Below are 46,426 nucleotides of genomic sequence, written 5' to 3'. Positions count from 1 at the left end.
GGGGGGGGCGCCCGGCCGCCCCCGCCCCGCCGCGCGCGGGGGGGCGCGCCGCCGCCCCCCCCCCCCCCCCCCCCCCCCCCCCCCCCCCCCCCCCCCCCCCCCGCGGCGGGTGATCAAGCCCGTCGGTCAGTGGATGATGACGGGAGCCTTGGCCAGCTCGGCCTGCTCGTCGCCGAGCGGCTGCTCGGGCTTGCGCCGACGCGGCAGCAGAAGCGCCGGGATGAGCGTGGCCAGCACCAGCGCGAACCCCACCCAGAACGTGTGGGCGAACGACTTCGCCGCGAAGTCGAGGCCGCGCTCGATGATCGACGGGTCCACCGGCATCTGCTGGAGCAGTTCCGGCCGCTGCTGGGCCGCGATGGCCAGGCCGGCCTCGGTGATCGGCTTGCCACTCGGGTCCACCGCGCCGGGGATCGGCCGGGAGCCGTTCAGCTCGTTGGTGAGGATCACCGACATCACGGCGGCGCCGACCGAGCCGCCGATCTGCTGGAGGATGTTGACGAGCGTCGAGCCGCGCGCCACCTCCTGCGCCTGCAACGTCCGCAGCGCCGACGTCATGATCGGCATCATCGTGCCGCCCATGCCCAGACCCATCACGAACAGGGACCCGCCGAGCAGCCAGTACGAGGTGTGCGGGTCGACCTGGGTGAAGCCGAAGAACCCGACGACGATCAGCACCAACGCGAACGGAACCGTGCGACCGATGGGCACCCGGTCGGCGAGCGTGCCGGCGATCGGCATGGTGATCATCGCGCCGATGCCCTGGGGTGCCATCAGCAGGCCGGCGGCCAGCGTCGACTCGCCGCGCACCTGCAGGAAGTAGCTCGGGAACAGCAGGCCGGCGCCCATGAACGCGATGATGAACACGAACAGCGTCAACGAGGCGATGGTCAGGCTGCGGTTGCGGAACAGGCGCAGGTCCAGCAGCGGGTACCGGGGCTTGAACGAGTAGAGCACGAACGCCACCACCAGGACCCCGCCGACGAGCATCGGGGCCCACACCTTGGCCGCGCTGAAGGTGCCCGCCTCCGGCAGCGACGAGACGCCGTAGAGGAAGAGCGCGAGACCCGGGGACAGCATCAGCATGCCGAGGAAGTCGAAGGACTCCGACGGCTCGGGGGCGTCCTTCGGGAGCGCCATCTGCGCGTAGACGAGGGCGACGACACCGATCGGCAGGTTGATCAGGAAGATCCAGTGCCAGCTCGCCGTGTCGATCAGCCAGCCGCCGAGGATCGGGCCGCCGATCGGGCCGAGCAGCATCGGGATGCCGAGGACTGCCATCAGCCGGCCGATCCGGTGCGGCCCGGCCGCCCGCGTCATGATCGTCATGCCCAGCGGCATGAGCATGCCGCCACCGAGGCCCTGCAGGACGCGGTAGCCGATCAGCTCGCCGATCGTGTCGGCGGTGGCGCAGAGCCCGGACCCGATCGTGAACAGGGCGAGCGCCACCATGTAGAGGCGCTTGGTGCCGAACCGGTCGGCCGCCCACCCGCTGAGGGGGATCACCGTGGCCAGGGCGAGCGTGTAGCCCGTCATCGTCCAGGCCACGCGGGCGTAGGACGCGTCGAACTCATTCTGGAACTTGGGCAGCGCGACGCTGACCACCGTCACGTCGAGGATCGACATGATCGCGCCAAGGACGACGACACCCGCCACCTTGAGCACCGCGGCGTCGAGCTTGTCCGATGTCGCGACGGATTGCTGTGTCACTAACTCTCCTGAGGTCGGTTGATCCGGCGGATGGTGGGCGGTGGCGGCGAATGTCGCGCCGAACAGGCGCGGGACGCGACGTGCCGGGGCGACGACGCGCCGAGGCAGACTATCCGGGGACTGTGACGGTCTGCCGCCGGATTTCGTGACGACCACGTGGCGGAACCGATCGGCCGCCCGATTGCAGCCGGACGTCGGGGTGTCGATCAGCCGCCGACGCATCGTCGTCGCGCTCCGACAGTTCCGAGCCCCAGGCAGGGATCGTCGTACCAGGGATGAACCGCACCTGGTTGGGGTTCCGCTCCGGTGCGACGGTCGGTCCATGACACCTTCCACCTACACCGTCGCCGGTCACTGGATCGGTGGCGAGACCGTCGCCGGCTCGGCCGGCACCCTTCCCGTCGTGAACCCCGCCACCGGTGCGGTCGTCGCCGAGACCCCGGCCGGCACCGCCGCCGATGTCGACCGCGCCGTCGCCGCTGCCCGGGCGGCCCTCCCCGGCTGGGCGGCAACCACGACGCAGCACCGGGCGGACGTGCTGCGTCGCCTCGGCGCCGGCCTCGCCGCCCGCACGGAGGAGATCGCTCAGGCGATCACCGCCGAGATGGGCGCACCGATCGGCTTGTCCCGCACCGCGCACGTCGGTTTCCCGGCCGCGGTGATCGACTCCGTCGCCGGCCTGGCCGACGGCTTCGCCTGGACGGAGGAGGTCGGCAACTCGCTTGTCGTCCGGGAGCCGATCGGCGTGGTCGGCGCGATCACGCCGTGGAACTTCCCGCTCCAGCAGATCGTCTCCAAGCTGGCGCCGGCGCTGCTCGCGGGCAACACGATGGTTCTCAAGCCGTCCGAGAACGCCCCGCTGACCGCGCGCATCCTCGCCGAGGCAGCGGCAGCGGCAGGCGTACCGGCGGGCGTGTTCAACGTCGTGTACGGCACCGGCGCGACCGTCGGTGAGGCCATCACCGCCCATCCGGACATCGACATGATCTCCTTCACCGGCTCCACCCGGGCCGGTCGGCGGATCTCCGCGGTGGCTGCGGGGACCGTCAAGAGGGTCGCGCTGGAGTTGGGCGGCAAGGGCGCGAACATCATCCTCGACGACGCCGACCTGCCGAAGGCCGTCACCACCGGCGTATTGAGGGCGTTCGCCAACGGCGGGCAGGTCTGTGGCTCGTGGCCGCGGATGCTGGTGCCCGCCTCCCGCCAGGACGAGGTCGTGGCGTTGGCCATCGAGGCGGCGAACGGGTACACCGTCGGCGACCCGACCGACGAGACCACCGGGATCGGACCGATGGCCTCCGAGGCGCACCGGCAGAAGGTGGTCGGGTACATCGAGCGGGGCATCGCCGACGGCGCCCGGCTCGTCTACGGCGGCCCGGACCGGCCCGACGGCCTGACGAACGGCGCCTACGTCCAGCCGACGATCTTCGCTGACGTGCACCCAACCTCGGCGATCGCGCAGGAGGAGATCTTCGGCCCGGTGCTGACGGTGATCCCCTACGCCGACGAGGACGAGGCCGTGGCCATCGCCAACGGCACGCCGTACGGCCTCACCAGCGGCGTCTTCGGGGAGCCGGAGCACGCGCTGGCGGTCGCCCGGCGGCTGCGGGTGGGCCAGGTCGACGTGAACGCCGGCCCGTGGAACCCGCTCGCCCCGTTCGGCGGCTACAAGCAGTCCGGCAACGGCCGCGAGTTCGGCCGCCTCGGCCTGGACGAGTTCCTGGAGACCAAGGCCATCCAGCGCTGACCACGCCGCAAGTGCCCCGGCCCGCAGCGCCGGGTCGGGGCGGGCCGGGCCGGTGCGGGCGCTCCACCGGCCCCGCGCGTGCAGGGGTGTCATCCCCCCGCTCGGGTCCCGTCCCGGAACACCGCGCCCATGCCCACCTGTTGCACTCGACGTGCCGATCCACCCGCGGGTGGAAGGAGGAGTCACCGTGAACCGCGCCCAACTCGCCAGCTTCCTGCGGACCCGACGCGAGGCGCTCCAGCCCGAGGACGTCGGTTTGCCCCGGGGGTCTCGTCGACGCACCGGTGGGTTGCGACGCGAGGAAGTCGCCACCCTGAGTGGTATGTCCACCGACTACTACAGCCGGTTGGAGCAGCAGCGCGGGCCGAACCCGTCTGAGCAGATGCTCGCCGCGCTGGCCCGTGGCCTGCGGCTCTCCCTGGCCGAGCGGGACCACCTCTTCCAGCTTGCCGGTCAGGCCGTCCCGCACCGCGCCGTCCGGGCCGATCACGTCAACCCCGGGATGATGCGCATCCTCGACCGGATGCACGACACCCCTGCCCAGGTGGTGAACCACCTCGGTGAGACCCTGGCGCAGACCGGGCCGGCCATCGCGCTGCTCGGCGACGAGACCCGGCACACCGGGTTGGCCCGCAGCGCGCACTACCGCTGGTTCACCGACCCGCAGCCGCGACAGCTGCACCCCGCCGAGGACCACGAGACGCAGAGTCGACTCCTCGTGGCGCACCTGCACGCGTCGTACACCCGGGACGGCCGGGGCTCGCGGGCGGCGACGCTCGTCGACGACCTGCTGAGCCGCAGCCCGGAGTTCGTCCGCCTGTGGCAGGAGCACCCCGTTCCCGGCGGCTACTGCCCCGTGAAGCGGTTCCTGCACCCCGAGGTGGGGCCGCTGGAGCTGCACTGCCAGACCCTTGTGGACCCCGACGCGTCCCAGACCCTGCTGGTCTTCACCGCGGTGCCCGGCTCGGAGAGTGACGAGAAGCTGCGGCTGCTCTCCCTCATCGGCGGCCAGGTCGTCTGACCGGCCCGGGCGCCCCGCGCCAGCACCCTGAGCGCATCCGTGGCGGCAAAGACATTGATATCGATGGGTGCGACTGTAATGATTAACAGACTTTACAGTTGTTTCGCCGCCCGGAAGGACCCCGACATGGCGCGACGATTGGCCGGGCCCTCGCCCCGCCGCCCCCGCCTCAGGTTGGCCGCCACCCTCGCCGCGGCCCTGCTCGCCGTACCGACCGGCCTGTTCGTCGGCGCCTCCGCAGCGACGGCCGCCACCACCGGCGCCATCACGGGGTACGGCGGCAAGTGCGTCGACGTGGCCGCCGCGAACCCGGCCAACTCCACAGCGGTGCAGCTCTACGCCTGCAACGGCTCCACCGCCCAGCAGTGGACGGTGGGCGACGACGGCACCATCCGGGCCCTGGGCAAGTGCCTCGACATCGCCGCCGCCGGCACCACAAACGGCGCCCGGGTGCAGATCTACGACTGCAACGGCACCGGCGCGCAGCAGTGGTCGTCCAGCGCCGGGCGGGTGGTCAACCCGACCTCCGGCAAGTGCCTCGACGCGACAGGCACCAGCTCGGCCGACGGCACGCCGTTGCAGATCTGGAGCTGCACCGGCAGCGCCAACCAGCTCTGGACCCTGCCCAGCGGCGGCACCACTCCCCCACCGTCGAGCGGCTTCACCCACCCCGGGGTGCTGGTCGGCCGCGGCCAGCTCGACTTCGTCCGCGGGCGGGTGCAGGCGGGCGCACAACCGTGGGCGGCGGCGTACAGCCAGATGATGAGCAGCCGGTACGCCTCGCTGTCGCGCACCCCGGCGCCCCGTGCCGTCGTCGAGTGCGGCTCCTACTCCAACCCGAACAACGGCTGCACCGACGAGCGCGAGGACGCGATCGCGGCGTACACCGACGCGCTCGCCTGGTACCTCACCGGTGACTCCCGGTACGCGCAGAAGGCGATCCAGATCATGGACGCCTGGTCGGCGACGATCACCTCGCACACCGGCAGCAACGGGCCACTGCAGACCGGCTGGGCGGCCTCGACCTGGCCCCGGGCCGCCGAGATCATCAAGTACACGTACGGGAGCTGGCCCAACGCCAACCGGTTCGCCACCATGCTGCGCAACGTCTACCTGCCGGTGGTCCGCAACGGCTCGAACAGCAACGGCAACTGGGAACTGACGATGATGGAGGCCGCCGTCGGAATCGCCGTCTTCCTGGAGGACCGCACCGCCTACGACGCGGCGGTCACCCGCTTCCTCAACCGCGCCCGCGCCTTCATCTACCTGCCCAGCGACGGCGCGCTGCCGTACACCGTGCCCGGCAGCGGCCTGGACACCAGCTCGGAGATCATCGGCTACTGGCAGGGCCAGTCCACATTCGTCGCCGGCCTCGCCCAGGAGACCTGCCGGGACTTCGTCCACACCGGGTACGGGATCTCCGCCATCTCGCACGTCGCGGAGACCTCCCGCATCCAGGGCCGCGACCTGTACCCGCAGGTCGGTGAGCGGCTGCGGCAGGCGCTCGGCTTCCACTCGCGCTACCAGCTCGGCGAGGCGGCACCCTCCTGGCTCTGCGGCGGCACCCTCACCCGGGGCCTCGGCCCGATCACCGAGGTCGGCTTCAACGCGATGGCCAACCGGCTGGGCAACGTCATGACCAACACGCAGACCCTCACGCTGCAACAGCGGCCGGCCGGCACCAACAACCTCTTCGTCGCCTGGGAGACGCTCACCCACGCCGGAAACCCCAACTGACCGGTCCGGCCCGGCGACCCGCCTGCGCGGGTCGCCCGGCCGCGGGGGGCGGAGCCCGCCCTACCCCCCGCCCCCACCCGGCGGGCCCCCCCCCCCCCCCCCGGGGGCGCGGGGGTCCCCCCCCCCCCCCCCCCCACCCCCCCCCCCCCGGCCCCCCCCGGCCCCCCCGCGGGGGGGGGCCCCCGGGCCGGGCGGTGCTCAGCCCTCGATCCCCAGCGCCACCACCGGGCTGACCCGCGATGCCCGCCGCGCCGGCAGCACGCCGGCCAGCGCGGTCAGCCCGACAAGCGCCGCGAAGAGCCCGACCAGTTGCAGCACCGGCAGCGACAGCGGCGCGTTGAGCCCGAGCGCCCGCACCACCAACCAGGAGTACGGGACGCCGAGCAGCAGACCGAAGCTCGCACCGATCACCCCGTACAGGCCGGACTCGACGGTGAGCATCGCGCGCAGGCCCGCCCGGGACAGGCCGACGGCGCGCAGCAGCCCGGACTCGCGTACCCGCTCGACCACCGACAGCGCGGTCGTGGAGCCCACCCCGACCACCGCGATCAGCACGGTCAGGCTGACCAGGCCGGCGGTGATCCCGACCAGGGCGTTCAGCATCGCGTCGTTGCGATCGCGCTCGTCCGCGAGCACCCCGATGCCGAGTCCGGCGCCGTTCCCGATCGCCTGCCGCAGCGCCCGCAATCCGGCGGTGCGACCATCCTCACCCGCGCCCGCCGCGTCGGCCAGCAGACCTGTGTACGCCGTCGGCCCGCCGATCCGGTCCAGGTCGGCCCGGTCGACGAGGATGCCCGCGTACAGGGGGCCACGGTCGGGCAGGACCGCAGCCACCCGTACGTCGACTGTCCGGCCGTCGCGGGCGAGGGTGACGGTGTCGCCGGCGTGCAGCCCGGCGTTGCGGGCGGCCCAGTCGCCGAGCACGATCCGGCCGGGTCCACGGTCGGCGAGGTTGCCCTGCGCCACGTCCAGGTCGGCGATCCTCGGCAGCGCCGACATGTCGAGGTCGGTCGTCGAATACCCGGACTCGGCGTCACCGAGCCGTTCGGCGCCCCGCATCAGCGCGACGTCGTAGACCATCCGGTACGGCACCACCCTGGTCAGCGCGCCGTGCGCCGCCCGCGCCCGTGTCACGACGGCCACCGGTACGGTCGCGCCCTCGCTGCCGGACACCTCGAAGTCGGCAGGCGCGGAGAGGGCCATGTCGCGATCGGCGACGACACGCATCGACGCGCCGCCGATGAGCACGCCGGAGATCAGGGTCACGCCGAGCGCGACCACGACGGAGACGGCGGCGGCCCGCCGCGGCGTCCCACCGATCCCGCCGACAGCCAACCGCCCCAGCGGGCCGACCTGGCGCAACGGCCAGCCGGCCACGGCCAGCACCGGGCGCACCAACAGCGGCCCGAGGGCGACCAGTGCGAAGAACGCAAGCGCTCCCGAGGTGACCAGCAGCAGCAGCGCCGCGCTCGGGTCGTAGGACTCCTGATCCGGCGTCGGCAACCGCCGCACCGCCGCGACGCCGGCCAGCAGAGCGCCGAGCACCAGCAGCGCGCCGGACACCAGACGCGGGACCCCGATGCCGCGCCGTCCGGCGGTGACGCTGGCCGCCCGCAGCGCCTCCAGGGGCGAGACCCGGGCGGCGGAGAACGCCGGCGCCAGGACCGCCACCACTGTGACGACGACCGCGCCGAGCACCACCGCTACCGCCGCCCCCGGCGACAGGCCCGGCGACGAGACCGCCAGGCCCGAGGCGCGGAGGGCCATGGGGAGGAGCTGGCCGACGGCCAGGGCGCCGGCGACTCCCACCACGCCCGCGACCAGCCCGGTCAGGGCACCCTCGGCGGTCAGCGCGCCCACCAGCGCGCCGCGGCCCGCGCCCACCGCCCGCAGCAGCGCGAGGTGCTGCATCCGCTGGGCGAAGACGATGCGGAACGTGGAGGTGAGCACCAGCGCCGCGGCGACCACCGCGACCGCGACGAACATGCCGACAAGCGCGAACAGCCGTCCCACCTGCTCGGCCGCCGCGTTGGCCTCGGCGTCGCGCACCTCCGCGCCGGAGCGGATCGGCTGATCGGCCGGGACCGCCGCGGTCACCCGCTGGCGAACCGTCTCCGCCGCGCCGGTGGCCGTCCGCACGTCGATCCGCTCGACGGTGCTCACCTGACCCCACGCGGCCACGACGTCGTCCGGGGCGTACGCGTCGTAGCCACCGTCGTCCGGGGTGTCGACCACGCCGGTGACGGTGAGCGGCGCCCCGGTGGTGCGCTCGCCGCCCGTCCCGGTGGTCACGGTGCCGACCGCCAGCCCCAGCCGCTCGACGGTACGCCGGGTCACCGCGATCTCGCCGGGCTGGTCCGGGTAGCTGCCCTCGACCAGGCGGACGGTCGCCAGCGGGCCGGTGCCCGGGTCGGCCCGCAGGTTGAGGTAGCCCTCCGTCAGGGAGACTCCGACGGTCATCCGGCCCACCGCCTCGGTGACGCCGGGCAGGGCGCGCACGTCGCGCAGGGCCGCCACGGTGGGCGGCGGCTGCTCCGGGTCACCGATGACCAGGTCGGTGGCGGCCGGCGTGCCGCTGAGGTTGTCCCGCGCGGTCCGTTCGGTGATGTCCTGCGCCAGGAAGGTGCCGAAGACGACGAACGACGCGACGAGGATCGCCAGACCGGTAAGGATCAGGCGGCCCGGCCGTCGGGCCGCGGCGCTCACCTGGGTACGCAGCACCGTCGCCCTCACGCGGGCACCGCCAGCTCGCGCAGCGCGTCGGTGACGGAGCCCTGGTTCGGCGCGTCGATCTCGCCGGCGACCCGGCCGTCGGCGAGCAGCACCACCCGGTCGGCGTACGCGGCCGCGATCGGATCGTGGGTGACCATGACGACCGTCTGGCCCAGGTCGCGTACCGAGTCGCGCAGGATGGCGAGGACCTCCGCCCCGGAGCGGGAGTCGAGGTTGCCTGTCGGCTCGTCGGCGAAGACGACCTCGGGCCGCGACACCAGGGCCCGGGCCAGCGCCACCCGCTGTTGCTGGCCGCCGGAGAGTTCGCTGGGCCGGTGCCCGAGCCGCTGCCCGAGGCCCAGCACGTCGACGAGGTGCGCGAGCAGTTCACGGTCGGGTTCCCGGCCGGCGAGGTCCAGCGGCAGCGTGATGTTCTGCGCGGCGGTGAGCTGCGGCAGCAGGTTGAACGCCTGGAAGACGAAGCCGATCCGGTCGCGGCGTGCGCGGGTCAGGGTGCGGTCGGACTGACCGGTCAGCTCCGTGCCGCCGAGCAGGACCCGACCGGAGGTCGCCGTGTCCAGGCCGGCCAGGCAGTGCATGAGCGTCGACTTGCCGGACCCGGACGAGCCCATGATCGCGGTGAACTCGGCCCGGCCGAAGCCGACCGAGACGCCGTCCAGGGCGCGCACCGCGGTGTCGCCGCTGCCGTACACCTTCACCAGGTCGACCGCGGCGACGGCGGCCTGCGCGATCGGCGGCGGGGCGTGGGGTGTCATGGGTTCCTCCAGTGGCTGCGATGTGACCCGGGAAGCCTCGCCCGCGTCGGGTGGACGCCGCATCGGCCCGCGGTCGGGGAACTCCCGCGCCGGGTCTGTCTTTCGGCCGATCTGCCCGCGCCGCCCGCCTGGCTACGCTGGGTCACGATGAACGCGCCGGGATTCTCGACATGGTGGGTACGTCTGGGTCAGCTCGCCGGTCTGGCGGCGCTGGCCCTGCTCGGTGCCTTCGATCTGCGCTACGGCCTCTACACCGGGGCGGGCGCGGCCGAAGCCCTGCGCTCCCTGGTGCAGGTGGTGCTGGCGGTGCTGACCGCCGTGGTCTGGCTGCCCGTGCACCGGCAGGGGTCCCTGTCGTTGCCGCTCGCGGCGCTCGTGCTCGGCGCGATCTCACTCGCCGTCACCTTCGGCTTCGTGCTGCTCAGCGCGAGCGGAAGTTATCTGTTCGGCGGCAGCTGGGGGCTTGCCGAGTCTGCCGGGATGATCGCTGTGGTGTTCGTGGTGACCCGGTGGGGCGCGGCACGGCTCGCCCCGTGGGCGGCGGTGCTCGCCGCGCTCGCCGCCGCCGCGCTGCCGCTGCGCGCCGGTGCCGAGTACGTCTACGTGATCTTCGGGCTGCTCCAGGCGCTCGGCGCTGTCGGTGCCGCCGCCGTCGGGATCTACCTACGCGTCGTCGCCGCCGGGCGGGCGCGGGCCATCGCGCTGGTACGCGCCGAGCAGCGCGCCGAGTTCGCACGCGACCTGCACGACTTCATCGCCCACCACGTGACAGGCATCGTGGTGCAGGCGCAGGGCGCCCGATTCGTCGCCGAGCAGGACCCGCAACGGGTGATCGTCGCGCTGGAGCAGATCGAGCGGGCCGGCGCGGAGACGATGGCCTCGATGCGGCGGATGGTGGGCGTCCTGCGCAATCCGGACGCCCCGCCGGACGCCCCCCTCGCTCCGCTGGCCGGCGTGGCCGATCTCGCGCCGCTGCTGGAGGGCCACAACGGCACCACGACCACACCGGCCCGGCTGTACGTCGACGGCCCGCTCGACGGGCTGCCGGTGGAGGTGTCGACGTCGGCGTACCGGGTGGTGATGGAGGGGCTGACCAACGCCCGCCAGCACGCCCCGGACGCCCGGTCGGTGGCGGTGTCCGTGCGTCGTACGCCGGACTGGCTCCTGGTCCGGGTCGCCGACGACGGCGCGACCCCGCGTTCCGCCCCCGCCCGGGGGCACGGCTTCGGTCTACTCGGCCTCACCGAGCGGGTACGCGCCCTCGGCGGCACGATCACCGCAGGGCCGGGCATCTCCGGCGGCTGGGTGCTCGACGCCGCGTTCCCGCTGCGGTCGGCGGTGACCCGATGATCCGGGTGCTGATCGCCGACGACCAGGCGATGGTCCGGACCGGCTTCAGCATGATCATCGGCGCGCAGCCGGACATGGCGGTGGTCGGCGAGGCCGCCGACGGGGTCGCCGCCGTCGAGATGGCGCGGCGGCTGCGCCCGGACGTGGTGCTGCTGGACATCCGCATGCCCCGCCTCGACGGCCTGGAGGCGCTGCGGCTGCTCGCCGGGCCGGGCGTCGCCGACCCGGTGCGGGTGGTCGTGGTGACGACCTTCGACCTCGACGAGTACGTGCACACCGCGCTGTCCAACGGGGCCTGCGGATTCCTCCTGAAGGACTCCGGCCCGGCGCTGCTCGTCGAGGCGGTCCGCGCGGCCGTCTCCGGCGACGCGCTGATCAGCCCGTCCATCACCGTACGACTGCTGGAGCACCTCAGCCCGCCCACCGCGCCGCGGGACGACGCCGGCCTGTCCCCGCGGGAACTCGACGTCGTGAAGCTTGTCGCGCGAGGGCTGACCAACGCCGAGATCGCCGGTCAGCTCTTCATCGCCGTCGGCACCGTCAAGACCCACCTCGCCAGCGTGCAGACGAAGCTCCCGGCCCGCAACCGCGTCGAGATCGCCGCCTGGGCCTGGGAACGCCGCCTCGTCGGCTAGTGCGGTGACCGCGAAGGTTCACCGGGTTGCCAGCCCAGCGGCGCAGGTCGGTTAACGTCCACGTCCATGTCCGAATCCGAGCAGGTTCTTACCTGGTTGCAGAGCTGGTATGCCTCGCAGTGCGACGGCGACTGGGAACACGAGTGGGGGTTGAAGATCGAAACGCTCGACAACCCCGGCTGGTCGGTCACGATCGATCTAGAGGAGACGGAGTTGGCGGATCGGGAGTACCTCCGGCAGCAGTTCACACGGGGTGAGCATGACTGGGTGATGGCCTGGACATCCGAAAAGACCTTCCACCTCGCATGCGGGCCTCGCAACCTGACCGAGGCCCTCACCCTGTTCCGTGACTGGGCATCTGAGAAGCGGTCAGTGAGGCGGTGAAAGGCGAACCCGTCACACGGCATATGCCGGTCGGCTGCCCCAGCGGAGGCCTTTCGCTGCGAACGTGGGCTCGTTCACGGCGTTGGGCTGCGAGGACGTCCGGGTGGCGGGCATTGGTGTTGCGCCAGCGCAGGTAGGCATGCAGTGCCCGGGTCTGGGCGGTGTGGTTGCGGTGGTGGGAGTTGGCGATGGTGAACTGCCGCAGCGGCCCGACGTGGGTCGGATCCCGAGCGGCCCGAACTCGTCGAACGCGAACACCCGTTGCGGGAACCGGTCCTACGCACACGGACAGGCTCGGCCACCTTGCCTCCAGGTGTCGGATCGGATGTCGGCTACATCCAATCGCGACAGCGGCCAACCCGGCGAACCTTCCCGGTCAAAGCACTAGACGGCGGCCCGACAGGCGACGGGCAGACCGCCGACCGCGGTGCGGCGGCGACCGGGGGCGAGCCTGTGAGCGGACACGCAGATCGGCCCGGGGGCGGCCGGGAACCTTCCCCGGTGGGTCGGCGAGGCATGGGGTTCAGGGACGGGCCGCGGCGTACAGGATGTCGCGCATACCGGGCAAGGATTCCTGGTCTTCTCGCCAGATCAGCCGCAGGCTGAGGTCGGGAAGTGGGAGGTCGAGTTGGATCAGGGCGCCGGAGCGGAGGCTGTCGGCGACCGCGAACCGGGGTAGCAGCGTGATTCCGAGTCCGTGCTCGGCCCATGCGCGCATCACCGCGACGCCTCCGACTTTGACCCGTTGGGGACCGGGTCCGAGGATCTTGTTCCCGGCCATCCAGAACGAGCATTCTGGCACGTTGACCAGGAGCCGCTCGTGCGTGAGGTCATCGGCAGTCAGTGCCGCTCGGGCGGCAAGCGGGTGGGCGGGCGCGGATACCAGTGCGAGGGGAACCGGGTCGAGGTCGATGAAGGTGAGCGGTTCGGCGGGGGCGGGAAAGCCGAGTCCGCCGACGTTGTCGCCGGAGTCCAGCAGCAGGGCGGCCTCGAGTCGTCGCTCGATCACGTCGGCAAGGAGGCCGTCGCGGGCGCGTTCGGTGTGAATTTCGAGGTCGATGTCGGGCCGGCGTTCGGCGAATCGGGCGAACACCGCCGGCACGTAGGAGCCGGCGAGGGTTTCCAGCGCGCCGAGCCGCAGCAGTTGCCGTTCGCCTCTGACGTCGCGGGTGGCCTGCTTGGCCTGGTCGAGCAGAGACCGTGCCCATCTTTGTAGCCGTTGTCCGGCGGGGGTCAGATCCATGCCCGTGGGGCGGCGTACGAACAGGGCCACGCCGAGTACTTCCTCGAGGGTCCGGATCTGCTGGGAGACGGACGAGGGGGCGAGATCGAGCGCGGCGGCGGCATCGGTCACGGTTCGGTGGCGGACGACGGCCTCGAAGGTCCTGAGTTGGCGTAGCTCCACAGGCCGAGAAACAGCCTGCGGGGTTCGGGAATTCCGAACGCGTCGTGCGGTTGCGGCGGTGGAGCTGGTGAGCCGCCGAACCGCACAGTGGTGGCGTCCTTCCCACTGCCGTCTTCGCGGAGCTTCCCCAGTTATGACCCTTTTACGCTCATCGGTAAACCTCCGTCCACCGCGGTTGCGTTCCAGGGCTCTGACGGGCGTTTCCCTGGGCTACTTCATGGTGCTGCTGGACATGACGGTGCTGTCGGTCGCCGAGCCCGATCTGGCGTCCTCTCTCGACACCTCGATCGCCGGGTTGCAGTGGGCGACCGCCGGCTACACCGTGGCGTTCGCCGCGCTGCTGCTGTCGGCGGGCGCGGCGGCGGACCGATACGGCGCCGAGCGGTTATTCCGGGCCGGGATCGCGGTTTTCACGCTCGCATCCGTGCTCAGTGCGTTCGCCCCGGGGCTGTGGGCCCTGGTCCTCCTGCGGGCGATCTCGGGGGTCGCCGCGGCGGCGTGTGTACCCGCCTCGATGGCGATGATCGCCCAGCTCTACCCCGAACCGGCGGCACGGGCGCGCGCCGTCTCGACCTGGGCCGCGATCAGCGGCGCGGCCGTCGCGGCCGGTCCGATCGCGGGCGGCGCCTTGGTCGGCGCGGCCGGATGGCGGTCTGTCTTCCTGGTCAACGTGCCCATCGGCCTGGCGGTGCTGGCGCTGACTCTGGGCCGGGCGGTGGCCTGCCCGCGCAGTGATCGCCGGATCGACTGGCCCGCCCAGTTGGCAGCCGCCGCAGTGTTGGCCCTCTTCACGGACGCGCTGATCGCCGCCGGCTCGCAGGCGTGGGCCCACGCCGCGTGGTCATCGGCGGGGTTCGGGGTGTCGGCGCTGGCTTTCTGCGGCCTGGAGCGCCACAGCCAGGCGCCGGTCCTGAATCGGGCTCTGCTGCGGTCGGCCCGGGTGCGGGCTGGTCTGCTGGCCGCCGCAGCGGTGAACTTCGCGTTGACCGGAGGGCTGTTCGTGCTGCCGCTGCTGTTGCAGCGGGAGCGGCACCTAGACCCGCTGCAGACCGGGCTGGCGTTCCTGCCGCTGACCGTGCCCTTCGCGGCCAATCCGCCGTTCACGGGCAAGATCGTGGCACGGGTGGGTCCTCGCCGTCCGGTTCTGGCCGGTTTGGCTCTGCTGGCCGCCGGAGGTGCCGTGCTGGCCGGCGTGGTCTTCGCCAACGGCGGCTACCCGTGGCTCGCGGTGGGCCTGTTGATGACCGGCTTCGGCGTCTCCTACGCCCTGCCGGCTCTGGTCGCCGCGCTTGTCGGCGTCGCCCCGGCGGACACTGCCGGTGCGGTGGGCGGCCTGCTCAACGCCGTGCGGCAGGTTGGTGCCACCCTCGGCGTCGTCGTCATGGGTGCCGCGATCGCCGCGGGCACTGGCTGGGCCCTGGTGATGTCGGCCGCGGTCTGCGCCATCGCCTGGTTCGTGTTCGCGCTCGCGCGCCGTGAGCAGACGGCCGGATGACACCGGACCGAGGCCGGTGCGGCCAGGCCGCGCTCACCTGACGTGGGCACCGCGCGGTGGCCGCCGCCACGAGTCCTGGCGATCCGGCCACCGCCGTGTCCACCGCCCCTGGGTCCCCGAGCGCGCGCTGTGGGCGCAGTGGAACGCGCGACCGCGGCCACGGGGCATCCTTCCGCTCGTCGGTCGCTTAGCATTGACGGCAGTGAATCGCCGGCCCGCTGCGGACAACCGGAGGCGAGGGATTCATCGTGCGTGATCACCCAATCCGAAGTAGGTCCCGGCCGAGAGCCGTCGCCGTACTGGCCGTCGCCGCGCTCATGGCCGCGCTGGGCACGGTGGGCGCGATCGGCGGGGTGGGCGCGAGCCCGGCGTACGCCGCCATCGACGACACCGAGTCGCCCACCGCCCCCGGACCGATCACGGTCGTGGCCAGCGGCACCACCTGGCTCGAGCTGACCTGGGCCGCGTCGACCGACAACGTGGGCGTGGTCGGCTACGTGGTTTCGGCGCGGTTCGAGGACAACGGCCGGACGTGGTCGACGGACACCAACAGCATCCGCATCACCGACCTGGGGCCGTCGCGCACCTACATCTTCGGCGTCGCCGGGCTGGACGCGGCGGGAAACCGCTCACCGTCGAGCCCGACGTTGCGGTTGACCATGCCACCGGGCGACGACCAGGCACCGAGCGCACCGGGGCAGCCGGTCGCGTACGACGTCGCCTCCACAGTGGTGTGGCTGCGCTGGGCCCCCTCGACCGAGAACGTCGTGCTCGATCGGTACGAGGTGTACCGGGTCGACGCCGGCGGTCAGCTGACAGTGGTCAGGGAGCTGTACCAGTTCCCGCCGAGGCCCACCGTCACCCAGGTCAGCGGGTTGACGCCGAACACGACGTACACCTTCGTGGTCCGTGCCCGCGACGAGGCGGGCAACTGGTCGGCGCTGTCGCCGCCGGTCACCGTGACCACCTCGGCGCCACCGCCGAGCTGCGCGGTCCGCACCGTCGTCCGACAGCGGTCGGGCGGCTTCGCGGCGTACCTCTCGGTCGAGAACACTGGCACGACGGCGGTGAACGGCTGGACGATGACCTGGCGGTTCTGGGCCAGTCAGGAGTTGCGGGCCCTCTGGGGCGCGCAGGTCGTCGACCGACCCAACAACAGTTACCTGCGGGTGCGCAACACCGGCCACAACGCGGTGATCAGGCCCGGCGGCGCCGTGTCGCTGGGCGTCGTCGCCACCGGTACGCAGCTGCCCGAGGAGGTCGCGCTGAACGGCGGCGTCTGCGTGGTGGCAGACAGGTAACGCTCGCGTCCGGGGTCTGGCGTCGACGTCGACATCTTGCGACGCTAACGATCGTGTATGACTACGACCTGTTGGTGCTGGGCTCCGGACCCAGCGGTCAGAAGGCCGCGATCGCCGCCGCGAAGCTCGGCAGGCGGGTCGGCATCGTGGATCGCCGCGACATGCTCGGTGGGGTGTGCATCAACACCGGCACCGTTCCGTCCAAGACGCTGCGCGAGGCGGTGCTCTATCTGACCGGCCTGAGCCAGCGTGACCTGTACGGCAGCAGCTACCGGGTCAAGGAGGACATCACGGTCAGCGACCTGGCCGCCCGTACGCAGCACGTGATCACCCGACAGACCGACGTCATCCGCAACCAGCTCGCCCGCAACCGCGTCGCGATGATCACCGGGACGGGGCGTTTCGCGGACGCGCACTCCATCTGGGTCGACGCCGGCTCGGGGCGCGAGTCGAAGGTGACGTTCGACAAGGCCGTCATCGCGGCTGGCACCCGCCCGGCCCGCCCCGACAGCGTCGACTTCGACGACCGGACCATCGTGGACTCCGACGGCGTCATCAACCTCCAGGCCGTCCCCCGCAGCATGGTAGTGGTCGGCGCCGGCGTGATCGGCATGGAGTACGCGTCGATGTTCGCCGCCCTCGGCACCAAGGTGACAGTCGTGGAGCGCCGCGAGCGGATGCTCGAGTTCTGCGACGACGAGGTCGTCGAGTCGCTGAAGTACCACCTGCGCGACCTGTCGGTGGCGTTCCGCTTCGGCGAGGAGGTCGCCGCCGTGGAGAAGCACCAGACGGCGGCGCTGTGCATTCTCAAGAGCGGCAAGAAGATCGTCGCGGACACCGTCATGTACTCGGCCGGCCGGCAGGGCCAGACCGACGACCTGGCGTTGGAGGCGGCCGGCCTGGAGGCGGACCGGCGCGGCCGGATCGCCGTCGACGCCAACTACCGCACCCCGGTCGACAACATCTACGCCGTCGGCGACGTGATCGGCTTTCCGGCGTTGGCGTCCACCTCGATGGAGCAGGGCCGGCTGGCCGCGCAGCACGCCTGCGGCGAGCCGATCCGGGAGATGCACGGCCTGCAACCGATAGGCATCTACACCATCCCGGAGATCAGTTTCGTCGGTCAGACCGAGGCCGAGCTGACCGACGCGTCGACGCCGTTCGAGGTGGGCATCGCGCGTTACCGCGAGTTGGCCCGGGGCCAGATCGTGGGTGACTCGTACGGGATGCTGAAGCTGCTCGTCTCCCCCGAGGACGGGCGGCTGCTCGGGGTGCACGTGTTCGGCACCGCCGCCACCGAGATCGTCCACATCGGCCAGGCGGTGATCGGCTGTGGTGGCACGATCGACTACCTGGTCGACGCCGTGTTCAACTATCCGACCCTGGCCGAGGCGTACAAGGTCGCCGCGTTGGACGCGTCCAACAAGATTCGCAACATCACCCGCATCGACGGTTGACCGCCCTCGCGGGCCGGCCGGCACGGAGGGTACGGGCCACCCTCCGCACCGGCCGGGGTTCCGTCAGCCCGCCGCGCAGGTCGGGCTGAGGCTTCCTGCGGTGCCGGTGCCCTGGAAGCCGAACTCGGTGGACTGCCCCGCGCCGACCTGGCCGTTGTACGACACGTTCCTCCAACTCGTCGTGCCGGTGTTGCCGGTGCGGTCGGCGCTCCACGCGTTGGTGACAGTCGCGCCGGACGGCAACGCGATAGTCACGGTCCAACCGTTGAGGGCCGACGAGCCGGCCGTGACCCGTACGTTCGCCACGAACCCGCCGGTCCACTGGTTGACCGTCACCGCGGCGGCGCAGTCACCCGATCCCGGAGGCGGGGTGGTGGGCGGAGGGGTGGTCGGCGGCGGGGTCGTCGGCGGCGGAGTGGTCGGGGGCGGTGTGGTCGGCGGGGGTGTGGTCGGCGGGGGTGTCGTGCCGTCCAGCCCGAAGAAGCGGATCACCTGAGCGGCGTCGACAGGCAGGTTGTGGGTGACGCCCTGCATGCTGATCGCCTCGACCGGCGCCATCGGACCGCTGCTGCCGTACCGGGTGCGGGTGTACCCGGACTGCGGGGAGTCGGTGTACGTCGGCGTCTGGCTGAGCCCGTGCACGTTGGTCCACTGTTTGATCTGCTCGCCGAAGTTCGGGTAGCGCAGGGTCTCGTCGCTCGTGCCGTGCCAGATCTGCATCCGCGGTCGCCGGCCGGTGTAGCCGGGGTACGCCCCGCGGACCAGGTCCCCCCACTGCTGGGCGGTCTTGATGAGCTGCCCGTTCGCGCACTCGCTGTTCCACTCCGAGGCGCCCCCGGTGGCGAAGCAGGCGAACGGCACCCCGGCGAAGGACGCCCCCGCCGCGAACACGTCCGGGTAGTCACCGAGCATGACGTTTGTCATCATCGCGCCCGACGAGGTGCCGGTGGCGAAGACGCGGTCCGGGTCGGCGGAGTACCGCTGCTTCACGTAGTCGACCATCGACATGAGCCCGACCGGGTCGCTGCCGCCACCTCGGCGCAGCGCCTGCGGTGAGGCCACGTCCCAGCACTTGCTGCTGCGGGTCACCGACGGGTAGATGACGATGAAGCCGTACCGGTCGGCGAGTGACGCGTACTGCGTGCCGGAGTGGAACGCGGGGCCCGACCCGGTGCAGTAGTGCAGGGCGAGCAGGATCGCCGGCCGGGACGCCACCCGGTCCGGGACGTACAGGTGCATCTGGAGGTTTGTGGGGTTGGTGCCGAAGCCGGTCACCTGGGTGAGCGTCGCCGCGGACGCCGGCGTGGCGAAGGCCAGCGCGGCGGCGGCGAGTGTCACGACCGCCGTGACGACGCCGACCATCCTTGTCTTCAGTGTCATGGTTCGCGATTCCTCGGGAGAGTGGCGCATGGAAGGGGGGTGAGTCGAGGACTGCCCTTCGCCCGACCGTGACCGCGGCTCGCGTGACCGATGTCAGCTTCAATCGAGCACAGTCGATTGTCAAGGTTTCCGGAAACCTTTCGGCACCAGGGATTGGGCGTTCACCTGCGCATGAGCACGGGGCGGCAGCACCGTTCACCACCGGCTGTCGGCGGGCTATTATCGGCACGTTCTCGATAAGCAGACCGTCCTCGCGTGACCCCCCTGCGAGCGTCCTCACCCGACTCCCGCAGGCACGAAGGAGATCGAGTGAAGATCGTCGACGCCCGGGTCATCGTGACCTGTCCGGGCCGCAACTTCGTCACCCTCAAGATCGTCACCGACGAGGGCGTCACAGGCGTCGGGGACGCCACCCTCAACGGGCGGGAGTTGGCCGTCGCGTCGTACCTGCGCGACCACGTGGCGCCGCTGCTGATCGGCCGGGATCCGGCGCGGATCGAGGACACCTGGCAGTACCTGTACCAGGGCGCGTACTGGCGGCGCGGGCCGGTCACGATGAGCGCCATCGCCGCGGTGGACACCGCGCTGTGGGACATCAAGGGCAAGGTCGCGGGCCTGCCGGTCTACCAGTTGCTCGGCGGCCGGTCCCGCGAGGGCGTCACGGTGTACGGCCACGCCAACGGCGAGACCGTCGAGGAGGTGCTGGTCGAGGTCGCCCGCTACGTCGACCTCGGCTACCGGGCCGTGCGGGTGCAGTGCGGTGTGCCGGGCCTGCCCAAGACGTACGGGGTCAGCGCCGACAAGCTCTTCTACGAGCCGGCCGACGCGGCGCTGCCCAGCGAGGCCACCTGGTCGACGCCGCGCTACCTGTCGCACGTGCCAGGCGTGTTCGCCCGGGTCCGCGACGAGTTCGGCCCCACCCTGCGGCTGCTGCACGACGTGCACCACCGGCTCACGCCCATCGAGGCGGCCCGGCTCGGCCAGAGTCTGGAGCCCTACGCGCTGACCTGGATGGAGGATCCGGTCCCCGCCGACCTCCAGGAGGGCTTCCGGCTGATCCGGCAGCACACCACCACCCCGATCGCCGTGGGCGAGGTCTTCAACAGCGTCTTCGACGCGGCGCAGCTCATCCGGGAGCAGCTCATCGACTACATCCGGGCCACCGTGGTGCACGCCGGCGGCATCACCCACCTGCGCCGCATCTTCGACCTCGCGGCGCTGCACCACGTCCGCAGCGGCTCACACGGCGCCACCGACCTGTCGCCCGTCTGCATGGCCGCCGCGCTTCAGCTCGACATCTCGATCCCCAACTTCGGGCTCCAGGAGTACATGCGGCACACCGCAGAGACCGACGAGGTGTTCCCGCACGGCTACCACTACGCCGACGGCTACCTGCATCCCGCCGAGACCCCCGGGCTGGGCGTCGACATCGACGAGGAGGCGGCGGCCCGCTACCCGTACGCGCCCGCGTACCTGCCGGTGAACCGGTTGGAGGACGGGACCGTACACCCCTGGTGAGTGGTCAGTGGATGCGTCGCCCCCGCGCGTCGGGTATGCCGGACTTGCGGAAGAAGTAGGTGTTGATCTGGTCCCGCCACTCGGTGGCGCAGCGCACCTGCTCGTCGAGGCGCTCGGCCACCCGCTCGTACACGCTCGGATCGATCATCCCGTTCAGGGTCCGCCACCGCCGCCGCATCGTCGCCACCTCCTCGACGCCCGCGAAATGGGTGTCGTAGATGTGCTGAATGACCGTGGACCCGCTGTGCAGGACGTGCGTGTACGGGACGTGGTGGAAGAAGAGCAGCAGCTCGTCGGGGCACGTCTGCGGCGACTCGTAGACGTCGGCCCAGTAGGGCGGGTACTGGCCGGCGAAGCCGGTGCCCGTCGCGCGACTGCGGTCCACGCCGACGCCGTCGCGGTCGGCGAAGTGGTAGGTGCCCCACCGCGAGTACTCGTACCCGTCGACGTCGGGCCCGTAGTGGTCGCCGGGATGGACCATGAAGCCGACGCCCAGCGGGGCGGTGTACCGCTCGTACGTCCGCCAGGAGTCGTCCATGATCTCGTGCAGCGTCCGCCGCACCAGCTCCGGTTCGGCGGTCGCCGACGGGGGGAACGTCAACGTCATCCACTCGTCGAGGACCGCCGTCGGGTCGAGGCGCGGGTCCCAGGCGAGCCTGCCGAACGTGTACAGGTTCGCCTGCGCCAGCGGGTGCCCCGTCCAGAAGCGGTCGTCGCCGGTGTTGGCGACGGCGACCAGGCCGCCGCCCGTGCCGGCCTCCCCGGTGGCCACGTCGGCGATCGTCCGTCCGCCGGGACCCCAGGGCGCGAAGCGCAGCACCTCGCTCCAGCACGGCCCGAGGTGGCAGACGTGCCGCTGCTGACCCGTGTACTCCTGCGTGACCTGCAACTCGACAGCGATCCGGGTGGCCGGCATGGCGGCGAGCACCGGCGAGACCGGCTCCCGCGTCTGGAAGTCCACCGGGCCGAACTTCACCTGCAGGACGACGTTGGTGCGGAACCGCCCGTCGAGCGGGGCGAAGTGGTCGTACGCGGCCCGCGCCCGGTCGGTGGACCGGTCCCGCCAGTCCTGGTGGTGGTTGTAGACGAACGCCCGCCAGTGCACCACTCCCCCGTACGGGGCGAGCGCCTCGGCGAGCACGTTCGCCCCGTCGGCGTGGTCGCGCCCGTAGGTGAACGGGCCGGGTTGCCCCTCGGAGTCGGCCTTCACCACGTAGCCACCGAAGTCGTCGATGCGCTCGTACACCCGCCGGGTGGTGGCCGCCCACCAGGCGCGGACGTCCTCGTCGAACGGGTCGGCGGTCGGCAGTCCACCGAGGACCACTGGCGCGGCGAAGGTGACCGACAGGTGAACCCGGATGCCGTACGGGCGCAGCACGCCCGCGATCTGCGCCACGTCGTTGAGCCGGTCGGTGAGCAGCAGCGCCTCGGCGTGACAGACGTTGACGTTGTTCACCGAGATCGCGTTGATCCCGCTGGCGGCCAGCAGCCGTCCGTACTCCCGGATCCGCGCCAGGTCCCCGCGCGGACGGCCGCCGGCCCAGAAGATCGAGCCGCCCGCGTACCCCCGTTCGACCTGACCCATCACCGGGTGCACGGCCACGTTGTCCCAGTGGTTCAGCATGCGCCGACGCAGCGCCGGCCGGTGCAGCTCGGGTGGGCGGGCCGGGTCGAACGCCGCCGCGCAGAGCCGGACGACGTGGAACAGCCCGTACAGCAGACCGGCGGGCGCGTCGGCCAGCAGCACCGTCAGGTCGCCGGCGCGGGTCAGCAGGAACCCCTCGTCGCCGAGCGTCGCGTCGCCGCCGAGGTCGACGAGCGCCGCCTCCCCGGCCGACCGGGCCGCCGCGACCGCGGAGCCGGGCAGCTCGTCGGCGCCGCGCAGGAGGAGGACCAGGTCGACGTCGACGTCCCAGGAGGGCGAGTGCCAGACCCGCCCGCCGTAGCGGGCGCAGGCACGTGTCACCTCGTCGAGGACGGTGTCGACGAGCAGCCCGTCGCCGTGCACGAGCACGCGGCGCGCGCCGAGCGCCCGGAACGCCTCCGGTGGGAGCCAGGCGGGATGCACCCGCGGGTCCTCGACGCCCGGTGGCTCCGCCACGAACATCGACTCCTCCAGGTCCGTCGACTCGTACGCGTTCACGTGTCCTCCCGGTCGAAGCGCACCTCGACGGTCGCGGACAGGCTCATGCGGTGAACTCCTTCCGGATCAGGTGGATCATCGGGTCGCCGACGCGCAGGACCGCCAGGACCACCACCGAGGCGAGCAGCACCGGGACCGCCTCGGAGAAGACCGCGGTGACCCCGGCCGCCGCGGCGAGCAGCAGGGCGTTGCCGAGGGTGACCCCGGGGGTACGGACGAGGAAGTGCACGGCCAGCCGCAGGACGTCGCGGGTGCGGAACTCGTACAGTGCGGTGATGACCAGCGCGTTGGCCGCACAGAGGGTCACACCGACCGCGATCACTACCAGCGGGACCACCCACCACCTCGGGAGGCCTATCGCACCGCGGTAGGCCAGGTTCAGCGCGAGCACGGTCAGCCACAGCAACGTCGGAGCCCAGACCCGCAGCGCGCCCCCGACGTTGAGCCGGTAGCCCCGCCAGAAGAGGGCTGCGGGCCGCAGGTCCGTCAGATCGGGCGGCTGGTGGCGCAGTGCGTACAGGGCGGCACAGATCGCCGGGCCGACCGGCAGCAGCAGGAGCGCGGCCAGCGGCAGGTTGCGGGGGTCGCGGCCGAGCAGCAGCAGCGGAAGCAGGCCGGGCAGCGTGGTGACGAGGAGCAGCACCTCCACCACGAGCAGGATGTAGACGCGGGACGCGAACCGGGACAGGGGGCCGTCGCCGAACTGCCGCCAGGCGTGCGCGGTGCTACGCGTCATCTCGTCCTCTTCGGTGCGGTGCGCGGGTGACGGTGTGCGGCCGGTCCGGTCGTGACGGGCACGACCGGACCGGCCGACGATCAGCCGTGGTCCTTCTGGTACCTGTCGTACGCCTTGTTGACCATGGTCAGGTAGGCGTCCATGTTCTTGCCCTTCAACTCGGCCACGTAGGCGTCCCACTCGGACAGGTTCCGCTGGCCGAGCGCGAACTGCAGGGTCGCCTGGTAGACGGCGTCCTTCAGCGGCGTCTCCCACAGTGACGCCTGTTCCCGCTCCTCGTCGTTCAGGGGGTGCGGCGGGGGCACCACGACCGGCGGACGGGCGTTGAGCACCTTCTGGAACTCCTGCTCCTCGGGGGCGAAGAAGCCCTGCACCAGCTCCGGCTTGCCGCCGTAGGCGAAGACGCCGTTGTAGAAGCCGAAGTCCTTCTGCAGATGCTTGGGCGCCTTCGGGTTCAGGCCGATGACGTTGACGTCGGGCGCCAGCTTGGGCTTGCCGGCGGCATCCCGGACGAACGTCGTGCCCTCGACGCCCCACTTGGCGAACTCCTGGCCGGCGTCGGAATACCAGAGCCAGTCGATGAACTGCATCATCGCCACGAAGTTCTTGCTCTCGCGGGCCTTCGAGGAGATCATCACGCCGTTCTCCAACCGGTTGGCGGGGTTGACCTCGCCGGCCGGTCCGATCGGCAGCGGAATCTTGGTGATCTTCGCCTTGGGGTTGGTCTTCGCGAGGTCGGGTCGGTAGTCGTTGACCACGGCCTGCGCGTTCGCGCTGATCACGAACGACTTACTGTTGGCGAGCTTCTGCCGGGCCTGCTCGTCGGTCTGGGTGAAGCTCTCCGGGTCGAGCAGCTTCTCCGACACCAACTTGTTGAGGTACTGGAGCATCTGCTTGTACTGCTCGGTGGCACCGGTGTAGACGAACTTCTTGGCGTTCGCGTCCCACGAGGTGTGCTGGAAGTTCCAGCCCGCGCCCTGGAGCCCGTACGACACGGCCAGGAGGTTGAGCAGGTTGCCGGCCGGGTTGGGCTTGCTCCACCGGTCGGAGAACGGATACACGGTCGGGTACTTGGCCTTCATGGCCTTGAGCACCGTGTACAGCTCGTCCCAGGTCTTCGGGGCCGTCAGGTTCAGCTCGTCGAGAATGTCGGTCCTGATCGCCAGCGAGTAGTCCTGCCAGGGCTTCTCGTGCAACCCCGGCAGGATGTAGAACTTGCCGTCCTCCTGGCGCCGCCCGTCGATCTCGGGCTTGAGGTTCCACTTCGAGATCTTGTCCTGCAGGTTCGGCATCAGGTCGAGGTAGTCACTGACCGGCAGGATGGCTCCGGAGGAGACGTAGGCGTCCTCCTGGCTGGGGTACGTCTTCGGAATGATCAATGGAGCGTCGCCGGCGCCGATCAGCAGGCTGCGCTTCTGTTCGTAGTCGCTCAGCGGCACGGCGACCGGCGAGAGCGTGACGTTTGCCCGCGACTTCAGCTCCTTCCAGAACAGCCAGTCGTCGCGCAGCGGGTAGTTCGGATGGTTGTTGTAGAGGATGGAGAAGGAGACCGGCTCGCTCGCCTTGAACTGCTTGCCGATGCCGTAGTCGGCCATCGCACCGGCCCGGTTCTCCGACAGGTCCTTGGAGTCGGACGGGTCGTCGCTACAGGCGGCGATGCTGGTGGCCGCGAGTAGAGCGGCTACTGCCGCTGTCGCGGCGCGGCGCCACGATCGGTGGAGCATGGCGGTCCTTTCGGGTTCGGTGGAGGGAAAAGGTGGACGTGCCGGTCAGCCCTTGACGGCGCCGAGCATCACGCCGCGGACGAAGTACCGCTGGACGAAGGGGTAGACCGCGAGAATGGGCAGGGTCGTGAGCACGATCGTCACGGCCTTGATCGTCGCGTCGGCCTGCACCTCGTCGGCCTCGGCGATCACGCCGACGTTCTCCGCGCCGGTGGCTCCCGCGATCAGGTTGCGCAGATAGACGGTCACCGGCCACAGCTCCTGCTGGTCCATGTAGAGGAAGGCGGCGAACCAGGAGTTCCAGAAGGCGACGGCGTAGAACAGCACCATCGTGGCGACGATCGCCTTCGACAGTGGCAGCACGATGCGCAGCAGGATCCCGTACGTGTTGAGCCCGTCGACGGCCGCGGCCTCCTCCAGGTCGGTGGGCAGGCTCTCGAAGAACGCCTTCATCACCAGCAGGTTGAACACGTTTATCGCGTTGGGCACCGCGATGGCCCAGACGGTGTTCTTCATGCCCAGGCTCGTGACCAGCACGTAGTTGGGGATCAGGCCGCCGGTGAAGAACATGGTGAAGACCGCGATGCCGATCAGCGCGGTACGGCCCCGCAGGTGCTTCTTGGACAGCACGTACGCGTAGCAGGTGGTCAGCACGATCGAGATGGCCGTGGCGACGACCGTGTAGAAGACGGTGTTGCGGTAGTTCGTCCAGAACAGCGAATCGTTGAGCACGAGCCGGTAGGTGTCCAGGTTGAACCCGAGCGGCACGAGGTTGACCTTGCCGCCGATGATGTACTGCTCGTCGCTGAGCGAGCGGGCCACGACGTTGACGAACGGGTACAGCGTCACCACCACGACGATGGTGAGCACTATCGCGTTGCAGGCCTGGAAGACGCGGTAGCCCCGACTCGGACGGATGCCGCGCGGTCTCCCAGCGGTTGGCAGGCCGCTCCCGGTGGCGGTGTCGGTGGCGTCGACTGTCACCACAGGCTCGTCCCCACCGTGCGACGGGCGATCAGATTCGCGGTCAGGACCAGCGTGAGCCCGATGATCGCCTCGAACAGCCCGATGGCGGCGGCGTAGCTGAAGTTGCTGGACCCGAAGCCCATCCGGAACAGGTACGTGGAGAGCACATCGGCGGTCGGATAGGTAAGCGGGTTGTAGAGCAGCAGGATCTTCTCGAAACCGACCGCCATGAAGTTGCCGATGTTGAGGATCAGCAACGTCACCATGGTCGGGCGGATGCCCGGGAGCGTCACGTGCCACGTCTGCCGCCACCGGTTGGCGCCGTCGATCCGGGCCGCCTCGTACAGGTCGTCGTCGACGGTGGTGAGCGCCGCGAGGTAGAGGATGGTGCCCCAGCCGACCGTCTGCCAGACCTCGGACGACACGTAGATGGTCCGGAACCACTCGGCGCGTTGCAGGAACGGCACCGCATCGCCGCCGGTGGCCTGCACGATCTGGTTGACGGTGCCGTCGACCGAGGTCAACTGCATGACCATGGCCGCCACGATCACGATCGACAGGAAGTGCGGCAGGTAGGACACCGACTGGACGAACCGCCGCAGCCGGCGGGCGCGCACCTCGTTGAGCAGCAACGCCAGCACGATCGGCAGCGGGAAGCAGAACAGCAGGGTCAGCGTCCCGAGCACGAGCGTGTTGGTGAAGACGTCCCAGAAGGTGGGGTCGGTGAGGAACATCCGGAAGTACCGCAGCCCCACCCAGTACTCGCCGAAGATGCTGCCGCCCGGCTTGAACCGGCGGAACGCGATCACGTTGCCGATCATCGGGAGATAGCGGAAGACCAGGAAGAACAGCAGCGGCAGGACGGCCAGCGAATACAGCTGCCAGTCCCGGCGCAGCGCCTGGCGCCAGGTGCGGCGTCGACGCGGCGCCCGTGGGGCGGGGACGGTGGCCTCCGCCGGAGCACCGGGCGGCGCCGGCGGCGGTGGCCGTAACGTCTCGGATGTCATCCTCGGCCCTCCTGTGCGGAGTGCGCGACGGCCACGAGGGGCTCGATCCGCACCGACGTGAGTAGTTCCCGCTGGTGGCCGACCTGGCGCTCGGCCCCGGTGAGCCGCAGCGGAAGGGCCGCCGCCATCTCTCCGCTCGACCGCCCGAACCGCAGCTCCACCGCGCCGGGTTCGACGATGCGCCGACCGGAACGACCGGTGAACGACGCCATGTCGGCCGGTACGCCGAACGTCACGTGGGCCGCCGCGCCGGGCTCCAGCGGCACCCGGGTGTAGCCGACGAGCCGGATCACCGGGCGGGTGGTCTGTGCCACCGGGTCGTGCAGGTAGAGCTGCACCACCTCGGTGCCGGCCCGGTCACCGGTGTTCGAGACGGTGATCCGCACCCGCGCCTCGCCGTCGACGGGCCACGCCACCGCCTCGGCCCCCGTTGTACCCGCAGGCTCCAGGACCATGGCGTCGGACCACTCGAAGGTCGTGTAGCTCAGGCCGTGGCCGAACGGGTACGCCGAGGTCGGGTCGATCGAGGACACCTTGCTGCGGTGCCCGAGCGGCGGCGACAGGTAGGTGCCCGGCAGCCCACCGGCGTCGCGGGGGACGCTGACCGGCAGCCGCCCGGACGGGTTCACCGCGCCGGTGAGCACCTCGGCGAGCGCCTGTCCGCCGAGCTGGCCGGGAAAGAACGCCTGCACGACTGCCGCCGCGGCGTCGAACTCCCTGCCGAGCGCGTACGGCCGGCCGGTCATCAGCACCAGCACGACAGGCGTGCCGGCGGCGAGGACGGCCCGGACCAGCTCGGCCTGCACCCCGGGCAGCCGCAGGTCGGCGGCGTCGCAGCCCTCACCGGAGGTGCCCCGGCCGAACATTCCCGCCCGGTCGCCGACGGCGAGCACACACACGTCGGCGGCCGTGGCAGCGGCGACCGCGGCCGGGATGCCCGAGGTGTCCTCGCCGGTGATGGTGCAGCCGGGCTCGTGGGTGAGCAGGGGGACCCGGCGGGCCAGTTCCTCACGCAGCGAGGCGATCTCCAGACCGAGGCCGTGGTCGCTGTGGTTGACGCCGACGTGGTTGGGGAAGGAGTAGCAGCCGAGCATTGCCATCGGATCGTCGGCGACCGGCCCCACCAGGGCGACGCGGCTCGCGACGGGCAGCGGCAGGACGCCGCCGTTGCGCAGCAGGACGACTGACTCGCGGGCCAGGCGTACGGCAATGTCCCGGCCGACCTCGTCGTCGAGGCGCAGGTCCGCGACGTCGTCGGGCAGCTCCCGCCAGTCCTCGTCGAGGAGGCCGAGCTCGATCTTCTGGATCAACACCCGACGCAACGCCCGGTCGATGAGCGCCTCGTCGACCTCGCCGGCGTGGACCGCCGCCACCAACGGGTCGCCGAAGGCGTCCACCGTGGGCAGCTCGACGTCGATCCCGGCGCGCAGGGCGAGGTGGGCGGCGTCGGCGGACCGTTCGGCGACACCGTGCAGGGTCTGCAGGAACCGGACGGCGAAGTAGTCGGCGACCACGGTGCCGGTGAAGCCCCACTCGTCGCGCAGCAGCCCGGTCAGCAGCTGCTCGTCCGCGGCGGCCGGCATGCCGTCGATCTCGGCGTACGAGTTCATCACCGAGCGTGCGCCGCCGAGGCGCAGGGCCATCTCGAACGGCGGCAGGATGACGTCGGCCAGTTCGCGGCGCCCCATCGACACCGGGGCGTGGTTGCGGCCACCCCGGGAGGCGGAGTAGCCGGCGAAGTGCTTGAGGGTGGCCACCACGCCGGCGTTCTCCAGGCCCCGCACGTACGCCGCGCCTGTCGTCCCCACCAGGTACGGGTCCTCCCCGATCGTCTCCTCGGTGCGGCCCCAGCGGTAGTCGCGGGTGACGTCGACGACGGGTGCGAGCCCCTGGTGTACGCCGGCGGCGCGCATCGACCGGCCGATCCGGCCGGCCATCTCCTCGACCAGGGCGGGGTCGAACGACGCGCCCCAACCCAGCGGGGTCGGGTAGACGGTGGCCCGCCAGGCGGCGAACCCGGTGAGGCACTCCTCGTGCACCTGGGCGGGGATGCCGAACCGGCTGGCGGCGACGATCTGCGCCTGGGAGGCGGCCAGCGACCGGGCGCCGAGCACCGGGTCGACGGGCGCGGTGCCGAACGGCCGGGTGAGCTGGCCCAGCCCGTGGGCGATGACGGTGTCCCAGGCGGGTGTCTCGGCGACCATGTCGGACTGGTGGGGGGCGACGCCCTCGCCGGAGGCGTCCGCGCCCACCCAGACGCCGACGAGTTGGGCGATCTTCTCCCGCACCGACATCAGCGGGAGCAGCGCCTCGGCCCGCTCGGCAGGTGACAGCCGCGCGTCACGCCACGCTGTGGCGTCGCGGGACGCCGGTTCGCCGTCGGCGGGCAGCTGACTTCTCATGCCGAGACCCCTTAGCTCCGGCCACGTTCCCGCACCCTCGTGGGATCGGTCCGTGGCGGACGGTGTGCGACCCGAAACTTTCCGGAAACCCAAGCAACCTTTTCGGCAACCTAAGTCCACCGCCCGGATGTAGTCAAGAGGCTCGATCGGTCGTGGAACGGCTCCGTCGTACGACGCGTTGCACCGGCCATTGCGCTGAGTCATGAACGTGCCCGGAAACGGTCCCGGCGGCAGCCGACCCGCGCTCGCAGCGACCGTCCTGACCGGACGATCGTGCTAAGGTCTTCCGAAAATTTCGACGCTGCACGAGGCTGCGATGACAGAGCACCGCCCGCTCGGCCCACCCGCCTCCACCACCATCGCGACGATCGCCCATGACGTCGGCGTCTCGGTCGCCACGGTGTCCAAGGTTCTCAACGGCCACGAGGACGTCGCTCCCGGCACCCGCGCCCGGATCGAGGAGAGCCTCGATCGTCACCAGTACCAGCGTCGCGCGCGGCGGTCGCCCGGCGCGGGGCGGATCGATCTCGTGTTCCACGAGTTCGACACCGGCTGGGCGATGGAGGTCTTACGCGGCGCCGAGGCGGTGACAAGCATCGCCGGCATCGGCCTCGCGGTCTCCCAACTCGACGGTGCGCACCGCCCACCGCAACGGTGGCTCGACGCGCTGCTCAGTCAACGCCCGTCGGGTGTGCTGCTCGTCCTCTGCCACCTGGCCGAGACGCAGCAACAGCAGCTGCGGCGTCAGGGCGTCCCGTTCGTCGTGATCGACACCGACAGCGCGACCTCGGCCTCCGTGCCCACGGTCGGGTCGAACAACTGGAACGGTGGCCTGCTCGCCGCTCGCCACCTGCTGGAGCTGGGCCACCGACGAAACGCCGTCATCTCCGGGCCGCCCGACGTGCTGTGCAGCCGGGCCCGGGCCGCGGGCTTCCAGCACGCCCACGAGGAGATCGGGTTGACGGTCGACCCCGAGCTGGTCCGCTACGGCAGCTTCTCCGCGGGCGCCGGGCACGCCCACGGCCTCCAGTTGCTGAACCGGCCGGATCGGCCCACGGCGATCTTCGCCGGTTCGGACACGCAGGCCATGGGGGTGCTCCGGGCCGCCCGGCAGTGCGGCCTGCGCGTCCCCGAGGACCTCTCGGTGATCGGGTACGACAACCTGCCGGTCGCCACCTGGACCGACCCGGCTCTCACCACCATCAACCAGCCGCTGCGCGACATGGCGGGCATCGCCACCCAGATGCTGCTCGACCTGGTCGGGGGCAACGGCCCGGCGACCAGCCGCATCGACCTGGTGACCGAGCTGGTCGTCCGGGAGAGCACCGCACCCCCCGCCCAACAGCTCTGACCCTGCGAGGAACCGTGCCCCACTCCGACCCCGTCCTCGACGAGCTTGAGCGGTACGCCCCGGCCGTCGCCGAGCCCGAGGACTTCGACCAGTTCTGGCGTGGCACCCTCGCCGAGGCCGCCACCCGGCCGGTGCTCGTGGACGTCCGTCCCGAACCCACCGATCTTCGCCTGCTCGACTCCTGGGACATCACGTTCGCCGGCTTCGGTGGTGACCCGGTGCGGGCCTGGTACACCCGCCCGGCGGGTATGCCGGGGCCACTGCCCGCCGTGGTGGAGTACGCCGGCTACGGGCGCGGGCGCGGCCTGCCGCACGAGCGGCTGACCTGGCCGGTCGCCGGATACGCGCACCTGTTGATGGACAACCGCGGCCAGGCGGGGCAGCACGGCGCGGGTGACACCCCCGACCCGCACGGCAGGCCCGGTGGCCCCTGGCCGGCCACCTGGGGAATCCTCGATCCGCACGACTACCACTACCGGCGTCTGATCACCGACGCGGTCCGGGCCGTCGAGGTGGTTCGCGCCCTGCCCGGCGTCGACCCGGGCCGGGTCGCCGTGGTCGGCAACAGTCAGGGCGGCGGCCTGGCCCTGGCCGTGGCCGGCCTCGTCGACGACCTCGCGGCGGTGCTGACGACAGCCCCGTTCCTCTGCGACGTCCAGCGTGCCGTCACGCTCAGCGACGTGTCGCCGTACGGCGAGATCGGCAGGTACCTGGCGGTGCACCGGGAGGCCGAGGACGCGGTCCGGCGCACCCTGTCCTATGTCGACGGGGTGACCTTCGCCCGGCGAGCGACCGCGCCGGCGCACTTCGGCATCGGCCTGCGCGACACCGTCTGCCCGCCGAGCACCGGCTTCGCCGCCTACAACCAGTACGGCGCCGCGACCGGACGGCCGGCCCCGCCGCAGCGGGAGATGCACGTCTACCCGTTCAACGGGCATGAGGGCGGCGAGGCCGTGCACGTCCGACGGCAGCTGCGTTGGCTCGCGGCGACGCTCGCGCCGAGTGACACGGTGGGCGGGGACTGACCGCCTCGCCCGCTCCCGACCATCGTCGACGTTCGATCCGTTGCCGGTGTTAGCGATAACAAGCTATGGTGCGTCCGGGCGGGGTGCAGGGCACATCCCGGCCGGGTCTCATCGATCCGTCGTCTCCGACGTCGATGACCAGTGCGATACGACCAGCGGTGTTGACGTCCGGGTTCCTGGTCCTCGCGCAGCTCACCCTCGCGTACCGTGCGGTTGCGCCTCGTCGGCGGGCCGCGGTCGTCGCGCCCCCACCACCTGAGGAAGCCCCATGAGCAGACCGATCCTCGGCAACCCCGTCCCCGCGCCGCCCGCCACCCCCACGACGACGCCGAGGCACCGCCGTGCCCGACTGTGGTGGGCGGCCCTGGCCGCCGTCGCGGCCATGACCGCCGCCGTCCCGGTGGCGACCGCGCCCGCGAGCGCCGAGTCCAACGGCGGGGTACGCGTCATGCCCCTCGGCGACTCGATCACCGACGGCTTCAACGTCGCCGGTGGCTACCGGATCGAACTCTGGCAGCGGTTCGCCTCCGGCGGCTACCGGATCGACTTCGTCGGTTCCGGGTTCAACGGCCCGGCCAGCCTCGGTGACCACGACCACGAGGGCCACTCCGGGTGGACCATCGCCCAGATCGACGCCAACGTCGTCAACTGGCTACGCGCCACCAACCCGCGCACCGTGCTGCTGCACATCGGCACCAACGACATGTACGGGGACACCTCCGGGGCTCCGGCTCGCCTGGCCACCCTTGTCGACCGCATCACGAACACCGCACCGAACGCGGACGTGTTCGTCGCGACGATCATTCCGAAGTCCGGCGCGGACACCCAGGTCCGCAACTACAACGCGGCGATCCCGGGGATCGTGCAGAGCAGGGCCGCCGCCGGCAAGCACGTCCACCTGGTCGACATGTACCGCGCGCTGACGCTCAGCGACCTGGCCGACGGCGTCCACCCCAACGCCACGGGTTATCGCAAGATGGCCGTCGCCTGGTACGACGCCCTGCGCACGGTGCCCGGCAGCATCGGCGGGGACACGCCACCCACCACGGCACCGCCGACCACCGCACCACCGACCACTCCCCCTCCCACCACTCCCCCGCCGACGACCCCGCCGCCCACCACCGGACCGCCGACCACGCCGCCGCCGGCCGGGGGATGCCGGGTCACGTACACGGTCAACGCCTGGAACAACGGGCTCACCGCGTCCATCTCGGTCGCCAACACGGGTAGCAGCGCGGTAAACGGTTGGGCCCTGGCGTTCACACTGCCGGGCGGCCAGACCATCACCGGCGGCTGGAACGCCGGCTACTCCCCGACCAGCGGGGCGGTGACCGCGCGCAACGTCTCCTACAACGGCACCATCGCCCCGAACACCTCTGTCGACATCGGCTTCCAGGCCACCCACACCGGCAACGCCGGTAAGCCGTCCGCGTTCACGCTCAACGGCGCCGCCTGCGGGCTCGCCTGACACACGCCTTGGACACCGAATACGGGGGCGGCAAGGCGTCTTCTCGCCGCCCCCGCAGGTACGGGTGGCTCAGGACGCGTAACGGTCGGACGCCGAGCGCCGCGCCGCTCGGTGTCCGGATCTAGCCGATGAGAGTGCGTTCGCCTATTCGGCGATGAATGCGTGAAATGGTGTGGTTCATTGAGGTCTAGCGTTGAGTGTGCGGAGCTCGGCGGCGACGTCGGCGCCAGAGGGGGCGTGCTCGGGGTCCACCAGCCACTGCAACATCAGGCCGGTCAGCAGCGCGAGCGGCACGGAGCCCCCGAGGCCTTGCCGCCCTTCACGTTGGCCTCTGGCCAGGTGTTCGCGGACCTCGGGAGATCGCTCGGCCTGGACAGCGGCTTCCAGCTGGGCCACCCATAGCGGCCGGTGGGTGGTGAAGGTGTCGATGAGAGCCTGCCACCACTGCTCCGGCGTGCCGGCCGGAACCTGGTTGGCCAGTTGCCCCGACAGGTCCTCCATCGCGTCGACCAGGGCCTGCGTGAGCAGCGCATCTTTAGACCCGAAGTGGTAGCCGATGGCAGCGTGGTTGACCCCCGCCGCTGCGGCGATGTCCCGGACTGTCGTGCGTGCCCAGCCGCGTTCGACCAGGCATTGCTTAGCGCCTCTGAGCAGGTCTTCTCGGTTTCCCATACCTCGAGCTTACCAAGATCTCATCCATCCGGATTATCCATTTGGATTGACCGTTTGGATAACAAGTCGATAGTGTCGCCCCATGACGAAGCCGAACGTTCTCATCTCCGGCGCAAGCGTCGCCGGACCCGCCCTCGCATACTTCCTGCACCAGAGCGGATACGACGTGACGGTGGTCGAGCGGGCACCGGCCCTACGCGACAGCGGATACGCCGTCGACTTCCGCGGTACAGCGCTCGACGTGCTCGAAGCGATGGGCATCCGCAACGAACTATGCCAACACGACACGAAGATGCGCGGCACGATCGTCGTCGACGAGGCCGGAAACGAGATCGCCCAGTTGCCGGTCGAGGCGTTCGGCGGTGAGCTGGAGGTGCCCAAGCGGGATCTGACCCGCATCCTGCACCGGATCACCGCTGACGACGCGCAATACCTCTTCGACGACTCCATCACCGCGCTGACCGAACACGCGGCGGGCATCACCGTCGAGTTCGAGCGCCACGCTGCCCGCGAGTTCGACCTCGTGTTCGGGGCGGATGGCGTGCACTCCAACGTCCGTAAGCTCGCCTTCGGCCCGAACGGCAATGCGCTGCGGCACCTCGGCATGTCCGGAGCCGGCTTCAGCACCTCCAACTACCTCGGCCTGGACGGCCAGGGCCTGCTCAAGCCCGGAAAGGCGGCGATCTACCTGTTCAGCGCCAGCCCCGCGGACCGGCTCACTGTCAGCCTCTCCTTCGCCACCGACTCACCGGCACTCGACTGGCGTACCCGCGCGGAACAGGAGCAGGCCTTACGAGCCGCGTTTGCCGGGCACGAATGGGAGGCACCACGGCTACTGAAGGCGATGAGCGAAGCTGACGACTTCTACTTTGCCTCCAGCTCCCAGGTCCACCTCGATCACTGGCACCGTGGCCGGGTCGCGCTGCTCGGCGACGCGGGCTACTGCGCCGCGCCGACAAGCGGCATGGGTACCTCGCAGGCACTGGTCGGAGCATGGGCACTCGCTCGCGAGCTGTCGGCTGCCGGCGGCCACCACGAGATCGCCTACACAGCCTATGAGCAGCAGCTGCGGCCCTACGTCGCCGAGAATCAAGCAGCGGGCCGACGAGCTGCGGCCGGCTTCGGCGGCGAAGCCCCGCGGCCGGCAACGTGAATCCCCACCCACGCCCCAGGCCCCGCTGACATGAACACGATTGCGGACAGCGTCGCCCTTGCCGCAGACGACGAACATGCTCATCTGCCGCTGATCGGGCGCGGTCGGACGGTCGCTCAGCGGCTCGCCGCGCGGTAGAGGCGGCTCACCGTCTCGGCGACGCAGACGGGCTTTCCGCCGCCGTCGGTCTCCACGGTCACCGCCGTCACCATCTGCACCCCGCCGCCGCTGACCGGTGACACCTCCGCGATGACGGCGGTGGCCCGCACGGCGGCGCCGACCCGCAGCGGCGCGGGGAAGCGCACGCGGTTCAGCCCGTAGTTGACCCCCATTCCGACTCCCTCGACGCGGTAGAGCTGCCCGGCCAGCGCCGGCAACAGCGACAGGGTCAGGTAGCCGTGCGCGATCGTGGCGCCGAACGGCCCGGCCGCCGCGCGGGCCGGGTCGACGTGGATCCACTGGTGGTCGTCGGTGGCGTCGGCGAAGAGGTTCACGCGGTCCTGCTCGATCCGCTGCCAGGGGCCGGGCCCGAGGGTCTCGCCGACCGCAGTGGTCAGCTCGTCGACGGAGGTGAAGACTCGCATCCGGGTGTCCTTAGAACTAGAAGGCGTTGACGCCTGTGAGCGCGCGTCCGATCAGGAGCTGTTGGATCTGGCTGGTGCCCTCGTAGAGGGTGGCGACCCGGGCGTCGCGCAGGTACTTGCCGACCGGGTACTCGTCGATGTAGCCGTACCCCCCGAAGACCTGGACCGCGTTGTTGGCCGCGCGGACCGCGGCCTCGCTGGCGAAGAGCTTCGCCATCGACGCCTCGGTGGCGAACGGCTGGTCGCGGTCGATCAGGTCGGCGACCTGCCAGACCAGCAGGCGGGCGGCCGCGGTGTCCACGGCGATGGCCGCGAGCAGTTGCTGGACGAGCTGGTGACCGGCGATCGGCTTGCCGAACTGGGTCCGCTGCCCGGCGTAGCCCACCGCCGCGTCGAGGCAGCCCTGCGCGATGCCGACGCAGCCGGCCGCCACCGACATCCGCCCCTTGGCGAGGGTGGCCAGGGCCAGCCGGAAGCCGGCGCCCTCGGTGCCGAGGCGGGCGGTGTCGGGCACTCGCACGTCGTCGAGACGCAGCTCACCGGTGGCCTGCCCGCGCAGGCCGAGCTTGCCGTGGATCTCGCGCCGGGTCAGGCCCGGACTGTCGGTGGGCACCAGGAACGCGGTGATGCCCCGGTGGCCGGAGCCGCCGGTGCGGGCGAAGATCAGGGCGACGTCGGCGGTCGTGCCGTTGGTGATGAACGTCTTCGTGCCGGTGAGCAGCCAGTCGTCGCCGTCGCGGACCGCGCGGGTGCGCAGCGCGGCGGCGTCCGAACCGCTGTCCGGCTCGGTCAGCCCGAAGCAGCCGAGCGCGGCGCCGGAGCAGAGCCGGGGCAGCCACTCGGCCCGCTGCGCGGCCGACCCGTGGGCGGCGATCGACTTGGCGACCAGGCCGAGCGAGACGGAGACGATGCCACGCACGGCCGAGTCGCCCCGGCCGAGCTCCTCCAGGACCAGGCAGTACGCGAGGTGGTCGCCGCCGGAGCCGCCGTCGGCCTCGGCGATGGTCAACCCGAGGAAGCCCAGGTCACCGAGTTTGCCGACGATGGCCGGATCGACCGACTCGCGCCGATCCCACTCGGCGGCGTGCGGCGTCAACTCCCGGTCGGCGAACTCGGCGGCGAGCTGGCGGACCGCTGCCTGCTCGGCGGTCAGGGTGAGCTCCATGACGCATAAACTAGCGGTGATAGTTTACGCCGTCCAGACCGGACGGCGGGCGAGCTGCCCTCACCGGTCGGAGGTCAGACCGGCGTGCGGCTCGACTGCGAAGGTACGGGCCAACTCGGTACGGGAGCGAATGCCCAGCCGGTGGAAGACGTTGCGCAGGTGGTGGTCGACCGTGCGGGTGGACAGGAACATCCGGGCGGCGATCTCCCGGTTGGTGGCGCCCTCGGCGACCAGTTGCGCGATCCGCAGTTGCTGGCCGGTCAGCAACCGCGCCGCCGGCAGGTCCGGCGGACCGACCGACTCCCCGGCAGCGCGCAGCTCGGCCGTGGCCTGCTCGGCCCAGCGATCCGCGCCGAGCAGCGTGAACGTCTCCCGAGCCTGGTGCAGGTGCCCCCGGGCGTCCCGTGGACGTCGGATGCGCCGCAGCTCCTGGCCGAAGAGCAGCTCGGTACGCGCCCGTTCGAAGGCGCCGTCCTCCGTCGGGTGCAGCCGCAGCGCGGTCCGGAACTCCCGCTCCGCCTCGACGCCGCCCCGGGGCGCGAGCAGCGCGTGACACCGGGCCGAGAGCGCGCGGCGCAGGGGGCTCGCGGTGCTGCTCGCCCACCTGTCGAAGGCCGCGAGCGCCGTCGTGGCCGCCGGCCGGTGCGGCAGGTGGGCCGCGGCCTCCACCAGGTACGGGGTGGCCATCACCTGGACGAGAACCTGGCCCCGGCCGGTGCCGAGCCGGGCCAGCGAGGCCAGTCGGGCCGCCGCCTCGGCGTGTCGACCGTCGACGAGGTCGAGCACGGCCAGCGCCCACCCGGCGAGCGCGTGTGGCCGGCTACCCGGTGTCGGCGTCGGGCCGATCTCCCGGATCCGCCGCAGGCTGGTTTCCCGGTCGGCCCGGACGGCTGCCAGCACGGCGAGCATGCCCAGGTGGACGTTGGCGCAGTTGAGCTGCCCGGTGGCGCGGGCGACCCGCAGCCCGTCGCAGGAGGTTTCCGCAGCCGCCTCGTGCCGCCCCAACCAGTACTCGGCGACCGCGCGCAGTTCCAACGCCCGGGACAGCATGGACAGTTCGCCCCGCTCCCGCGCCAACCCGACGGCGCGCTCGGCGAGCCGGTGCGCGGCACCGTCCACGGCGACCACCAGCCCGGCCGCCGCCGCGCAGGCGAGCGCGGTCGGGGTCAGCGCCGGCCCGGCCAACCGGCCGCCCAGCACGACGGCTCGGCGCAGCGCGGGCCCGGCCCGCTCGTGGTCACCCCGCAGCGTGGCGGCCACCCCGGTGACGAGGCAGCCCGTCAGCTCCACCGCCGGCGGGTCGTTCGGGCGCCGCAGGGTCGCGGCCCGACGCCCAACCTCCGCGTACCGGTACTGGTCGCCGGCGAAGCACACGGCCTCGCCGGCCCGTGCCAGCGCCTCCATGGCCAGGGCGCGGTCTGCCCCGGCCACCGTGCGCGCGGCGGACAGCAGCGTGGCCGCCGCGCCGGCGGCGTCGTCGCAGCGCAGTTGCAGCTCGCCGCGCAGCAGCCCGGCGTGCCCGCTGACGGTCGGGTCCACGCTGGTCGCGCGGAGGCGGTCGAGCAGGAGCCGGGTCTGGCCGGGTTGGCCGGCGGCCCAGGCGTAACGGGCGGCCGCGAGCAGGCGGGCCGCGGCGTCGCTCGGGCGGTCGCTGAGCGCGGCGGCCCGGCACAGCGCTGCCGACGCCACTGCCCAGCCGTTGCGCCCACCGACCGCGGCCTGCTCCAACTCGTCGGCGAGGACCGGATCGGCGCCCGTCGTCGCGGCGGCGAGGTGCATGGCCCGGCGCAGCCGCTGCCCGTCCGGGTCGAGGACCTCCGCGAGCAGCCGGTGTGCCGCCCGCCGCTGCGCGAGCGGCGCACCGGCCGCGACCATCGTGCGGGCCAGCGGCTGCGCGAAGGTGACACCCCCCGGCTCGACACGGACCAGGCCGGCGGCCTCGGCGGGGGCGAGCGCCTCGACGGCCAGGCCGGCGGCGTCGGCCGCGCGAATGAAGGTCGCCGGCTCGTCGGACTCGTCGAGCGCGGCGAGCAGCAGCATCCGGCGGGTGTCCGGCGGCAGCCGGTCGAGGCGGGTCCGGTAGGCGTGGGCGAGCGCGCCGTCGGCCGGCGGCGCGGCGGGCAGCGGCTCCTCCCCACGCCACTGTCCCGGGCTCAGCTCCTCGGCGAGGTCCACGAGGGCCTGCGGATTGCCGCCGCCGATCCCGGCGAGCGTGGCCGCGACCGGCGCGGCGGGTCGCTCGGGCAGCCGGTCGGTGAGGACGGCGACGCTGTCCCGTTCGCTCAACGGCGCAAGCCGGTACGCCGCGATGCCGTCGACGGTGGCGGTGGCGTCCGCGGTGAGCAGGACGGCGGCCGGCAGGCGCCGAAGCCGGCGGGCGACGATCGCCAGCACCTGCGCGGTCTGCGGGTCACCCCGGTCGACGTCGTCCATGGTGGCGAGCAGCGGTCGTTCCCGGGCGGCCGCGGCGAGCAGGCCGAGGACCGCCACCGACAGGGCCAGCCGACGCTCGGGCGGGCAGCCCTCCCCGTCCAGCACGCGGCGCAGCAGGTGCCGTCGGGGCTCGGGCAGGGTGGTGACCCGGTCGAGCACCGGTTCGAGCAGGCGTTGCAGGCCGGCGTACGGCAGCGTCGCCTCCTGGGGCAGCCCGGCTCCGCTGAGGACTGTGCAGTCCTTCGCGTACCGGTGGGCGTAGGTGAGCAACGCCGACCGGCCCGACCCCGGCTCCCCGTGCAGCAGCAGCGCTCCGCCGCCGTCGCGCACGCCGTCGAGCAGACTCCGGATGGCCCGGCACTGGTCGTCCCGGCCGCGCAACACGGTTATTTGCACTGAGTATGCAGTAACCATGTGCCCCAGTGTTACCCATCGGTCACCAGATGGAAAGGGGGGCGAGCCGGGATCAGTCGGTCGTGACCTCGGCCAACAGCGCGCCCACCGTCCGGGACATCACCGCGCGGGCCTGGTCCACGCCCAGCCCGAGGCCGTAGCGCAGCATCGACCAGGCCGGCCACATGCTCGCCGCCACCAGCGCGTTGAGCAGTTGCTCGCGCCCCCGCCCGGCGTGTGTCAGCTCGGCGGCGAAGAGCTGCTCGACCTCGTCGCGGACCCGGTCGATGTGCTTGAGGCGGTTGCGGTGCAGTTGGTCGGAGACCGGCTCGCGCATCTGCGCGGCCCGCGCCGACGGCGTGATGAGCTGGAGCAGCCGGGCCCGCTGCCGACAGTACGCGTCGACCCGTTTGGCCAGCGGTAACGCGGGCGAGATCGGCCGGTACGCGGCATCCTGCTGACGCAGCACCTCGGCGCCGCTCGCCTCGAAGAGCGTCTCCATGTCCTTGAAGTTGGTCCAGAGCGTACGCAGCGAGATGCCGGCCCGTTCGGCGATGCGTTCCCCGGTCGGCCGCAGGTCACCCTCGGCGATGAGCGCCAGGTGCGCCTCGACGATGGCTGCCCGGGTCCGCTCGGCCCGGGCCGTCCGCCCGTCGACCCGCCCCGGGGCCTCGACCCTGTTCATCCGCCCCCGCCCCTTCACCGCCACGACGTCGCCCGACTCCCGGCCGAGTCTAGACAGGCGATGATCAGGCAGCTCCGGGCCCGCACGAACGATGTCATCCGGACCGGCCAGCCGCGAGGTGACCTGAAATTGCATTCACGATGCAGATAGTAGGAGGGTCGATCGGCGTCGGTCAACGTTCCGCGTCGACCGTGCCGCGCCACCAGCCGGGCACGGTCGTACGACCCGAAGGCGGTCACCCCGGGTCGTACGACCGGATGGCAGGCGCGTCAGGAGACTGTCGGCACCCCGTTCGCCGGCGGCGCGACAGGCGCGGCCGTGTACTCGGCGACCGGCCCGTCCCCCTCGTCGGTCTCGTACGTCGGCCCGAAGTAGCTCTGCACTCCCCCGCTCACCCGACTCAACCGCTGCCCGCCGTAGCCGGAGTGGTCGTCGGCGGAGAACCGCAGCGGCGCGAGCCCAGGGCCCTGGAAGCCACCCTTCTCGACGGCGTCGAGCACCTTCTCGCGGGTGACGTCCTTGCCGGCGGCGAGGAGCACCTGCACGAAGAGGTAGCCGACCGACATGCCGTAGACGGTGTTGCCGTCGAACGGCGCGTCACCGTTGTGCGTCTTGTTGATCTTCGTGAAGAGCTGGATCCACGGGTTCGCCGTGTCGTTCTGCATCGGCAGATAGTTGGTGCCGACCATGCCCTCCAGCAGCGGGGCGGCGGCGCCGAGCTGCTTGGCCAGGGTCGGGTGGTCGGCGCCGACGTTGGAGACCAGCCACTGCGGCTTGAAGCTCAGCCGCGCGGCGGTGCCGACGGAGAGCGCGGTGAAGCCGGGCACTGTCGCCAGCATGACGACCTGGCAGCCGGCCGCCTTGAACGCGCCGATCTGCGGCGCCACGTTGGTGTTGCTGGTGACGTACGTCTGCTTGACCGCCACGGCCCCGGCGCCGAGCACCTTCTCCACGCCGGCCAGGCTGTCGCGGCCGAAGTCGTCGTCCTGCCCGAGGAAGCAGACCTTCTTGCCGGCCAGGTTCGCCTTCGCGTAGTTGGCCAGGATCTTGCCCTCGATCGTGTAGTCCGGGTTGAAGCCGAACGTGCCGGGATACTTGTCGGGCTGGTCCCAGCTGCGGCTGCCGGACGCGACGAAGAGGTCCGGCACCCGGTTGGTCTTGAGGAAGTCGAGCACCCCGGTGTGCGTCGGCGTGCCCAGGCCGTTGAGCACGGCGAAGACCTTGTCCTGCAAAACGAGTTGGCGTACCACCTGCTGGGTGTTCGCCGGGTTGTAGCCGTCGTCCATGACCTTGTAGGTGATCTTCCGGCCGTGCACGCCACCATTGGCGTTGACGTAGTCGAAGTACGCCTTCGTCGCCGGGGCGATCTTGGAGTAGCCGGCCGAGGCCGGCCCGGTGAGCGGCATGTGGGTGCCGACGACGATCTCGGTGTCGGTGACCCCCGGCACCGACCCCCCGCCGGAGGTGGGGCCGTCGTCGCCGCCACAGCCTGCGGCGGTGACGAGCAGGGCGATGGTGCTGGCGATCGCGAGACCGCGTCGCGCCGTACGGTGCATCGGAAACACCGACCTTTCTCGGTCCGGTTCAGTGGTGATGGTGTGGTGGTGAGGCGCCCGGCCGAGGCCGGGCCGGGGACAGCTCAGGAACGCCGCGCCGGCCAGCGGGCCAGCAGGGCCCGGCCGAGACGGGACAACAGACCCTGCACACCGCCGGGCGCGGCGATCATCACGACGATCAGCGTGACGCCGAAGATCGCCAGCGGGAGGTTGCCCTCCAGCCGCTGCGCCACCGCCGGCGAGAGGGTGAGCAGCTCGGTCACGGAATGGGTGAGGTCGGGCAGGGCGACGAGCAGCACCGCCCCCCACAACGCGCCGGCGAGGCGACCGAGGCCGCCGATCACCACCGCCATCAGCAGGAAGAGCGACAGGGTCAACGAGAACGCCCCGGGCGAGACGCTCTGCGCGAGCATCGCGAGCAGGCCACCGCCGAGCCCGGCCGTGGCGGCGCTGACCACGAAGGCGAGGACCTGGGTGCGCGCCACGTGGATGCCCGCGAGCCGGGCCGCCACCTCGTCGTCACGCACCGCCCGGAACGTCCGCCCGTACCGGCTGCGGATCAGGTTCGCCACCAGCAGCAGGGCCAGCAGGGTGGCAGCGCCCGAGAGCCAGAGCTGCCACCGCTCGTACGGGAAGTACGCGCCGAGAGCCAGCGGCGGCGGCTCCACAGGCACCGACAGCCCCTGCTCGCCGTTGAAGACGCCGTCGAAGGTGACGGCCAACGCCGGCACCACGACGGCCACGGCAAGGGTCACCCCGGCGAGGTAGGGCCCGCGCAGCCGGGCCGCCGCCACACCTACCACCGCGCCCACCGCGACCGTGCCAAGCACCGCCGCGACAAGCGACAGCGCCAACAGCCAGCCACCGGTCAACCCCCGGTCGAGGAACGCGTTCTGGCACAGGGCCACTGTGTACGCTCCGGTCGCCATCAACGCCCCGTGCCCCAGCGACAGCTGACCGTTGAGCCCGGTGAGGACCGTCAGCCCGGCGGTGGCGCAGAGATACGCCGCGACCGTGGCGAGCTGGAAATTGCGGAACGGCTCCACGGCGTAGCTGACGGCCACCAGCACCAGGCCCGCGGCGAGCAGCACGGCGAGGTGCCGCAGCAGGGTGGAGCCGCGACGTCCCCGGTCGACCGGGCGCTCGCCCGTCTCGCCCTCCCGCTGCCTCGGCGGCAGGGCCGCCCGGGTGGCACTCACACCCGCCTCGCCGCGACCGGGGCGAACAACCCGCCGGGCCGGACCAGCAGCACCGCAAGCAGCAGCACGAGCACCGCCAGCGGGGTGAGGTCACTGCCGGCGTACCCGCTGACGTAGGAGAGCAGCAGGCCCACCACCAGTCCGCCGACCACCGCCCCCGGTGGGCTGTCCAGCCCACCGACCACAGCCGCCGTGAACGCCGAGACGAACACCAGGTCCATGGCGTGCGGGTGCAGACCCAACTCGGTCGGGATGACGAGCATCGCGGCGAGCGCGCCCACGCCGGAGGCGAGTGCCCAACCGAGCGTCAACATCCCACCGACGTTGACCCCGAGCAGGCGGGAGACCTCCGGCGCGAAGGCCGCCGCGCGCATCCGCAACCCCACCGCGGTACGCGCGAACATCCAGGCCAACGCGCTGACCACCACCCCGATCGTGGCGAAGACGAACAGGTCGTACGGCGACAGCACGGCGACCCCGCCGACGGTGAGGGCGGACCGGCTGAACGGGACGTCGGCGGGACGGAACTCGTTGCCGTACACCATGCCCAGCACGGCCTGGAGCACCAGCACCAGCCCGAGCGCGACGATGACCGGGTTGAGCGGCGACGCGTGGTCGACGTGCCGCATCACCACCCGGTCCACAAGCGCGCCGAGCAGCAGACCGGCGACGATCGCGACCACGAAGCCGAGCCAGTACGAGCCGGTCGCGGCGGACACCGAGTACGCGACGTACGCGGCGGCGACGGCCATCGCCCCCTGGGCGAAGTTGACGACACGCGCCGCCCGCCAGATGAGCACCAGCGCCAGCGCGAACGCGGCGTACACCGCGCCCCGCGACAGACCGTCGACGGTGAGGAAGACGAAGCGGTCCAACAGTCCTCCCTCCAGGGGACGAGGTGGGTCAGAAACCGAGGTACGCGTGGCGCAGGTCGTCGTCGTCGCGCAGCGTCGCCGCCGGAGCCGCGACCACCACCCGGCCCAGGGACATCACGACACCCTGGTCGGCCACGGCGAGCGCGCTGCGCACGTTCTGCTCGACAAGCAGCACGGTCAGGCCGGTACGGTCGCGCAGCTGGCGCAGCAGGGCCATGGTCCGGGCGACCACCCGGGGCGCGAGGCCCAACGACGGCTCGTCGAGCAGCAGCAGGCGCGGCCGGCCGACAAGCGCCCGCCCGAGCGCGAGCATCTGCCGCTCACCACCGGAGAGCTGGTGGCCGAGGTGCCGGCGACGCCGGGCGAGCGGCTCGAACAGCTCGTAGACCTCGCCGAGAGCACGGCCGGCGTCCGCCCGGTCGCGCCGCCACAACCCGCCGAGCCGCAGGTTCTCGTCGACTGTCAACTCGCTGATCACGCCCCGCCCCTCCGGCACGTGTGCCATGCCACGCCGGACGAGCTGCTCCACGGGCGTACCCCGCAGGTCCTCCCCCGCGAGGAGCACCTGGCCGGCGGCCGGACGGATCATGCCGGAGAGCGCGCGCAGCAGCGTCGTCTTTCCGGCGCCGTTGGCGCCGACGACGGCGGCGATCGTGCCGGCCGGCACGGTGAGGTCGACGGCCCGCAACACAGGCGTGGCCCCGTAACCGGCCACCAGCCCCCGAACCACGAGCAGATCCGCTCCTGCTGAGCCTTCTTTCGTTCGCGACTGCGGGGCTCGCAAACCCGGCTCACTCCTCGCGCTCACGGGGAGCCCTCCTCGACGAGGGCACCCAGGTAGGCGTCCGTGACCGCCGTGTCGTCGCGGATCTCGTCCGGCGTGCCGGACGCGATCACCCGGCCGAAGTCGAGCACCACCAGCTCGTCGCAGACGGCCATCACCAGGTCCATGTGGTGCTCGACGAGCAGCACCGCGCACGGGTCGGTGTCGCGCCGGGGAAGCTGCCGGACCAGCTCCGCCAGCTCGGCGATGTCGTCGGCCCCGAGGCCGCCGGCGGGTTCGTCGAGCAGCAGCAGCCGGGGCCGCGCGGCGAGCGCGCGGGCCAGGGCTACCCGCTGGCGTACGGCGAAGGGCAGCGTGCCCGGCGCGGCGTCGGCGTGCCCGGCGATCCCCAGGTCGTCGAGGACGTCGAGGGCGTGCTGGCGCAGGCGTCGCTCGTCGCGGTCGCTGCGGGGCAGCCCGAACAGCGCCGACGCGAAGCCCGCGCGGGCCGTGTGCGACGCACCCGTCATCACGTTCTCCAGGACGCTGAGGCCGGCGAAGAGCCCGGTCCCCTGCAGGGTCCGGGCGATGCCGAGTCGGGTCAGCCGGTGCGGCCGTGGTCGCAGCGGCCGGCCGTCGAGGGTGAGCGACCCCGTCTGCGGCGACACGAAGCCGCAGATCACGTTGAACAACGTGGTCTTGCCGGCGCCGTTGGGCCCGATCACGCCCACCACCCGGTCGGGTGGCACCCGCAGCGAGACGTCGTCGAGGGCGGTGAGGCCGCCGAAACGGACGCCGATGCCGTGCAGTTCGAGCCCGCGTTCCATCACCCATCCCTCTGCCGTGGCGGGTGTTATTTACACTCGCAGTGTACGTTTCTCGGATTTGGCGTCAAGACCTTCAATGGGCTGACACGAACGGGGCGGCCGCCAACGGCGACCGCCCCGACCCGCGTACTCAGTAGCTGGGGCAGGTGTTGCGGTACTCCTCGATCGCCGAGCCGCTCGGGCCAGGGCAGAGGAACTGCTCGTAGCGGGTGTCGTCGTCGACGAACCGCTTCAACCAGGCCACCATCTGCCGCGCCGTCGGCGTGTTGACCGTCTGCGGGAAGAAGTGGCTCGCGCCGTTCAACTCCAGGTACGCCTTCTCGGCCGAGGCCGGGATGCTCGTGTAGAACGGCACCGAGTGCGACGCGACAGGCGCGACAGTGTCGCTCTCGCCGCCGATGATCAGCGTGGGCACCCGCAGCTCGGACCAGCTCTTGTCCAGGTTCCACGGCGCCAGCGGCACGGCGGCCTGCAGCGACGGGCGGGCCGACGCGGCCTCCAGGGTGCCGCCGCCACCCATCGAGTGGCCGGCGACCGCGAGGCGGCTGCTGTCGATCCGGCTGCGCACCGAGCTGCGCTCGGTGAGGTAGTCGAGCGCGGCGAGCAACTGCCGGCCACGGCTGTCCGGCTGGTCGAACCGGGTGTTGGTCTCGATCCCGATCACCACGAAG

36 protein-coding genes and 1 pseudogene (1 of these 37 only partly in view) are annotated in these 46,426 nt (G+C 71.7%); 14 read left to right on the top strand and 23 right to left on the bottom strand.

The window, feature by feature from the left end; all coding sequences use genetic code 11:
• Positions 1-126: 126 nt before the first annotated feature.
• Positions 127-1,710: a DHA2 family efflux MFS transporter permease subunit gene (locus ACGFIE_RS05870; RefSeq protein ID WP_393293173.1), complete on the bottom strand. Its 1,584-nt coding sequence runs from the start codon at positions 1,708-1,710 to the stop codon at positions 127-129.
• Between the two features lie 322 nt (positions 1,711-2,032).
• Between ACGFIE_RS05870 and ACGFIE_RS05865 the strand changes: the two genes are divergently transcribed.
• The 3 genes from ACGFIE_RS05865 (at position 2,033) to ACGFIE_RS05855 (ending at position 6,215) form a co-directional block, all read left to right on the top strand.
• Positions 2,033-3,457, top strand: coding sequence for an aldehyde dehydrogenase family protein (locus tag ACGFIE_RS05865; RefSeq protein ID WP_393291491.1), 1,425 nt, complete (start codon positions 2,033-2,035; stop codon positions 3,455-3,457).
• 187 nt (positions 3,458-3,644) lie between these two features.
• Positions 3,645-4,478, top strand: coding sequence for a helix-turn-helix transcriptional regulator (locus ACGFIE_RS05860; RefSeq protein ID WP_393291489.1), 834 nt, complete (start codon positions 3,645-3,647; stop codon positions 4,476-4,478).
• Positions 4,479-4,604: 126 nt separating this feature from the next.
• Positions 4,605-6,215 (top strand): ricin-type beta-trefoil lectin domain protein, encoded by a 1,611-nt coding sequence (locus ACGFIE_RS05855; RefSeq protein WP_393291487.1) that lies wholly within the window; start codon positions 4,605-4,607, stop codon positions 6,213-6,215.
• A 198-nt stretch (positions 6,216-6,413) separates the two neighbouring features.
• Here ACGFIE_RS05855 and ACGFIE_RS05850 read toward each other — a convergent pair whose 3' ends face one another.
• The gene (locus ACGFIE_RS05850; RefSeq protein ID WP_393291485.1) at positions 6,414-8,948 is read right to left on the bottom strand and encodes an FtsX-like permease family protein; all 2,535 of its coding nucleotides are present in this window, start codon (positions 8,946-8,948) and stop codon (positions 6,414-6,416) included.
• Positions 8,945-9,703 carry an ABC transporter ATP-binding protein gene (locus tag ACGFIE_RS05845; RefSeq protein ID WP_393291483.1) on the bottom strand — a complete coding sequence of 253 codons (759 nt, stop codon included), beginning with the start codon at positions 9,701-9,703 and terminating at the stop codon, positions 8,945-8,947. The genes ACGFIE_RS05850 and ACGFIE_RS05845 overlap by 4 nt, the downstream gene beginning before the upstream one ends.
• A gap of 147 nt (positions 9,704-9,850) precedes the next feature.
• Between ACGFIE_RS05845 and ACGFIE_RS05840 the strand changes: the two genes are divergently transcribed.
• The 3 genes from ACGFIE_RS05840 to ACGFIE_RS05830 all read left to right on the top strand — a co-directional run bounded on the left by ACGFIE_RS05840 (position 9,851) and on the right by ACGFIE_RS05830 (position 12,072).
• A complete protein-coding gene (locus tag ACGFIE_RS05840; protein WP_393291480.1) occupies positions 9,851-11,053 on the top strand; it encodes a sensor histidine kinase in 1,203 nt (400 codons plus the stop codon).
• The gene (locus tag ACGFIE_RS05835; RefSeq protein WP_266243526.1) at positions 11,050-11,688 is read left to right on the top strand and encodes a response regulator transcription factor; all 639 of its coding nucleotides are present in this window, start codon (positions 11,050-11,052) and stop codon (positions 11,686-11,688) included. The genes ACGFIE_RS05840 and ACGFIE_RS05835 overlap by 4 nt, the downstream gene beginning before the upstream one ends.
• Before the next feature lie 66 nt (positions 11,689-11,754).
• The gene (locus tag ACGFIE_RS05830) at positions 11,755-12,072 is read left to right on the top strand and encodes an immunity 53 family protein (RefSeq protein WP_393291478.1); all 318 of its coding nucleotides are present in this window, start codon (positions 11,755-11,757) and stop codon (positions 12,070-12,072) included.
• 12 nt (positions 12,073-12,084) lie between these two features.
• Here ACGFIE_RS05830 and ACGFIE_RS05825 read toward each other — a convergent pair.
• Positions 12,085-12,283: pseudogene (locus tag ACGFIE_RS05825) on the bottom strand (IS630 family transposase); the annotation flags it as partial.
• Positions 12,284-12,595: 312 nt separating this feature from the next.
• Positions 12,596-13,477, bottom strand: a complete 882-nt coding sequence (locus ACGFIE_RS05820; RefSeq protein ID WP_393291476.1) for a LysR family transcriptional regulator — start codon at positions 13,475-13,477, stop codon at positions 12,596-12,598.
• 133 nt (positions 13,478-13,610) lie between these two features.
• Between ACGFIE_RS05820 and ACGFIE_RS05815 the strand changes: the two genes are divergently transcribed.
• The 3 genes from ACGFIE_RS05815 to sthA all read left to right on the top strand — a co-directional run bounded on the left by ACGFIE_RS05815 (position 13,611) and on the right by sthA (position 17,730).
• Positions 13,611-14,972, top strand: a complete 1,362-nt coding sequence (locus ACGFIE_RS05815) for an MFS transporter (protein ID WP_393291475.1) — start codon at positions 13,611-13,613, stop codon at positions 14,970-14,972.
• 317 nt (positions 14,973-15,289) lie between these two features.
• The gene (locus ACGFIE_RS05810) at positions 15,290-16,273 is read left to right on the top strand and encodes a fibronectin type III domain-containing protein (RefSeq protein WP_393291473.1); all 984 of its coding nucleotides are present in this window, start codon (positions 15,290-15,292) and stop codon (positions 16,271-16,273) included.
• Positions 16,274-16,326: 53 nt separating this feature from the next.
• The gene (gene sthA, locus ACGFIE_RS05805; protein WP_393291470.1) at positions 16,327-17,730 is read left to right on the top strand and encodes a Si-specific NAD(P)(+) transhydrogenase; all 1,404 of its coding nucleotides are present in this window, start codon (positions 16,327-16,329) and stop codon (positions 17,728-17,730) included.
• A gap of 63 nt (positions 17,731-17,793) precedes the next feature.
• Here the strand turns inward: sthA and ACGFIE_RS05800 are convergent, their stop codons facing one another.
• Positions 17,794-19,110, bottom strand: a complete 1,317-nt coding sequence (locus ACGFIE_RS05800; protein WP_393291469.1) for a PHB depolymerase family esterase — start codon at positions 19,108-19,110, stop codon at positions 17,794-17,796.
• A 309-nt stretch (positions 19,111-19,419) separates the two neighbouring features.
• Here ACGFIE_RS05800 and manD point away from each other — a divergent pair, with 309 nt between their 5' ends.
• Positions 19,420-20,628 carry a D-mannonate dehydratase ManD gene (gene manD / locus ACGFIE_RS05795; RefSeq protein WP_393291466.1) on the top strand — a complete coding sequence of 403 codons (1,209 nt, stop codon included), beginning with the start codon at positions 19,420-19,422 and terminating at the stop codon, positions 20,626-20,628.
• 4 nt (positions 20,629-20,632) lie between these two features.
• On the opposite strand, the gene ACGFIE_RS05790 is transcribed toward manD, so the two are convergent.
• From ACGFIE_RS05790 to ACGFIE_RS05765, 6 genes are all read right to left on the bottom strand, one after another.
• Positions 20,633-22,771 (bottom strand): alpha-glucuronidase, encoded by a 2,139-nt coding sequence (locus ACGFIE_RS05790; RefSeq protein ID WP_393291464.1) that lies wholly within the window; start codon positions 22,769-22,771, stop codon positions 20,633-20,635.
• 43 nt (positions 22,772-22,814) lie between these two features.
• Positions 22,815-23,507: a hypothetical protein gene (locus ACGFIE_RS05785; RefSeq protein ID WP_393291462.1), complete on the bottom strand. Its 693-nt coding sequence runs from the start codon at positions 23,505-23,507 to the stop codon at positions 22,815-22,817.
• A gap of 80 nt (positions 23,508-23,587) precedes the next feature.
• Positions 23,588-25,231 carry an extracellular solute-binding protein gene (locus tag ACGFIE_RS05780; RefSeq protein WP_393291460.1) on the bottom strand — a complete coding sequence of 548 codons (1,644 nt, stop codon included), beginning with the start codon at positions 25,229-25,231 and terminating at the stop codon, positions 23,588-23,590.
• Positions 25,232-25,276: 45 nt separating this feature from the next.
• Positions 25,277-26,215 carry a carbohydrate ABC transporter permease gene (locus ACGFIE_RS05775; RefSeq protein WP_393291458.1) on the bottom strand — a complete coding sequence of 313 codons (939 nt, stop codon included), beginning with the start codon at positions 26,213-26,215 and terminating at the stop codon, positions 25,277-25,279.
• Positions 26,212-27,204, bottom strand: coding sequence for an ABC transporter permease (locus ACGFIE_RS05770; RefSeq protein WP_393291456.1), 993 nt, complete (start codon positions 27,202-27,204; stop codon positions 26,212-26,214). The genes ACGFIE_RS05775 and ACGFIE_RS05770 overlap by 4 nt, the downstream gene beginning before the upstream one ends.
• On the bottom strand, positions 27,201-29,606 hold the full coding sequence (locus ACGFIE_RS05765) for a glycoside hydrolase family 3 N-terminal domain-containing protein (RefSeq protein WP_393291455.1): 2,406 nt from the start codon (positions 29,604-29,606) through the stop codon (positions 27,201-27,203). The genes ACGFIE_RS05770 and ACGFIE_RS05765 overlap by 4 nt, the downstream gene beginning before the upstream one ends.
• 316 nt (positions 29,607-29,922) lie before the next feature.
• On the opposite strand from ACGFIE_RS05765, the gene ACGFIE_RS05760 reads away from it, so the two are divergent.
• The 3 genes from ACGFIE_RS05760 to ACGFIE_RS05750 all read left to right on the top strand — a co-directional run bounded on the left by ACGFIE_RS05760 (position 29,923) and on the right by ACGFIE_RS05750 (position 33,450).
• The gene (locus tag ACGFIE_RS05760) at positions 29,923-30,957 is read left to right on the top strand and encodes a LacI family DNA-binding transcriptional regulator (protein WP_393291452.1); all 1,035 of its coding nucleotides are present in this window, start codon (positions 29,923-29,925) and stop codon (positions 30,955-30,957) included.
• Positions 30,958-30,971: 14 nt separating this feature from the next.
• Positions 30,972-31,982, top strand: a complete 1,011-nt coding sequence (locus tag ACGFIE_RS05755) for an acetylxylan esterase (RefSeq protein WP_393291449.1) — start codon at positions 30,972-30,974, stop codon at positions 31,980-31,982.
• 268 nt (positions 31,983-32,250) lie between these two features.
• Positions 32,251-33,450 carry a cellulose binding domain-containing protein gene (locus tag ACGFIE_RS05750; RefSeq protein ID WP_393291447.1) on the top strand — a complete coding sequence of 400 codons (1,200 nt, stop codon included), beginning with the start codon at positions 32,251-32,253 and terminating at the stop codon, positions 33,448-33,450.
• A 177-nt stretch (positions 33,451-33,627) separates the two neighbouring features.
• Here ACGFIE_RS05750 and ACGFIE_RS05745 read toward each other — a convergent pair whose 3' ends face one another.
• Positions 33,628-34,122: a TetR/AcrR family transcriptional regulator gene (locus ACGFIE_RS05745; RefSeq protein ID WP_393291446.1), complete on the bottom strand. Its 495-nt coding sequence runs from the start codon at positions 34,120-34,122 to the stop codon at positions 33,628-33,630.
• Positions 34,123-34,204: 82 nt separating this feature from the next.
• Here ACGFIE_RS05745 and ACGFIE_RS05740 point away from each other — a divergent pair, with 82 nt between their 5' ends.
• The gene (locus ACGFIE_RS05740; RefSeq protein ID WP_393291444.1) at positions 34,205-35,275 is read left to right on the top strand and encodes an FAD-dependent monooxygenase; all 1,071 of its coding nucleotides are present in this window, start codon (positions 34,205-34,207) and stop codon (positions 35,273-35,275) included.
• Positions 35,276-35,391: 116 nt separating this feature from the next.
• Here the strand turns inward: ACGFIE_RS05740 and ACGFIE_RS05735 are convergent, their stop codons facing one another.
• The 10 genes from ACGFIE_RS05735 to ACGFIE_RS05690 all read right to left on the bottom strand — a co-directional run.
• On the bottom strand, positions 35,392-35,859 hold the full coding sequence (locus tag ACGFIE_RS05735) for a MaoC family dehydratase (RefSeq protein WP_393291442.1): 468 nt from the start codon (positions 35,857-35,859) through the stop codon (positions 35,392-35,394).
• Between the two features lie 16 nt (positions 35,860-35,875).
• Positions 35,876-37,024, bottom strand: coding sequence for an acyl-CoA dehydrogenase family protein (locus ACGFIE_RS05730; protein ID WP_393291441.1), 1,149 nt, complete (start codon positions 37,022-37,024; stop codon positions 35,876-35,878).
• A 60-nt stretch (positions 37,025-37,084) separates the two neighbouring features.
• On the bottom strand, positions 37,085-39,853 hold the full coding sequence (locus tag ACGFIE_RS05725; protein WP_393291439.1) for an AAA family ATPase: 2,769 nt from the start codon (positions 39,851-39,853) through the stop codon (positions 37,085-37,087).
• 70 nt (positions 39,854-39,923) lie between these two features.
• Positions 39,924-40,535: a TetR/AcrR family transcriptional regulator gene (locus ACGFIE_RS05720; protein ID WP_393291437.1), complete on the bottom strand. Its 612-nt coding sequence runs from the start codon at positions 40,533-40,535 to the stop codon at positions 39,924-39,926.
• A gap of 269 nt (positions 40,536-40,804) precedes the next feature.
• Positions 40,805-42,091 (bottom strand): ABC transporter substrate-binding protein, encoded by a 1,287-nt coding sequence (locus tag ACGFIE_RS05715; protein WP_393291435.1) that lies wholly within the window; start codon positions 42,089-42,091, stop codon positions 40,805-40,807.
• Between the two features lie 83 nt (positions 42,092-42,174).
• Positions 42,175-43,290 carry a branched-chain amino acid ABC transporter permease gene (locus ACGFIE_RS05710; RefSeq protein ID WP_393291433.1) on the bottom strand — a complete coding sequence of 372 codons (1,116 nt, stop codon included), beginning with the start codon at positions 43,288-43,290 and terminating at the stop codon, positions 42,175-42,177.
• The gene (locus tag ACGFIE_RS05705; protein WP_363682097.1) at positions 43,287-44,165 is read right to left on the bottom strand and encodes a branched-chain amino acid ABC transporter permease; all 879 of its coding nucleotides are present in this window, start codon (positions 44,163-44,165) and stop codon (positions 43,287-43,289) included. Before ACGFIE_RS05705 ends, ACGFIE_RS05710 begins: the two co-directional genes overlap by 4 nt.
• A 28-nt stretch (positions 44,166-44,193) precedes the next feature.
• Entirely contained in the window at positions 44,194-44,901 is a 708-nt protein-coding gene (locus ACGFIE_RS05700) for an ABC transporter ATP-binding protein (protein WP_393293171.1), read from the bottom strand.
• A 68-nt stretch (positions 44,902-44,969) separates the two neighbouring features.
• A complete protein-coding gene (locus ACGFIE_RS05695) occupies positions 44,970-45,755 on the bottom strand; it encodes an ABC transporter ATP-binding protein (protein ID WP_393291431.1) in 786 nt (261 codons plus the stop codon).
• A 130-nt stretch (positions 45,756-45,885) separates the two neighbouring features.
• Positions 45,886-46,426, bottom strand: partial view of an alpha/beta hydrolase family protein gene (locus ACGFIE_RS05690; protein ID WP_393293169.1) — the 3' portion only. The gene runs 323 nt beyond the window's last position; the window shows 541 of its 864 coding nt (coding positions 324-864); its start codon lies off the right edge, out of view — the gene reads right to left on this strand; the stop codon is at positions 45,886-45,888.

The sequence above is a fragment of the Micromonospora sp. NPDC049275 genome, from assembly GCF_043197115.1.
Taxonomy (GTDB): domain Bacteria; phylum Actinomycetota; class Actinomycetes; order Mycobacteriales; family Micromonosporaceae; genus Micromonospora.
The sequence above is the reverse complement of the archived record's forward strand: the minus strand, read 5'-3'. Positions and strand labels throughout refer to the sequence as shown.

What these genes read in the sequence shown, in the direction of transcription:
- ACGFIE_RS05720 (WP_393291437.1), bottom strand. Translation starts at nt 40,535, where the DNA reads ATGAACAGGGTCGAGGCCCCGGGGCGGGTCGACGGGCGGACGGCCCGG.
- ACGFIE_RS05735 (WP_393291442.1), bottom strand. Translation starts at nt 35,859, where the DNA reads ATGCGAGTCTTCACCTCCGTCGACGAGCTGACCACTGCGGTCGGCGAG.
- ACGFIE_RS05800 (WP_393291469.1), bottom strand. Translation starts at nt 19,110, where the DNA reads ATGACACTGAAGACAAGGATGGTCGGCGTCGTCACGGCGGTCGTGACA.
- ACGFIE_RS05835 (WP_266243526.1), top strand. Translation starts at nt 11,050, where the DNA reads ATGATCCGGGTGCTGATCGCCGACGACCAGGCGATGGTCCGGACCGGC.
- ACGFIE_RS05815 (WP_393291475.1), top strand. Translation starts at nt 13,611, where the DNA reads ATGACCCTTTTACGCTCATCGGTAAACCTCCGTCCACCGCGGTTGCGT.
- ACGFIE_RS05785 (WP_393291462.1), bottom strand. Translation starts at nt 23,507, where the DNA reads ATGACGCGTAGCACCGCGCACGCCTGGCGGCAGTTCGGCGACGGCCCC.
- ACGFIE_RS05765 (WP_393291455.1), bottom strand. Translation starts at nt 29,606, where the DNA reads ATGAGAAGTCAGCTGCCCGCCGACGGCGAACCGGCGTCCCGCGACGCC.
- ACGFIE_RS05865 (WP_393291491.1), top strand. Translation starts at nt 2,033, where the DNA reads ATGACACCTTCCACCTACACCGTCGCCGGTCACTGGATCGGTGGCGAG.
- ACGFIE_RS05760 (WP_393291452.1), top strand. Translation starts at nt 29,923, where the DNA reads ATGACAGAGCACCGCCCGCTCGGCCCACCCGCCTCCACCACCATCGCG.
- ACGFIE_RS05750 (WP_393291447.1), top strand. Translation starts at nt 32,251, where the DNA reads ATGAGCAGACCGATCCTCGGCAACCCCGTCCCCGCGCCGCCCGCCACC.
- ACGFIE_RS05780 (WP_393291460.1), bottom strand. Translation starts at nt 25,231, where the DNA reads ATGCTCCACCGATCGTGGCGCCGCGCCGCGACAGCGGCAGTAGCCGCT.
- ACGFIE_RS05845 (WP_393291483.1), bottom strand. Translation starts at nt 9,703, where the DNA reads ATGACACCCCACGCCCCGCCGCCGATCGCGCAGGCCGCCGTCGCCGCG.
- ACGFIE_RS05730 (WP_393291441.1), bottom strand. Translation starts at nt 37,024, where the DNA reads ATGGAGCTCACCCTGACCGCCGAGCAGGCAGCGGTCCGCCAGCTCGCC.
- ACGFIE_RS05745 (WP_393291446.1), bottom strand. Translation starts at nt 34,122, where the DNA reads ATGGGAAACCGAGAAGACCTGCTCAGAGGCGCTAAGCAATGCCTGGTC.
- ACGFIE_RS05770 (WP_393291456.1), bottom strand. Translation starts at nt 27,204, where the DNA reads ATGACATCCGAGACGTTACGGCCACCGCCGCCGGCGCCGCCCGGTGCT.
- ACGFIE_RS05840 (WP_393291480.1), top strand. Translation starts at nt 9,851, where the DNA reads ATGAACGCGCCGGGATTCTCGACATGGTGGGTACGTCTGGGTCAGCTC.
- ACGFIE_RS05855 (WP_393291487.1), top strand. Translation starts at nt 4,605, where the DNA reads ATGGCGCGACGATTGGCCGGGCCCTCGCCCCGCCGCCCCCGCCTCAGG.
- ACGFIE_RS05715 (WP_393291435.1), bottom strand. Translation starts at nt 42,091, where the DNA reads ATGCACCGTACGGCGCGACGCGGTCTCGCGATCGCCAGCACCATCGCC.
- ACGFIE_RS05810 (WP_393291473.1), top strand. Translation starts at nt 15,290, where the DNA reads ATGGCCGCGCTGGGCACGGTGGGCGCGATCGGCGGGGTGGGCGCGAGC.
- ACGFIE_RS05740 (WP_393291444.1), top strand. Translation starts at nt 34,205, where the DNA reads ATGACGAAGCCGAACGTTCTCATCTCCGGCGCAAGCGTCGCCGGACCC.
- ACGFIE_RS05830 (WP_393291478.1), top strand. Translation starts at nt 11,755, where the DNA reads ATGTCCGAATCCGAGCAGGTTCTTACCTGGTTGCAGAGCTGGTATGCC.
- ACGFIE_RS05695 (WP_393291431.1), bottom strand. Translation starts at nt 45,755, where the DNA reads ATGGAACGCGGGCTCGAACTGCACGGCATCGGCGTCCGTTTCGGCGGC.